This is a genomic window from Streptomyces sp. NPDC055632, assembly GCF_053618675.1.
The window spans coordinates 142,587-199,665 of record NZ_JBSHHY010000001.1; the positions used below are offsets into that span (position 1 = coordinate 142,587).

The 57,079-nt window shown below is 75.2% G+C and carries 46 protein-coding genes; 18 read left to right on the top strand and 28 right to left on the bottom strand.

Translation table 11 applies throughout. The features are described 5' to 3' along the window. The first annotated feature begins 121 nt into the window (after positions 1-121). Positions 122-2,317, top strand: a complete 2,196-nt coding sequence (locus tag ACWGSR_RS00650) for a terpene synthase family protein (RefSeq protein ID WP_453562721.1) — start codon at positions 122-124, stop codon at positions 2,315-2,317. An 81-nt stretch (positions 2,318-2,398) separates the two neighbouring features. Here the strand turns inward: ACWGSR_RS00650 and ACWGSR_RS00655 are convergent, their stop codons facing one another. The 4 genes from ACWGSR_RS00655 to ACWGSR_RS00670 all read right to left on the bottom strand — a co-directional run bounded on the left by ACWGSR_RS00655 (position 2,399) and on the right by ACWGSR_RS00670 (position 4,748). Further along, positions 2,399-2,764, bottom strand: a complete 366-nt coding sequence (locus ACWGSR_RS00655) for an RNA-binding S4 domain-containing protein (RefSeq protein WP_453562723.1) — start codon at positions 2,762-2,764, stop codon at positions 2,399-2,401. A gap of 17 nt (positions 2,765-2,781) precedes the next feature. After that, a complete protein-coding gene (locus ACWGSR_RS00660; RefSeq protein WP_351182495.1) occupies positions 2,782-3,282 on the bottom strand; it encodes a hypothetical protein in 501 nt (166 codons plus the stop codon). 362 nt (positions 3,283-3,644) lie between these two features. Beyond that, complete coding sequence (locus ACWGSR_RS00665) at positions 3,645-4,055, bottom strand: ACT domain-containing protein (RefSeq protein WP_453562725.1); 411 nt, start codon at positions 4,053-4,055, stop codon at positions 3,645-3,647. A 24-nt stretch (positions 4,056-4,079) separates the two neighbouring features. Further along, positions 4,080-4,748 carry an NADPH-dependent F420 reductase gene (locus ACWGSR_RS00670; RefSeq protein ID WP_376235270.1) on the bottom strand — a complete coding sequence of 223 codons (669 nt, stop codon included), beginning with the start codon at positions 4,746-4,748 and terminating at the stop codon, positions 4,080-4,082. Between the two features lie 101 nt (positions 4,749-4,849). Here ACWGSR_RS00670 and ACWGSR_RS00675 point away from each other — a divergent pair, with 101 nt between their 5' ends. Beyond that, positions 4,850-5,200: a winged helix-turn-helix transcriptional regulator gene (locus tag ACWGSR_RS00675; RefSeq protein ID WP_453562727.1), complete on the top strand. Its 351-nt coding sequence runs from the start codon at positions 4,850-4,852 to the stop codon at positions 5,198-5,200. Positions 5,201-5,212: 12 nt separating this feature from the next. On the opposite strand, the gene ACWGSR_RS00680 is transcribed toward ACWGSR_RS00675, so the two are convergent. Continuing rightward, the gene (locus ACWGSR_RS00680; RefSeq protein WP_453562729.1) at positions 5,213-6,736 is read right to left on the bottom strand and encodes an alpha/beta fold hydrolase; all 1,524 of its coding nucleotides are present in this window, start codon (positions 6,734-6,736) and stop codon (positions 5,213-5,215) included. Positions 6,737-6,860: 124 nt separating this feature from the next. On the opposite strand from ACWGSR_RS00680, the gene ACWGSR_RS00685 reads away from it, so the two are divergent. Continuing rightward, positions 6,861-7,676, top strand: a complete 816-nt coding sequence (locus ACWGSR_RS00685) for a pentapeptide repeat-containing protein (RefSeq protein WP_453562731.1) — start codon at positions 6,861-6,863, stop codon at positions 7,674-7,676. Positions 7,677-7,694: 18 nt separating this feature from the next. Here the strand turns inward: ACWGSR_RS00685 and ACWGSR_RS00690 are convergent, their stop codons facing one another. Together ACWGSR_RS00690 and ACWGSR_RS00695 are read right to left on the bottom strand one after the other, a co-directional pair. Further along, complete coding sequence (locus ACWGSR_RS00690) at positions 7,695-8,516, bottom strand: GNAT family N-acetyltransferase (protein ID WP_453562733.1); 822 nt, start codon at positions 8,514-8,516, stop codon at positions 7,695-7,697. A 73-nt stretch (positions 8,517-8,589) separates the two neighbouring features. Further along, positions 8,590-9,813: a cytochrome P450 gene (locus ACWGSR_RS00695; RefSeq protein WP_453562735.1), complete on the bottom strand. Its 1,224-nt coding sequence runs from the start codon at positions 9,811-9,813 to the stop codon at positions 8,590-8,592. Positions 9,814-10,095: 282 nt separating this feature from the next. On the opposite strand from ACWGSR_RS00695, the gene paaK reads away from it, so the two are divergent. Then, the gene (gene paaK, locus ACWGSR_RS00700; RefSeq protein ID WP_453562736.1) at positions 10,096-11,388 is read left to right on the top strand and encodes a phenylacetate--CoA ligase PaaK; all 1,293 of its coding nucleotides are present in this window, start codon (positions 10,096-10,098) and stop codon (positions 11,386-11,388) included. A gap of 56 nt (positions 11,389-11,444) precedes the next feature. Here the strand turns inward: paaK and ACWGSR_RS00705 are convergent, their stop codons facing one another. Continuing rightward, positions 11,445-12,284 carry an alpha/beta fold hydrolase gene (locus ACWGSR_RS00705; RefSeq protein WP_453562738.1) on the bottom strand — a complete coding sequence of 280 codons (840 nt, stop codon included), beginning with the start codon at positions 12,282-12,284 and terminating at the stop codon, positions 11,445-11,447. Positions 12,285-12,358: 74 nt separating this feature from the next. Between ACWGSR_RS00705 and ACWGSR_RS00710 the strand changes: the two genes are divergently transcribed. Further along, a complete protein-coding gene (locus tag ACWGSR_RS00710) occupies positions 12,359-12,619 on the top strand; it encodes a MarR family transcriptional regulator (protein WP_453563093.1) in 261 nt (86 codons plus the stop codon). A 24-nt stretch (positions 12,620-12,643) separates the two neighbouring features. Here the strand turns inward: ACWGSR_RS00710 and ACWGSR_RS00715 are convergent, their stop codons facing one another. The 3 genes from ACWGSR_RS00715 to ACWGSR_RS00725 form a co-directional block, all read right to left on the bottom strand. Continuing rightward, positions 12,644-14,173, bottom strand: a complete 1,530-nt coding sequence (locus ACWGSR_RS00715) for a fatty acyl-CoA synthetase (protein ID WP_453562739.1) — start codon at positions 14,171-14,173, stop codon at positions 12,644-12,646. 168 nt (positions 14,174-14,341) lie between these two features. Then, complete coding sequence (locus ACWGSR_RS00720) at positions 14,342-15,439, bottom strand: calcium:proton antiporter (RefSeq protein ID WP_453562741.1); 1,098 nt, start codon at positions 15,437-15,439, stop codon at positions 14,342-14,344. A gap of 42 nt (positions 15,440-15,481) precedes the next feature. Continuing rightward, complete coding sequence (locus ACWGSR_RS00725) at positions 15,482-15,961, bottom strand: MarR family winged helix-turn-helix transcriptional regulator (protein ID WP_376235243.1); 480 nt, start codon at positions 15,959-15,961, stop codon at positions 15,482-15,484. A gap of 136 nt (positions 15,962-16,097) precedes the next feature. Here ACWGSR_RS00725 and ACWGSR_RS00730 point away from each other — a divergent pair, with 136 nt between their 5' ends. Further along, positions 16,098-17,936: a serine hydrolase gene (locus tag ACWGSR_RS00730; protein ID WP_453562743.1), complete on the top strand. Its 1,839-nt coding sequence runs from the start codon at positions 16,098-16,100 to the stop codon at positions 17,934-17,936. Positions 17,937-17,964: 28 nt separating this feature from the next. Here ACWGSR_RS00730 and ACWGSR_RS00735 read toward each other — a convergent pair whose 3' ends face one another. The 6 genes from ACWGSR_RS00735 to ACWGSR_RS00760 all read right to left on the bottom strand — a co-directional run bounded on the left by ACWGSR_RS00735 (position 17,965) and on the right by ACWGSR_RS00760 (position 26,402). Continuing rightward, a complete protein-coding gene (locus ACWGSR_RS00735) occupies positions 17,965-18,867 on the bottom strand; it encodes a LysR family transcriptional regulator (protein WP_376235239.1) in 903 nt (300 codons plus the stop codon). Positions 18,868-18,952: 85 nt separating this feature from the next. After that, the gene (locus tag ACWGSR_RS00740; protein WP_453562744.1) at positions 18,953-20,152 is read right to left on the bottom strand and encodes a glycine C-acetyltransferase; all 1,200 of its coding nucleotides are present in this window, start codon (positions 20,150-20,152) and stop codon (positions 18,953-18,955) included. A gap of 3 nt (positions 20,153-20,155) precedes the next feature. Further along, a complete protein-coding gene (tdh, locus tag ACWGSR_RS00745) occupies positions 20,156-21,190 on the bottom strand; it encodes an L-threonine 3-dehydrogenase (protein WP_376235234.1) in 1,035 nt (344 codons plus the stop codon). Between the two features lie 298 nt (positions 21,191-21,488). Continuing rightward, on the bottom strand, positions 21,489-23,072 hold the full coding sequence (locus tag ACWGSR_RS00750) for a phytoene desaturase family protein (protein WP_453562746.1): 1,584 nt from the start codon (positions 23,070-23,072) through the stop codon (positions 21,489-21,491). 106 nt (positions 23,073-23,178) lie between these two features. Further along, a complete protein-coding gene (locus tag ACWGSR_RS00755; RefSeq protein ID WP_453562747.1) occupies positions 23,179-25,506 on the bottom strand; it encodes a tetratricopeptide repeat protein in 2,328 nt (775 codons plus the stop codon). Continuing rightward, a complete protein-coding gene (locus ACWGSR_RS00760) occupies positions 25,488-26,402 on the bottom strand; it encodes an oxygenase MpaB family protein (RefSeq protein ID WP_453562748.1) in 915 nt (304 codons plus the stop codon). The genes ACWGSR_RS00755 and ACWGSR_RS00760 overlap by 19 nt, the downstream gene beginning before the upstream one ends. A gap of 404 nt (positions 26,403-26,806) precedes the next feature. On the opposite strand from ACWGSR_RS00760, the gene ACWGSR_RS00765 reads away from it, so the two are divergent. Beyond that, a complete protein-coding gene (locus ACWGSR_RS00765) occupies positions 26,807-29,218 on the top strand; it encodes a phosphoketolase family protein (RefSeq protein WP_453562749.1) in 2,412 nt (803 codons plus the stop codon). Positions 29,219-29,380: 162 nt separating this feature from the next. Here ACWGSR_RS00765 and ACWGSR_RS00770 read toward each other — a convergent pair whose 3' ends face one another. The 3 genes from ACWGSR_RS00770 to ACWGSR_RS00780 are packed head-to-tail and all read right to left on the bottom strand — an operon-like array spanning position 29,381 to position 32,804. After that, positions 29,381-31,831, bottom strand: a complete 2,451-nt coding sequence (locus tag ACWGSR_RS00770) for a glycoside hydrolase family 65 protein (RefSeq protein WP_453562750.1) — start codon at positions 31,829-31,831, stop codon at positions 29,381-29,383. 29 nt (positions 31,832-31,860) lie between these two features. Beyond that, positions 31,861-32,637: an HAD family hydrolase gene (locus ACWGSR_RS00775; protein ID WP_453562751.1), complete on the bottom strand. Its 777-nt coding sequence runs from the start codon at positions 32,635-32,637 to the stop codon at positions 31,861-31,863. After that, the gene (locus ACWGSR_RS00780) at positions 32,634-32,804 is read right to left on the bottom strand and encodes a hypothetical protein (RefSeq protein WP_453562752.1); all 171 of its coding nucleotides are present in this window, start codon (positions 32,802-32,804) and stop codon (positions 32,634-32,636) included. Before ACWGSR_RS00780 ends, ACWGSR_RS00775 begins: the two co-directional genes overlap by 4 nt. A gap of 399 nt (positions 32,805-33,203) precedes the next feature. Between ACWGSR_RS00780 and ACWGSR_RS00785 the strand changes: the two genes are divergently transcribed. The 4 genes from ACWGSR_RS00785 (at position 33,204) to ACWGSR_RS00800 (ending at position 37,831) form a co-directional block, all read left to right on the top strand. Beyond that, positions 33,204-34,562 carry an MBL fold metallo-hydrolase gene (locus ACWGSR_RS00785; RefSeq protein WP_453562753.1) on the top strand — a complete coding sequence of 453 codons (1,359 nt, stop codon included), beginning with the start codon at positions 33,204-33,206 and terminating at the stop codon, positions 34,560-34,562. A 256-nt stretch (positions 34,563-34,818) separates the two neighbouring features. After that, positions 34,819-35,562, top strand: coding sequence for a sulfite exporter TauE/SafE family protein (locus ACWGSR_RS00790; RefSeq protein ID WP_453562755.1), 744 nt, complete (start codon positions 34,819-34,821; stop codon positions 35,560-35,562). A gap of 284 nt (positions 35,563-35,846) precedes the next feature. Further along, positions 35,847-36,422 carry a rhodanese-like domain-containing protein gene (locus ACWGSR_RS00795; RefSeq protein ID WP_453562757.1) on the top strand — a complete coding sequence of 192 codons (576 nt, stop codon included), beginning with the start codon at positions 35,847-35,849 and terminating at the stop codon, positions 36,420-36,422. An 80-nt stretch (positions 36,423-36,502) separates the two neighbouring features. Next, positions 36,503-37,831 (top strand): nicotinate phosphoribosyltransferase, encoded by a 1,329-nt coding sequence (locus ACWGSR_RS00800; protein WP_453562759.1) that lies wholly within the window; start codon positions 36,503-36,505, stop codon positions 37,829-37,831. A 172-nt stretch (positions 37,832-38,003) separates the two neighbouring features. Here ACWGSR_RS00800 and ACWGSR_RS00805 read toward each other — a convergent pair whose 3' ends face one another. From ACWGSR_RS00805 to ACWGSR_RS00820, 4 genes are all read right to left on the bottom strand, one after another. Then, positions 38,004-38,597, bottom strand: coding sequence for an Rv1733c family protein (locus tag ACWGSR_RS00805; protein ID WP_453562760.1), 594 nt, complete (start codon positions 38,595-38,597; stop codon positions 38,004-38,006). Between the two features lie 103 nt (positions 38,598-38,700). Further along, the gene (locus ACWGSR_RS00810) at positions 38,701-38,901 is read right to left on the bottom strand and encodes a hypothetical protein (protein ID WP_053640636.1); all 201 of its coding nucleotides are present in this window, start codon (positions 38,899-38,901) and stop codon (positions 38,701-38,703) included. Positions 38,902-38,909: 8 nt separating this feature from the next. Then, complete coding sequence (locus ACWGSR_RS00815) at positions 38,910-39,491, bottom strand: hypothetical protein (RefSeq protein ID WP_453562761.1); 582 nt, start codon at positions 39,489-39,491, stop codon at positions 38,910-38,912. Further along, positions 39,488-42,775, bottom strand: coding sequence for an AfsR/SARP family transcriptional regulator (locus ACWGSR_RS00820; RefSeq protein ID WP_453562763.1), 3,288 nt, complete (start codon positions 42,773-42,775; stop codon positions 39,488-39,490). Before ACWGSR_RS00820 ends, ACWGSR_RS00815 begins: the two co-directional genes overlap by 4 nt. 183 nt (positions 42,776-42,958) lie before the next feature. On the opposite strand from ACWGSR_RS00820, the gene ACWGSR_RS00825 reads away from it, so the two are divergent. Further along, positions 42,959-45,043, top strand: a complete 2,085-nt coding sequence (locus ACWGSR_RS00825) for a SpoIIE family protein phosphatase (protein WP_376239557.1) — start codon at positions 42,959-42,961, stop codon at positions 45,041-45,043. Positions 45,044-45,112: 69 nt separating this feature from the next. Here the strand turns inward: ACWGSR_RS00825 and ACWGSR_RS00830 are convergent, their stop codons facing one another. Both ACWGSR_RS00830 and ACWGSR_RS00835 read right to left on the bottom strand, forming a co-directional pair. Then, positions 45,113-46,510 (bottom strand): NADP-dependent succinic semialdehyde dehydrogenase, encoded by a 1,398-nt coding sequence (locus tag ACWGSR_RS00830; RefSeq protein ID WP_453562764.1) that lies wholly within the window; start codon positions 46,508-46,510, stop codon positions 45,113-45,115. 121 nt (positions 46,511-46,631) lie between these two features. After that, positions 46,632-47,285, bottom strand: a complete 654-nt coding sequence (locus tag ACWGSR_RS00835; protein ID WP_453562765.1) for a ThuA domain-containing protein — start codon at positions 47,283-47,285, stop codon at positions 46,632-46,634. A 208-nt stretch (positions 47,286-47,493) separates the two neighbouring features. On the opposite strand from ACWGSR_RS00835, the gene ACWGSR_RS00840 reads away from it, so the two are divergent. Then, complete coding sequence (locus tag ACWGSR_RS00840) at positions 47,494-48,300, top strand: class II aldolase/adducin family protein (RefSeq protein ID WP_453562766.1); 807 nt, start codon at positions 47,494-47,496, stop codon at positions 48,298-48,300. Here ACWGSR_RS00840 and ACWGSR_RS00845 read toward each other — a convergent pair. Continuing rightward, positions 48,264-48,920: a TetR/AcrR family transcriptional regulator gene (locus tag ACWGSR_RS00845; RefSeq protein ID WP_453562768.1), complete on the bottom strand. Its 657-nt coding sequence runs from the start codon at positions 48,918-48,920 to the stop codon at positions 48,264-48,266. The genes ACWGSR_RS00840 and ACWGSR_RS00845 overlap by 37 nt on opposite strands. Before the next feature lie 104 nt (positions 48,921-49,024). Here ACWGSR_RS00845 and ACWGSR_RS00850 point away from each other — a divergent pair, with 104 nt between their 5' ends. From ACWGSR_RS00850 to ACWGSR_RS00860, 3 genes are read left to right on the top strand one after another with little or no spacing between them, the layout of a single operon-like run. Next, complete coding sequence (locus ACWGSR_RS00850) at positions 49,025-51,580, top strand: FHA domain-containing protein (protein WP_453562770.1); 2,556 nt, start codon at positions 49,025-49,027, stop codon at positions 51,578-51,580. Between the two features lie 4 nt (positions 51,581-51,584). Continuing rightward, a complete protein-coding gene (locus tag ACWGSR_RS00855; RefSeq protein WP_453562772.1) occupies positions 51,585-52,547 on the top strand; it encodes a hypothetical protein in 963 nt (320 codons plus the stop codon). Then, the gene (locus tag ACWGSR_RS00860) at positions 52,547-53,539 is read left to right on the top strand and encodes a serine/threonine-protein kinase (RefSeq protein ID WP_376239540.1); all 993 of its coding nucleotides are present in this window, start codon (positions 52,547-52,549) and stop codon (positions 53,537-53,539) included. The genes ACWGSR_RS00855 and ACWGSR_RS00860 overlap by 1 nt, the downstream gene beginning before the upstream one ends. Positions 53,540-53,579: 40 nt before the next feature. Here the strand turns inward: ACWGSR_RS00860 and ACWGSR_RS00865 are convergent, their stop codons facing one another. Next, complete coding sequence (locus tag ACWGSR_RS00865) at positions 53,580-54,947, bottom strand: streptophobe family protein (protein WP_453562774.1); 1,368 nt, start codon at positions 54,945-54,947, stop codon at positions 53,580-53,582. 120 nt (positions 54,948-55,067) lie between these two features. Here ACWGSR_RS00865 and ACWGSR_RS00870 point away from each other — a divergent pair, with 120 nt between their 5' ends. Next, positions 55,068-56,468 carry a DUF6777 domain-containing protein gene (locus ACWGSR_RS00870; RefSeq protein ID WP_453562776.1) on the top strand — a complete coding sequence of 467 codons (1,401 nt, stop codon included), beginning with the start codon at positions 55,068-55,070 and terminating at the stop codon, positions 56,466-56,468. A 96-nt stretch (positions 56,469-56,564) separates the two neighbouring features. Beyond that, complete coding sequence (locus ACWGSR_RS00875) at positions 56,565-57,068, top strand: FBP domain-containing protein (protein ID WP_453562777.1); 504 nt, start codon at positions 56,565-56,567, stop codon at positions 57,066-57,068. Positions 57,069-57,079: the final 11 nt, after the last annotated feature.

Below are 57,079 nucleotides of genomic sequence, written 5' to 3' on the forward strand. Positions count from 1 at the left end.
GGTCCGGCACCACCCCGTCGGCGTTCATACGACTATTCGGGAGATCGTGTGCGCCGTACGGGCGAGGGGTAAGGCTGGGCCGGTCGGACCGCCCCTCGCACACCGGAAGGCCCCCCAGCACATGCCGCAGCCCTTCGTCATGCCGGATTTCTACGTCCCGTATCCGGCGCGCCTCAACCCCCACGTGGAGGCCGCCCGCACGCACACGCGTGCCTGGGCGCGGGAGAGGGGGATGCTGGAGGGCTCGGGGGTCTGGGAGGAGCACGACCTCGACTCCCACGACTACGCGCTGCTCTGCGCCTACACCCACCCCGACTGCGGCGAGGAGGTCCTGAACCTCGTCACCGACTGGTACACCTGGGTCTTCTTCTTCGACGACCACTTCCTGGAGGTCTTCAAGCGCACCCAGGACCGGCCCGGGAGCAAGGCCTATCTGGACCGGCTGCCGATGTTCATGCCGGCGGACCCGGCGGACATGCCCGAGCCGACCAACCCGGTCGAGGCGGGCCTCGCGGACCTCTGGCGGCGAACCGTGCCCGCGATGTCCGACGGCTGGCGCAAGCGGTTCGCGGAGGCCACGGAGCACCTGTTGTACGAGTCGCTCTGGGAGCTCGACAACATCAACGAGGGGCGCGTCGCCAACCCCGTCGAGTACATCGAGATGCGCCGCAAGGTGGGCGGGGCACCCTGGTCGGCGGGGCTCGTCGAGTACGCGGCGGGGGCGGAGGTCCCGGACCGGGTGGCGCGCTCCCGGCCGCTGTGCGTGCTGCGGGACACCTTCTCGGACGCGGTGCACCTGCGCAACGACCTCTTCTCGTACCAGCGCGAGGTGGAGGAGGAGGGCGAGAACAGCAACGGCGTGCTCGTCCTGGAGCGGTTCCTCGGCTGCACGACGCAGGAGGCGGCGAACGCCGTCAACGACCTGCTGACCTCGCGGCTCCAGCAGTTCGAGAACACGGCCCTCACCGAGGTGCCGCCGCTCGCCGTCGAGAAGGGGCTCGCGCCGGAGGAGTGCGCGGCCGTCGCGGCGTACGCGAAGGGGCTCCAGGACTGGCAGTCCGGCGGGCACGAGTGGCACATGCGCTCCAGCCGGTACATGAACGAGGGCATGGTCGGCGGTCCCTCGCACCTGGACGGGATCGTCGGCACCTCGGCCCTGGACGTCCGGAACCTCTTCGGGCGGCCGGCGGCCTCGCGGCTGCGGGCCCTCACCCATGTGCCCCACCAGTACGTGGGGCCGTCGCTGCTGCCCGAGTTCGACCTGCCGTACCCGCTGGCGCTCAGCCCGCACCACGCGGAGGCGAAGCGGCGCTCCGGGGACTGGGCCGAGCGGATGGGGCTCCTGGACGACATCTGGGACCGGCCGATGATGGACGGCTTCGACCTGGCGCTGTGCGCGGCGGGGCTCGACCCGGACGCCACCCTGGAGGAGCTGGAGCTCAGTTCCGAGTGGCTCACCTGGGGGACGTACGGGGACGACCACTACCCGCTGGTCTTCGGCCGGCCGCGCGACCTCGCCGGAGCGAAGGAGCAGACCGAGCGGTTCAAGGCCTGCATGCCGCTTGAGGACCCGGCCCTGGGGGCGGCGTTCGCCGTGAACCCGATGGAGCGCTCGCTCGCCGACCTGTGGGCGCGGACGGCGGGCCCGATGCCGCCGGAGGCGCGCGGGCAGCTGCGGCACGCGCTCGACGCCATGCTGGACAGCTGGCTGTGGGAGCTGCACAACCAGGCGCAGCACCGGGTGCCCGACCCGGTCGACTACATCGAGATGCGCCGCTCCACCTTCGGCTCGGAGCTGACCACCCTGCTGTGCCGGCTGCGGCACGCCGACGCGCTGCCGGCCGCGCTCCACCGCACGGGCACGGTGCGCGCCCTGGAGCGGTCGGTCATGGACTACGCGACGCTCCTCAACGACCTCTTCTCGTACCAGAAGGAGATCGAGGTCGAGGGCGAGGTGCACAACGGCGTCCTGGTGCTGCAGAAGTTCTTCGACTGCGACTACCCGACGGCGGTCGCGATGGTCGACGACCTGATGCGGGGCAGGCTGCGCCAGTACGAGCACGTGAAGAAGCACGAAGTGCCGCTGCTCTACGAGGACTTCGGGCTCGACGAGGAGGGCAGGGCGGCCTTCGGGGCGTATCTGCGGGAGCTGGAGGACTGGCTCGCGGGAATCCTCAACTGGCACCGGAACGTGCGGCGTTACCGGGCCGAGGACGTGCGCTCGGGCGCCGGGACCCCGCTGCTGCGGCACGGCCCGAAGGGGCTCGGCACCTCGGCGGCGCGGGTGACGGAGCTGCTCGGGTCCGCGCCCCGCTGACTTGCCTGCGCACCGCACCCCGCCGACGCGCGCGAAAACCCCCGGGAGGTTCCTTCCCGGGGGCTTCCCCTCGTGCGGGACTCAGGGGCGGCGGCCGCGCAGTTCGTCGATCTCCCGGCGCTCGCGCTTGGTGGGGCGGCCGGCGCCCCGGTCGCGGACGGCGGCGACCGCGACGTGCTCGCGGGGCGGCGGGGGCGGGCTGTTGTCCACGTACGCCTCGGCGGCGACCGGCGGCCCGATCCGCTTGGTGTGCAGCACCTTGACCTCGACGATCCGCTCCCGGCCGCCGTGGAAGACCCGGACCTCGTCGCCGGGCTTCACCGGCTGGGCGGGCTTGACCCGTTCGCCGTTGACCTTGACGTGTCCGGCCCGGCAGGCCACCGCGGCCTGGGAGCGGGTCTTGGTCAGGCGGACCGCCCAGATCCAGCTGTCGACGCGCGCGCTCACGCTGCCCCGCTCCCCCGTCAGCCCTGCTGGAACAGCTCGGCGGGCAGCGGCTTGAGCAGCGCGTACAGGTCGTCGGTGATCGGCCGGTCCCAACTGGCGATCGTCACGAGGACGTTGTCGCTGCGGTCGAACTGGACGCAGGAGATGCGGCTCTCGGAGAGCTTGAGGCGGCGGACGATGAGGAGGTTGTCGCCCTGCATCACGGGGACGTCCTCGGTGTCGAGCACCTCGACCGGCTCGTCGTTCTCCAGGGCGGCGAGGAGCTGCGCCACCTCGAAGGGGATCTGGCCGTCCGCGAGCTCGCGGGCCGGGGAGCCCGCCGGCAGGTTGCCGATGATCATCGCGGGGCCTCGGCCGCCGAACAGGTCGTACCGGAGGAACACACCCTGGCAGGAGCCGTCGGGCGCGGGCAGCAGGCCGGCGCCGAGATTGCCGGGCCAGTCCCCCGGGTCCATGGCCAGGACGTCGAAGTCCGGACCCGCGGGTGTGGCGGCGCTGCGGCGGCGGAGGAAGGACATACGGCCATGGTACGTGCCCCGGGGCGGGACGCGACGCGCCGGGCGGCTCCGTACCGGCGGTCCGCCCGCCCGGGGGTGTCACGGCTTCCGCTCCGTGCCCCGAAGGGTCCTCGGCGGGGCACGGACGGCCATCGGCCCCGGGCGGGCGGGTGCCCGGCGGCACCTCCGGGGACCTTGCGCATCCGGAGCGCCCGGCCGCCCCGAGCCCGGTCACCCGAGGTGCCCGTCCGACTGCTCCGGGTACGCCGTACGGGCGACCGGGCTCGGGGCCGGAGGCCGGAGCCGGGCTCGGGGCCGGAGGCCGGAGCCGGGGTCGGGGTCGGCAAGGCTCGGGGCGCGTCGGCCGGAGCCGCCCGCACGTGTCACCCGGTCAGGCCGCCGGAGCGCTCCGCGAGCCGGTTCAGGACGTCCAAGGCCTCCTCGGCGCGGGCGTGTTCGACGTAGAGGTGATCATGGTGGAACCCGGCCACCACATTGCAGCTCATGCCGGCGTCGGCGAGTTCGCGCGCGACGGCGGCCGTGAGCCCGACGGCGTCGAGCGCGGAGTGCACCCGCAGCGTGATCCGGCCCGCCACGTAGTCGTACGCGAGGGAGGCGGCGTCCGCCTCCTCCTGCCGCACGACGAGGGTGAGCCCCTCGGGCTCGGCGACGGTGACCACCGGGGCGAGCCCGGCCGGGGCGGGGCCGTCCACCGTGGTGAAGACGTACCGGCCGGGGTCGAGTTCCGGTCGCAGGCCGGCGAGGAGCCGGGTCAGATCACGTTCCGCGTTCATGGGCGCCAGGGTAGGCGGACGGGGTCACGGGCGCGGCGGGGCGCCCGCCGCCGGGCCCGTCGCGAACGCCAGGGGCGGGGCGATCGCCCGGGCGTCCGCGCCCTCCCCGACCCACAGGCCGATGAAGAGCGCGGCGGTCGCTTCGAGCAGGCCGGCGCGGTCGAGGCCGCCCCCGGCCAGCGGGGCGCAGCCCGCGTCCCGCACCAGCTCTTCGACCAGCGCGAGCGCCTCCCCGTCGTCGCCGCAGACCGGGACGGCGAGGGGGCTCCCGTCGAAGACGGGCGGGGTCATCCGCCACACGTCCTCGTGGCAGAGGTTGAAGGCCTTGACGACCCGCGCCCCGGGCGCCGCGTCGGCCAGTCGGCGGGCGGCGGAGGGGCCGCCCTCCGTGAGCAGCCGGAAGCCGGGGCCCACCGGGTTGGAGCAGTCCAGCAGGACCCGTCCGGCCAGGGAGGCCCGTACGTCCGCGACGACCTCCGCCCCGGCGCCGTACGGCAGCGCGGCGAGGACGACGGCCCCGAACCCGGCCGCCTCCTCCAGGCTCCCGTGCCGCGTCCCGCCGCCCAGCCGGGCGGCGAGCCGCTCCGCCCGCCGCCCGTCCCGGCCGCCGACGAGCACCTCGTGGCCCGCCCGCACCCAGTGGGTGGCGAGGGCGTCCGCCATGCTGCCCGTTCCCAGTACACCGATCCTCATCGTTCCCGTCCTTCGGGTCTCGCCGGTCTCCCGGTCCTCCGGTGCCGGCGTCCGGCACTTCGGGGATGACACTAGGGAGCCGGTCGGGCACCATCCGGTACGTGACTTCCGACGGATACCTCGCCGACTGCCGTGCCCGCCTGGCCTTCGACCTGCTCGCCAACACCTGGAACTCGGTGGTCCTCTGGGCCCTGCGCGACGGCCCGAGCCGCCACGTCGAGCTGCGCGGGCGGATCGGCGGCATCAGCTCCAAGGTCCTCACCGAGACGCTGCGGCGGCTGGAGTTCAACGGCCTGGTGGAGCGGCGCGTGGGCGCCGGGACGGAGTCCCGGGCCGCGTACGCGCTCACCCCGCTGGGCCGGACCCTGCTCGGCCCGATCGGCGCGTTCGGGGAGTGGGCCTTCGAGCACGGCGACGAGGTGATGGCCGCGCAGGAGCGGCACGGCGGGTGAGGGTAGATCCCGCTACAGGCCGAACTCCCTTACCGCCGAAAGGAATTCGTTCGGACGGTCCGCGTGCACGAGGTGTCCGGCGTCGAGGGTGACGAGGCGGGCGCCGGGGATCCGGTCGGCCAGCCAGGACAGCTGCTCCTGGGGCACGTGGCTGGTGGGGCCGCCGGCCAGGACGAGGGTGGGGGCGGTGATCGACGCGAGCCGGTCGCGCCAGTCGGGGTCGGGGGCGTTGAGCTGGGCGTCGGTGGCCGGGACGATCTCCCGGTCGAAGCCGAGGGGGCCCTCGGGGCGCTCGGCGACGGGGCGCGGCGGGTCGAGCGGGAAGAAGACCGGGGGCTCCTCCAGGACGAGGCGGCCGACGAGTCCGGGCTCGTCCCGGGCGAGGAGGTACGCGGCGGCGGCTCCCATGGAGTGGGCGACGACGGTGGCGCCGGTGAGACCGAGGGCCTCGATGAAGCCGCCGAGCTCGTCGCGGAAGGCGTCGAAGCCGTAGCCGCCGGGCCGCCGGTCGCTGAGTCCGTGGCCGCGCAGGTCGAGCGCGTACACCCGGTGGTCGGTGGCCAGGTCGGCCGCGATCCCCGTCCACGTGGTGCTGTTCTCGCCGCGTCCGTGGACCAGGACGACGGGCGGGGCGCCCTCCGGTCCCGTGACCCGGTGGGCGAGGCGCACGCCGTCCACGGTGACCGTGCGGACGGTGGGATCGAGGAAGGCGGCGACCGTGCGGACGAAGGCGTCCGGGTCGTCCACCCAGGGGTAGTGGCCGGCGCCCGGCTGGACGGCGAGTTCGGCGGACGGGAAGAGGGCGGCCGCCTCGGCGGCCTTCGCGGGGGTCGGCCCGGCGTCGTGCTCCCCCGCCAGGACCAGGACCGGCGCGGTGAGGGCGGCGAGGGCGCGGCGGGTCGCCGCCGGGTCGTAGGCGCCCTCGCCGTGGTAGGCGCCGGCGGCCTCCCAGCGGGTCTGCCGGTCGGTGGCGGCCGCGTGTTCCCGGGCGGCCTCGTCCCAGCGGCCGTAGGCGAAGGGGGCGGCGATCCCGTACACCCGGGACAGCGGGGTGTCGGGGCCGATCGCGTCGAGCGCGGCCCTGGCCTCCGGGTACCAGGGCCGGTCGGCGAAGACCTCGGCGGCCGCGTCCCACTCCTCGTCGGTGGTGGTGACGCCGAGCGCGCGGGCGGCGGAGGTGACGAGGACGAGGGAGCGGATCCGCTCGGGGTGGGCTGCGGCGTAGAGGGTCGCGAGGTTGCCGCCCGCCGAGTGGCCGAGGAGGTCGATCCGGTCCAGGCCGAGGTGGGCGCGGAGCGCCTCGACGTCGCCGACCTGCCGGTCGCAGCGGTAGGTGCCGGGGTCGGCGGGCTCGGCGCTCGCGCCGGTGCCCCGGGCGTCGAGGAGGACGAGCGTCCGGTGGGCGGCGAGCCCGCCGAGGTCCCCGAGGTAGGCGGCGTCGCGCATCGGGCCGCCCGCCAGGCACACCAGCGGCTCGCCCTCCCCTTGCGTGCGGTAGGCGAGTTCGGTTCCGTCATACGTCGTGAACGTCGGCATGCGCCGATCCTCACCGGTCCCGATGATCTCGGCAACGGATTTCGCCGAGGGCGCGGGCCGGGCGCGATACGGTGGACGGGCCGTCCCCGGCACCCTTCCCCCACCCTTAAGGAACCGTTTCACCGTGCCCGACACCCGGGAATCCGCGCTGCGCGGCGACTGCGCCAACTGCTTCGGCCTGTGCTGCGTGGCACTGCCCTTCGCCAAGTCGGCGGACTTCGCCGTGGACAAGTCCTCCGGCGAGCCCTGCCGGAACCTGCGGGAGGACTTCCGCTGCGGCATCCACACGCGGCTGCGGCCGAGCGGTTTCCAGGGCTGCACGGTGTACGACTGCTTCGGCGCGGGCCAGCGGGTGTCCCAGGTGACCTTCGGCGGGGTGTCGTGGCGCGAGGCGCCGGAGACGGCTCGGCCGATGTACGAGGTGTTCCCGGTGGTGCGCGGGCTCCATGAGCTGCTGCGGTACCTCACCGAGGCCCTGGCGCTGCGCGCCGCCCGGCCCGTGCACGCCGAGGTGCGGGCGGCGCTCGCCCGGGTGGAGGCGCTCGCGGCGGGAACGCCGGACGCGCTGGGGAGGCTGGACGTGAACGCCGTGCGGGGCGAGGTGAACCCGCTGCTGCTCCGGACGAGCGAGCTGGTCCGCGCCACGGCCGGCGGCCGGCCGAAGAGCCGGCGCGGGGCGGACCTGATCGGCAAGCGGCTGCGCGGGGCGAAGCTGCGGGGCGCGGACCTGCGCGGGGCGCTGCTGATCGCCGCCGACCTGACGGGGGCGGACCTGTCGCTCGCCGATCTGATCGGCGCCGACCTGCGGGACGCCGACCTGTCCGGCGCGGACCTGACGGACGCCCTCTTCCTCACGCAGCCCCAGCTGAACTCGGCGCGCGGGGACGCCGCCACCCGCCTCCCGGAGGGCTTCGAGCGTCCCGCGCACTGGACGGCCTGAGCGGCCGGGGAGGCCGGTTCAGAGCTCGTACGTGTACGGGGTCGTGGTCGTCAGCTCCAGGAAGCCGAGGCGGCGGAGGATCGGGCGGCTCGTGGGGGCCGCGTCGACCTGGACGTAGCGGTGGCCCCGGTCGGCGGCGATGCGGGCGCGGTGGGAGACGAGGGCGCGGTAGAGGCCGCGGCCGCGCCAGCCCTCGACGGTGCCGCCGCCCCAGAGGCCTGCGAAGTCGGTGCCGGGGTGGAGTTCGAGGCGGGCCGCGCTGACGGGTTCGCCGTCGGCGAGGGCGACGACGGCGGCGACGGCGCCGGGGCCGGTCGTGAGGTGGTCCAGGAGCTGGCGCCCGATGTGGTCGCTGTCGGTGCCGAAGGCGCGTGCGTGGACCTCGACCACTTGGCGCACGCCCGCCTCGTCGGTGACGGCGCGGAGTTCGACGCCCTCGGGCAGCGGGACGTCCCGGGGCAGGGCGGCGGCCTCGGCGGCCATCAGGGTCTCGGGCTCCCCGGCGGTGAAGCCCGCCGCGCGGAGCCGGTCACCGAGGTCGGCGGGGGCGTCGTGCCCGTACAGCTTCCATTCGAAGGGCAGGCCGGCGGTCCGGTAGTGGGCGATCTGCGCGGCGACGGCGGCGTCGGCGCCCGCCGTGTCGCCGGCGTCGAGTCCGGACCAGAGGACGCCGTTCCACGTGTGGGCGGGGCCGGTCTGGCGGACGACGGCTCCGACGCGTTCGACGCGGCTGCCGGGGCCCTCGGGGCGGGCCTCGCGGCGCAGTTGGCGGTCGTACAGGTCGAGCAGTTCACGGGGGTCGCGGGCGGTGTGCGGGGTGCCCGGGTGCTGGGTTTCCATGGCGGCCACTCCAGCAGCCGGGCCCGCGCCCGGCAACGGGTTTCGGCGGGTGGACGCGGCCTCGTCCGGCGGGTCACCACGTCACCGGCAAGGTTTCGGGGCCCCGGACGGAGGCGCCGCGCTGCCAGCGGAGCCGTTCGGCGGGGACGGCGAGGCACAGGTCGGGGAAGCGGTCCCACAGGGAGGCGACGAGGACCTCGGACTCGATCCGGGCGAGGGCGGCGCCGGGGCAGGCGTGGGGGCCGTGGCCGAAGGCGAGGTGGGGGGCTCGGTCCCGGTCGAAGTCGAGCCGGTCGGGGTCGGGGAAGACGGCCGGGTCGCGGTTGGCGGTCAGGTGGGAGACGTAGACGGGGTCCCCGGCCGGGATGACGACCCCGCCGACCTCGACGTCCTCCAGGGCGATCCGGGGGAGCCCGACGGCGTCGCGGTGCGGGATGTAGCGGAGGAGTTCGTCGACGGCCCGCGGCAGCAGGGCGGGTTCGGCGCGCAGCCGGGCGAGGTGTTCGGGGTGGGTGAGCAGCGCGTACACCATGTGGGCGGTGTTGTTGCGGACGGCACGGGTGCCGCCGGTCAGGACGAGGAAGGCGAGTCCGGCGGCCTCGCGTCCGGTGAGGGTCCCGTCGTCGACGGCGTCGGCGAGGACGGCGGCGAGGGTCTCCCCGCCGCTGCCGTGGCTGCGGCCGACGAGTTCGGTGAAGTAGCGGACCGCGTCGGCCCTGGCGCGTTCGCCGGCGCGCCGGCCGGCGTCGGCGGAGACGGCGGTGGCGGCCCAGTGGGCGAGCAGGGGCCGGTCGCCCTCGGGCACGCCCATGAGCGCGCCGGCCACGGCGAGCGGGAAGGGCCGGTGGACGAGTTCCACCAGGTCGGCGGGGGCGCCGTGGTCCTCGACGCGGTCGAGGAGCCGGTCCATGGCCTCCTGGGCGCGGTCGCGCAGGGTCCGCAGGGGGCCGGGGCCGAAGGCGCGGGCGAGGGCCCGGCGCATCCGGGTGTGGTCGGGCGGGTCCGCGAAGCCGACGTCGCCCTCCAGCGGGACGGGTCGGGGCGCGACCCGGGTGACGGGGCGGCCGCGGGCGGCCCGGCGGCTGAAGCGGGGGTCGGCGGAGACGAACCTGACGTCCTCGTAGCGGGTGACGAGCCAGGCGTGGCCGTCGCCGTGCGGCAGCCGGATCCGGGTGACGGGGTCCTCGTGGAGCAGTTCGGCGAGCAGCGGGTCGAAGTCGAGGCCGGTGAGGTGGGGGACGGCCCAGAAGCGGATCCGGGGGGCGTCGGCGGCGTCGGGGGCGGGGGCGTCGAGCACGGGGACCTGTCTTTCTGCGGGGCGGGGGCGCTCCCCTCCTTCCCGCCCCGCCCGGCCACGGGCACCGGGCCGCCGCGAAAGCACACAAAGGGGGTTCGACGGCGCGGGAGGCGTGGTCCATGCGGGCGATCGGGTGCCCCGTCTCCGGTCCCCTCGCGTCCGACCCCTTGCCAAGCCCCCCGTACCTCCGGTTTTACTGACCCGGGCGGATCTACCGAATGATCGGTAGGTTGCTTCGAGGGCACGGCGAGGAGCGCGGTGAAGAGCGTGGAGGAGAGGCGCATGACGGAAGAACTGCTGGACGGCGGCGAGCGGCTCGGCCGGGAGGAGCTGGCGGCGCTCCAGTTGGAGCGGCTGCGCGCGACCCTGCGGCACGCGTACGAGAACGTGGACTTCCACCGGCGCTCCTTCGACGCGGCCGGGGTCTCCCCGGACGACTGCCGCACGCTCGCGGACCTGGCCCGGTTCCCCTTCACCGCCAAGTCGGACCTGCGCGACCACTACCCCTTCGGGATGTTCGCCGTCGACCCGTCGCGGATCCGGCGGATCCACGCCTCCAGCGGGACCACCGGCCGGCCCACCGTCGTCGGCTACACCGAGGGCGACCTGGACGTCTGGGCGGACGTGGTGGCCCGCTCCCTGCGCGCCGCCGGCGTGCGCCCCGGGCACAAGGTCCACGTGGCGTACGGCTACGGCCTGTTCACCGGCGGGCTCGGCGCCCACTACGGGGCGGAGCGCCTGGGCTGCACGGTGATCCCCGCCTCGGGCGGCATGACGGCCCGGCAGGTGCGGCTGATCCAGGACTTCCGGCCCGAGGTCATCATGATCACCCCCTCGTACATGCTCACCCTCCTCGACGAGTTCGAGCGGCAGGGTGTGGACCCCCGGTCGACCTCCCTGAAGGTGGGCGTCTTCGGGGCCGAGCCGTGGACGGAGGAGATGCGCAAGGAGATCGAGGAGCGGTTCGCGATCGACGCGGTCGACATATACGGCCTGTCGGAGGTCATGGGGCCGGGCGTGGCGCAGGAGTGCGTGGAGACCAAGGACGGCCTGCACGTCTGGGAGGACCACTTCTATCCGGAGGTCGTGGACCCGTTCACGGGCGAGGTGCTGCCGGACGGGGAGGAGGGGGAGCTGGTCTTCACCTCGCTCACCAAGGAGGCCATGCCGGTGGTCCGCTACCGGACCAGGGACCTGACCCGGCTGCTGCCGGGGACCGCGCGGGTCTTCCGGCGGATGGAGAAGGTCACCGGGCGCAGCGACGACATGATCGTCCTGCGCGGGGTGAACCTCTTCCCCACCCAGATCGAGGAGATCGTCCTGCGCACCCCGGCCGTGGCCCCGCACTTCCAGCTGCGCCTGACCCGGGAGGGCCGGCTCGACGCCCTGACCGTACGGGCCGAGGCCCGGCCGGACGCGACGGCCGGGGAGCGGGCGGAGGCGGCCCGGGCGATCGCGGCGGCGGTCAAGGACGGCATCGGCGTCTCGGTCGGGGTCGAGGTGGTCGACCCCGAGACGCTGGAGCGCTCGGTGGGCAAGATCCGGCGGATCGTGGACCTGCGGGACTCCGCGTAGGGGCTGTCCGGGTAGGTCCTGTCCGGTGGCCGGGGAACGTGCTCCGGCCGGTGCGGTCAGCCCAGGAAGCCGAGCAGCCGCTCGTCGAGCCGGTGCGGTTCGACGAGCGGCAGGGAGTGGTGGGTGGCTCCGGGCAGCAGGACCACCTCGGCCTCCGGGAGCGCGCGCCGGACCCGGTCGGCGACCTCGGCGGCGCGGTGGGTGCGGCTGCGCTCCGCGAGCAGGACGAGCAGCGGTGCGCGCAGGTCGGCGACCCGGGGCCGGCCGCCGGTGACGAGCTTGCGGCCGGGGGCGGTGGCGGCGAGGGCGTGGAGGCGCCGCCAGGTCTCGTCCGGGCGGGTGCCCGCGGTCTCCCAGGCCAGGAGGGCGCGGGCGCGGGCCTCGCTCGGGCGGATCAGGAGGGGCAGCGCGCGCAGCAGATAGCCGGGGCGGAACCCGGCGAAGACCTGGGTGGGGTCGACGAGGGCGAGGCGGTCGATCCGCTCCGGCGCGTGCAGCGCGTACCGGACGGCCAGCCAGGCGCCGTACGAATGGCCGCACAGGTGCGTGCGGGTGAGGGCGAGCCCGTCCAGGAGCGCGTCCAGCCAGGCCGTCAGGTCGTCGGCGCTCCTCGGGGGCCTGCCCCGGCGTTCGGTCCGGCCGGCGTCGCCGAGGAGGTCGACCGCGTGGATCCGGTACCGCTCCCCCAGGGCCGGCGCGTTGGCGAACCAGACCAGACCGGTGGCGGAGCCGCCGGGCAGCAGCACCAGCGGAGGGCCGTCCACCGGACCGTGGACGTGGACGCGGGTGCGTCCGTACGGGGTGTCGACGTCCCGCTCCTCGGTGAAGGCGGGCCAGCGGGCGCGGAGTTCGTCGTAGGCGAGGCCGAAGGCGCGTTCGTGGGCGGACGGAGACACACACGTTCCTCTCGCCGAGCGACCATCTCGTTCAGCGGGATGGTACGCAAGGGTTCGAGGGATGGGGAGTACGGCTGAACTCCGCCGGGACCACCGCGCTGGTGGACCGGCTGGAACGGCTCGGGCTCGTCCGGCGGGAGCGGGACGCGGAGGACCGGCGGCGCGTCCTCCTCCGGGTGGAGGAGAAGGCGGTGGAGCTGGGGTGGGCCTTCTTCGGGCCGGTCATCGACGGGGTGGTGACGGTCGCGGAGGGGTTCGGTCCGGACGAGCTGGAGACCGTGCGCCGGTTCCTGGCCTCGGTCCTCGATTCCACCGGGCGGACCGGCCCCGGGTGAGGAGCCCCGGGGCCCGGGCGGGTCCTAGGGGGTGTCAGACACCCCCTGGGCCTCCGCGAACCGGTCCCTCAGTTCGCGCTTGAGGATTTTGCCGCTCGCGTTGCGGGGCAGTTCGGGCAGGAAGTGGACGCGTTTCGGGGCCTTGAAGTGGGGGAGCTTCTCGCGGGCGTGGGAGAGGAGTTCGGTCTCGGTGACCTCGCCGCGCGGGACGACCACCGCCGTGACCGCCTCGATCCAGCGCTCGTCGGGGAGGCCGATCACGGCCGCCTCGGCGACCCCGGGGTGGGTGTAGAGGGCGTCCTCGACCTGACGGGAGGCGACCAGGACGCCGCCGGAGTTGATGACGTCCTTCACCCGGTCGACGATCGTGTAGTAGCCCTCGGCGTCGCGGACCGCGAGGTCGCCCGAGTGGAACCAGCCGTTCCTGAAGGCCGCCCTGGTCTCCTCGGGCTTGTTCCAGTACCCCTCGCACAGCTGCGGCGAGCGGTAGACGATCTCGCCGGGGGTGCCGTCGGGGACGTCGTCGCCCTTCTCGTCGACGACCCGGGCCTCGACGTGGCGGACCGGGCGGCCGCAGGAGTCCATCCGGCCCTCGTGCTCGTCGGGGCCGAGGACCGTGGCGAGCGGGCCGATCTCGGACTGGCCGAAGCAGTTGTAGAAGCGCAGCTCCGGCAGCCGGGCGCGCAGGCGCTCCAGGACGGGCACGGGCATGATCGAGGCCCCGTAGTAGGCCTTGCGGAGCGCGGAGAGGTCGCGGGCGGCGAACTCCGGGTGGTTGGCGAGGCCGATCCAGACCGTCGGCGGGGCGAACAGGCTGTCGGCCCGGCCCGACTCGACCAGGTCGAGGAGGACGGCCGGGTCGGGGCCGTCGACGAGGGTGTTCTCGGCGCCGACGGCGAGGTAGGGCAGCAGGAAGACGTGCATCTGCGCCGAGTGGTAGAGCGGCAGCGCGTGCACGGGCCGGTCGTCCTCGCGCAGGTCGAGGGCCTCGACGGCGCTCGCGTACTCGTGGGCCAGGGCGAGGTGGGTCATCATCGCGCCCTTGGGCTGGGCGGTGGTGCCCGAGGTGTAGAGCAGCTGGGCGAGGTCGCGGGCGTCGCGGTCGGTGTCGTACGTCTCCGGTTCGGCGAGCGCGTCGAGCAGGGAACCGGGCGCGTCCCGCAGCGGCTTGACGGAGAAGCCGTCCGGGATCCGGTCCGCGAGGGCGGGGTCGGCGAGGACGAGCGAGCTGTCCGACTGCTCCAGGACGTACGCGAGGTCGTCGCCGGTCAGGTGGTGGTTGACCGGCACGTGGATCAGGCCGGCCCGGGCGCACGCCAGGAACGCGATCAGATAGGCGTCCGAGTTGTGGCCGTAGGTGGCGACCCGGGCGTACTCCGGCAGCCCGATGCCGTGGTGGGCCTCCCGCAGGACGGCGGCGGCGGTGGAGACGGCCGCGTCCAGCTCCGCGTACGTCCAGCTCCGGTCGGCGTACCGCAGGGCGGTCCGGTCGGGGACGCGCCGGGCGCTCGCGCGCAGGACGCCGTCGACGGTGCGGCTGAGGAGTCGGCTCATGGCGCGATCCTCGGCGCGCACCGTACGCGAGGTCAAGTACTCGGTGGCGCGCCGGACACGGCTGCGCGCCGGCGGGCGCCGGGCGGCCTCCCCGTTCCGCGAGAAGGACGTCCCGCGCTCGCCGGCGCCGCGGGTGGTGGTCGTCCGGGACCGACCGGCCGGGGCCCGTCAGGGGCTGAACGACATGAACACGAAGGCGGCGAAGATCGAGAGGTGGACGCCGCCCTGGAGGAGCGTGGCCCGTCCGGGCACCACGGTCAGGGCGCTCACCACACCGGTGAGGGCGAGCAGGACCAGGTGGAGGGGGCCCAGGCCGAGCACCAGGGGCCCGGAGAGCCAGATCGAGGCGAGCGCGATCGCCGGGACGGTCAGGCCGATGCTGGCGATCGCGGAGCCGTAGGCGAGGTTGAGGCTGGTCTGCATCCTGTCCCGGCGGGCCGCGCGGACGGCGGCGAGGGTCTCGGGGAGCAGCACCATCAGGGCGATGACGACGCCGACGACCGCCTTGGGCAGACCGGCCGACTCGACGCCGTCCTCGATGGTGGGCGAGACCAGCTTGGCGTTGCCGACGACGGCGACGAGGGCGAGGAGGAGCAGGCCGAGGCTGGTCCAGGCCTCGCGGCTGCCCGGCGGGGCGGCGTGCTCGTCCTCCGACTCGTGGCCGGGGCGCGGCACGGGGAGGAAGTAGTCGCGGTGCCGGATCGTCTGGACGCCGACGAACACGCCGTACAGGAAGAGGGAGGCGACGGCGGCGAAGATGAGCTGGATGCCGGAGAACTCGGGGCCGGGGTGGCTGGTGGTGAAGGTCGGCAGGACCAGCGTCATCGTGGCGAGGGTGCAGACGATGGCGAGCGCTCCGCCGGAGCCCTCGGCGTTGAAGACGGCGACGCGGTTGCGGAGCGCGCCGACGACGAGGGAGATGCCGACGATGCCGTTGCAGGTGATCATGACGGCGGCGAAGACGGTGTCGCGGGCGTAGGTGGAGGTCTTGTCGCCGCCTCCGGCCATCAGGGTGACGATGAGCCCGACTTCGATGACGGTGACGGCCACGGCGAGGACGAGCGAGCCGAAGGGTTCGCCGACGCGGTGGGCGATCACCTCGGCGTGGTGGACCGCCGCGAGGACCGCCACGAGGAGGCAGAGCGCGATGAGCCCCACGACGAAGCCGGGGAGGTCACGCCCCCAGGCCGCGCCCAGGGCCAGCGCCGCCACCACTGGTCCCCAGGTGGTCCACTGACGTGTCATTGCCGCCGTGCTCGAACTCATGATCCGCATCCTGCCACAAAGGGGGCTTTCGCCCGATTTCGGTCATTCCAGGGGTTCGGTGAGGCCGCGCTCGTACGCGGCGAGCGTCTCGATGAACATCCGCCGCTCCCGCGCGTCGAGCGGGGCCAGGGCCGCACGCCAGGCGTCGGCGCTGCGTCCGAGCCAGCCGTCGATGGCGGCCCGGTACCGCTCGGAGATGGAGACGATCTTCCGCCTGCGGTCGGCCGGGTCCTCGACCCGCTCCAGTACGCCCTTCTTCGCCAGGTCCCCCGCCATCAGGCTGACGGTGGTGGGGGCGACCTCCAGATGGGCGGCGAGCTCGTTGACGCTCAGCGGCCCGTCGAAGAGGAGGTGGGCGAGGAGGGAGAGGTGGCGGGGCGCGAGGGTGAGCGACTGAAGGTCCTCGGGGATCCTGACGCGCTTGACCCGTGCGACCGTCCGAGGCATCAGCAGCAGCAGCGTGCGTACGGCCTCGTCCAGATCCGGTCCGGGGTCCTCGTCCTCCTCGTGGGCGTTCGCCATCGCGCCTTCCCCCTTCGTTTCGGTTTCACACTCTTCATTTTGCTTTCAAAGCAAAGGGATCTTTACGGACGATGCTACCGGAAGGGATGTTCGAGCAGGGCCGTTTGGCGGCTGCCCCCGGTGGGAGACAGTGGGCATGACGGAGGATGCGGCGAGACAAGGACGTTCGACCCGGCGCGCGTTCGGCGGCGGGCTGCTGGCCCTCGGAGGAGCCGTGGCGATCGGTGCGGTGCCGGGGACCGGTCTCGCGGCGGGGGCCGGAAGCGGGTCCGGGGCCGGGAACGGCAGCGGATCCGGAGGCGGGTCCGGGGCCGTCGCGCGGCGGACCACGCTGCGGCGCGGTTCGGCCGCGCGGGCCGGGCTCCTCGCGCCGCACCTGGACCGGCTGGTGACGGAGGCCGAGGCGTTCCTCGCCCCCTCCCCCGCGCACCCCTGGTACGCGGGCGCCGTCCTGCTCGCCGGGCGCGGCGGGACCGTGGCCCTGCACCGGGCGATCGGCTCGGCCGTGCGGTACGCCGCGTACGACGAGAAGACCGGCACCGGCGTCGAACTGCCGCCGGAGCGGCAGCGGCCGATGACCGAGGACACCGTCTTCGACCTGGCCTCGGTCTCCAAGCTGTTCACCTCGATCCTGGCGGTGCAGCAGATCGAGCGCGGGGCGCTCGACCTGGAGGCGAGGGTCACGGCGTACCTGCCGGAGTTCGGCGGCGGCGGGAAGCAGGACGTGACGGTGCGCCAACTGCTCACCCACACCTCCGGCTTCCGGTCCTGGATCCCGCTCTACCGGGAGCCGACGCGGGAGGGGAAGCTGCGGCTGCTCCGGGAGGAGCGGCTCGCGAACCCGCCGGGGACCGCGTACCTCTACTCCGATCTCAACCTGATCTCGCTCCAGCTGGTCCTGGAGGAGATCACCGGCCGCGCTCTGGACGTCCTGCTCCACGACGAGATCACCGCCCCGCTCGGAATGCGCCGCACGCGCTTCAACCCGCCGCCCTCCTGGCGGCCGGACATCGCCGCCACCGAGGACGCCCGGCCGCCCTGGTCGGGCCTGGACCGGGGCATGGTGTGGGGCGAGGTCCACGACGAGAACGCGTACGCGCTCGGCGGGGTCGCCGGGCACGCCGGAATCTTCTCGCGCGCCTGGGACCTGGCGATCCTCGCCCGCGCCCTGCTCAACGGCGGGGCGTACGGCCGGGCCCGCATCCTCTCCCCCGCGTCGGTGGAGCTGATGTTCACCGACTTCAACACCGCCTTCCCCGGCGACGCGCACGGGCTCGGCTTCGAACTCCACCAGCACTGGTACATGGGCGCGATGGCCACGCCCCGCACGGCCGGGCACACCGGTTTCACCGGCACCAGCCTCGTCCTGGACCCGACGACCGACGCCTTCCTGATCGTCCTCGGCAACTCCGTGCACCCGGTGCGCTCCTGGCGCTCCGGCTCCGCGCCGCGCGTCGCCACCGCGAACCGGCTGGCCAGGGCCGTGCCCGTACGGCCGGCCCGGGGGCGCACGGCCTGGTTCTCCGGGATGGAGAGCGGCGCCACCGCCACCCTCGCCCTGCCCCCGGTCCCCGGCGCCGCGCGGCTGGAGTGCGCGCTGTGGTGGGACACCGAACCGGACGCGGACGCGGTCTTCCTGGAGGCGTCCCGCGACGGCGGGGCGTCCTGGGAGCCGCTGCCGTTCGTCACCGCGCGTCCGGGAGGGGAGCCGTCGCCGCACCCGGCGGGGACGGTGGGCGGCTGGTCCGGGCGCGTCTGGCACCGGCTCGCGGCCGAGGTGCCGGAGGCGGCCCGGGGATCCGTCCCCGTACGGCTGCGGTGGCGGTACGCGACGGACGCGCGGTACGTCGGACGCGGGGTGTACGTGGACGGGGTGCGGGTCCTCGACGGCGCGGGGCGCCCGCTCTTCGACGAGGCCCGGCCGGCGGACGGCGCGCGGATCGAGGCGGTGGGCTGGACGGCGTCCCGGGACTGACCGGCCGGACCGGCCCCGGGGGCCGCCCTCAGTCGGCGGCGGCCGTGCGCAGCTCCGTCAGGAGCGGGCTGATCAGGGGGTGTTCCTCGGCTCCGCGCCGTACCGCCGCGAAGACCCGGCGGGTGGGGGCGACCCCGTCCACCGGGCGGACCTCGACGCCCGTGAGGTCCATCCCGCGCAGCGCCGAGCGCGGCACGAGGGCGACCCCGGCGGCAGCGGAGGCGAGGGCGACGACGGCGCGGAAGTCGTCGGAGACGTGTGCGAAGCGGGGGGCGAAGCCGGCGTACTCGCAGGCCAGGACGGTGACGTCGTGGCAGGGGTTGCCGGTGGACTGCCCGATCCAGTCGTCCTTGGCGAGGGCGGAGAGCGCGACCCGCCCGCCGGCCGCCAGGGGGTGGCCGGGCGGCAGGACCGCGTCGAAGGGCTCCGCGTAGAGCGGCACGCGGGTGAGGCGGTCGTCATCCTCGCCGGGGGCGCCCCGGTACTCGACGGCGACGGCCACGTCCACCTGCCGGTCCAGGACCATGAGCAGGCTCTCGTCGCCCTCGGCGTCCCGCACCCGGACCCGGATGCCGGGCGCGGTGCGGGCGAGCGCCGTGAGGGCGGGGGCCACGACGAGGCCGATGCCGGTGGCGAAGGCGGCGACCGTGACCGTGCCGGCCTCGCCGGAGCCGTAGGCGGCGAGTTCGGCCTCGGCGCGCTCCAGCTGGGCCAGGACGGCATTGGCGTGGCTCAGCAGGATCTCGCCGGCCGGGGTGAGGCGCGCGCCCCGGGCGCTGCGCTCGACCAGGCGGTGGCCGGTCTCCTGCTCCAGGGCGGCGAGCTGCTGGGAGACGGCGGAGGGGGTGAGGTAGAGCGCGGCGGCCGCCGCGGTGACCGTGCGGTGGTCGGCCACCGCACGGAGGATGTGCAACCGCCGCGCTTCGATCATGTCCCCAGTCTCGCAGGCCGGAGGGTCTGCTCCGGGCCGCGGACCGGGGGCCGCCCGGCCCGGGGGCCAGGGGCCGGGTCCGGCCTCAGCCGGCCAGGGCGGCGCGGGCCGCCACGAACGCGTCCACGGCCCGGTTCACGTCCTCCGTGGAGTGGGCGGCAGAGAGCTGGACGCGGATGCGGGCCTGCCCCTGCGGCACGACCGGGTACGAGAAGCCGATCACGTACACGCCGCGCTCCAGGAGGAGCTCGGCCATCCGGCCGGCGACGGCGGCGTCCCCGATCATGACGGGGGCGATGGCGTGGTCGCCGGGGAGGACGTCGAAGCCCTCCTCGGTCATGCGGGAGCGGAAGAGCGCCGTGTTGGCCTTCAGGCGCTCGCGCAGGTCGCCGGCGGACTCCAGGAGGTCGAGGACCTTGAGGGAGGCGGCGGCGATCACCGGGGCGAGGGTGTTGGAGAAGAGGTACGGGCGGGAGCGCTGGCGCAGCAGGGCGACGATCTCGGCGCGGGCGGCGACGTAGCCGCCGGAGGCGCCGCCGAGGGCCTTGCCCAGGGTGCCGGTGATGATGTCGACGCGGTCCATGACGCCGTGCAGCTCGGGGGTGCCGCGCCCGCCGGGGCCGACGAAGCCGACGGCGTGCGAGTCGTCGACCATGACCATGGCGTCGTAGCGCTCGGCCAGGTCGCAGATCTCGTCGAGCGGGGCGACGTAGCCGTCCATCGAGAAGACGCCGTCGGTGACGATCAGCTTGCGCCGGGCGCCGCCCTCGACGGCCTCCTTGAGCTGCCGCTCCAGGTCGGCCATGTCGCGGTTGGCGTAGCGGAAGCGGCGGGCCTTGGAGAGGCGGATGCCGTCGATGATCGAGGCGTGGTTGAGGGCGTCGGAGATGACGGCGTCCTCGGCGCCCAGGATCGTCTCGAAGACGCCGCCGTTGGCGTCGAAGCAGGAGGAGTAGAGGATCGTGTCCTCCTGGCCGAGGAAGGAGGACAGGCGCGCCTCCAGCTCCTTGTGCACCTCCTGCGTGCCGCAGATGAAGCGGACGGACGCCATGCCGTAGCCCCAGCGGTCGAGGGCCTCGTGGGCGGCGGCGACCACCTCGGGGTGGTCGGCGAGGCCCAGGTAGTTGTTGGCACAGAAGTTGAGCACCTCGCCGGGGCGTCCGCCGGCGGTCACCTCGACGGTGGCCGACTGGGGGGTGCCGATGACGCGCTCGGGCTTGTGGAGTCCGGCCTGCTCGATCTCTTCGAGGGTGGCTCGGATGTCGTCGCGAACGGAATCGAACATGGGTCAGGCTCCCGCAGTCCAGTCGAGGATGATCTTGCCGCTCTTGCCGGAGGCCGCGTCGTCGAAGGCGGCCTCGAAGTCGGTGTACGCGTAGCGGCCGGTGATCACGGGGGCGAGGTCGAGGCCGCCCTCCAGGAGCACCGACATCGCGTACCAGGTCTCGAACATCTCGCGGCCGTAGATGCCCTTGACCGTGATCATGGAGGTGACGATCTTCGCCCAGTCGACGGCGAAGTCCTCGCTGGGCAGGCCCAGCATGGCGATCTTGCCGCCGTGGGTCATGTTGGCGACCATGTCGCGCATCGCGTGCGGGTTGCCGGACATCTCCAGGCCGACGTCGAAGCCCTCCTTGAGCCCGAGGGTGCGCTGGCCGTCCGCGATGGTCTCCTCGGCGACGTTCAGGGCGAGGGTGACGCCCGTCTTGCGGGCGAGGGCGAGGCGCTCCTCGCTGACGTCGGTGATGAGGACGTTGCGGGCGCCGGCGTGCCTGGCGACGGCGGCGGCCATGATGCCGATCGGGCCGGCGCCGGTGACCAGGACGTCCTCGCCGACGAGCGGGAAGGAGAGCGCGGTGTGGACGGCGTTGCCGAAGGGGTCGAAGATCGCGGCGACGTCGAGGTCGACGGGGACGCGGTGCACCCACACGTTGGAGGCGGGCAGCACCACGTACTCGGCGAAGGCGCCGTCGCGGCCGACGCCGAGGCCGATGGTGGCGCGGCAGAGGTGGCGGCGGCCGGCCAGGCAGTTGCGGCACTTGCCGCAGACGAGGTGGCCCTCGCCGCTGACCAGGTCGCCGACGGCGATGTCGGCGACGTCACGGCCGGTGTGGACGACCTCGCCGACGAACTCGTGGCCGAGCGTCAGCGGGGTGTCGATCGTCTTCTGCGCCCAGCCGTCCCAGGAGCGGATGTGCAGGTCGGTGCCGCAGATGCCGGTCCGCTTGACCTTGATGAGGACGTCTCCGGGGCCGGTCTCCGGCTCGGGCACGTCCGTGAGCCAGAGTCCCGGCTCCGCCTTCAGCTTGACCAGTGCCTTCAATGCAACGGCTCCCGACGTGCGTGTCCTGTGATGTGGGGGTGAGGGCAGGGCTGTGCGCCCAAGATCCCTGGAAGAGAATCTTCCGTACGCGCGGCTCCGGGTCCATCGAGGATTTCTTAAGCGCGCTCGCAGATCAGCTTCACACCCCGGGCGGGGACGGCCCGGCGTCAACACGCGGGAGCGGGGCTCACCCCGGGGGCTCACCCAGGAGCCCGCCCCGAAGCGGGTCCCGAAGCGGGTCCCGGGCCCACCCCGGAGCGGGTCCCGGGTCCGCCCCGGAGCATGCCCCCGGGGGGCGTCACCCGCCCAGGACGCTCATCGCCGCGTTGTGGCCGGGGATGCCGCTCACTCCCCCGCCCCGGACCGCGCCCGCGCCGCAGAGGAGCACGTTGGCGTGGCGGGTCCCGACGCCCCAGCGGCCGCCGTCCTCCCCGTGGGCCGGTTCGTCCGCGTACGGGAAGGAGAGGTCGCGGTGGAAGATGTGGCCGCCGGGCAGCCGCAGGTCGCGTTCGAGGTCGAGCGGGGTCTTCGCCTCGACGCAGGGCCGGCCGTCCGCGTCGTGGGCGAGGCAGTCGGCGATCGGCTCGTCCAGATGGGCGTCGAGCTGGGCGAGGGTGGCGGCGAGGAGTTCGGCGCGGGCGCCGTCGTTGTCGGCGGCGAACAGCCGGGCGGGGGTGTGCAGTCCGAAGAGGGTGAGGGTCTGGTACCCCCGGGCGGCGAGCTCCGGGCCGAGGATCGTCGGGTCGGTGAGGGAGTGGCAGTAGATCTCGGAGGGCGGGGCGGTGGGGAGGCGGCCGGCGGCGGCCTCGGCGTGGGCGGCGGCGAGCTGCCCGTACCCCTCGGCGATGTGGAAGGTGCCGGCGAAGGCCTCGCGGGGGTCGACGGAGCGGTCCCGGAGCTTCGGCAGCCGGGTGAGCAGCATGTTGACCTTGAGCTGGGCGCCCTCGGGGGCGGGCGGGGGCGGGTCGCCGAGCAGGGCGGCGAGGTCGCGCGGGGAGGCGTTGACGAGGACGTGGCCCGCCTCGACGGTCCCCTCGCCGTCGGCGGTGCGGTACGTGACCTCGGCGCGGTGTCCGTCGGTCTCGATCCGGGTGACCTCGTGGCCGGTGCGGAGGTGGGCCCCGGCGGCGCGGGCCGCGTCCGCGAGGGCGTCGGTGAGGGCGCCCATGCCGCCCACGGGCACGTCCCAGTCGCCGGTGCCGCCGCCGATGACGTGGTAGAGGAAGCAGCGGTTCTGGAGGAGGGTGGGGTCGTGGGCGTCGGCGAAGGTGCCGATGAGGGCGTCGGTGAGGACGACGCCCCGGACCAGGTCGTCGGCGAAGTGCTTCTCCACGGCGACGCCGAGGGGTTCCTCGAAGAGCATCCGCCAGGTGTCGGCGTCGTCGACGCGGGCGCGCAGGTCGGCGCGGGTCGGGAGCGGTTCGGTGAGGGTGGGGAAGATCCGGCGGGCGGCCCGGCCGGTGCGGGCGTAGAACGCCTGCCAGGCCTCGTACTCGCGGTCGGAGCCGGTCAGCGCGGCGAAGGAGGCGCGGGTGCGCTCGGGACCGCCGCCGACGAGGAGTCCGCCGTCGCCCTTCGGGGTGTACGAGGAGACGGACCGCTTCCGCACCGCGAACGTCAGTCCCAGCTCCCGGACGATCTTCTCCGGGAGGAGCGAGACGAGGTACGAGTACCGGGAGAGGCGGGCGTCCACCCCGGCGAACGGGCGGGTGGAGACGGCCGCCCCGCCCGTGGAGCCGAGCCGTTCCAGGACGAGGACGGTGCGCCCGGCACGGGCCAGGTAGGCGGCGGCGACGAGCCCGTTGTGCCCGCCCCCGACGACGACGGCGTCGTACGAGGCGGCGGGCGCGGGGGCGTCGGAGAGCTGGTCGGAGGCGGTCATGGCTCATGCTCACACGCGGACGGGGGCCGGGGAAGGGGGCGGAGGCCGGGGCCCGGCGTCTTCCGTGGCGGCGGTCGGGCGGGGCCCGTCGTCCTCCGTGGGGCGGTCAGGCGGGGGCCGCTCCCCGGGGTGGCGTGGCCGCTCCGAGGAGGAGGGCGGCGGCCTCGGTGGGGCGGCCGAGGCGCTCCAGGCAGTGGGCCTCGTCCTCCAGGGCGGCGACGGTGTCGGGGTGCGCGGGGCCCAGGAGCCGGGTGCGGGCGGCGGCGACGGCCCGGTGGGTCTTCCGGGCCTCCTCCCAGCGGCCGAGCCGGCCGAGGGCGACGGCGGACTCGCGGCGGCTGAGGAGGGTGTCCGGGTGGTCGGCGCCCAGGACGCGTTCCCGGGCGGCGTGGACCTCCCGGGACTCCGCGAGCGCGTCCTCCCAACGCCCGAGCCGGCCGAGGTTGACGGCGAGGGCGTGGCGGGCGCGCAGGGTCTCGGGCCCGTCGGCGCCCTGCGCGCGGGTGCGGGCGGCGACGAGGTCGCGGCAGACGTCCAGGGCGTCCGCGGCCTGGCCGAGCCGCCCGAGGAAGACGCCGGTCTCGTAGCGGGCGGCGAGGGTTTCGGGGTGGTCGGCGCCGAGGGCGGCGGCGCGCGTCTCGGCGACCGCGCGGTACTGGGCGAGCGCCTCCTCCCCGCGTCCCAGGCGCCCCAGGACGTGGGCGACCTCGTGGCGGGTCGCCAGGGTGTCGGGGTGGGCGGGGCCGAGCAGCCGGGCCCGTGCCTCCGCGACCTCGTGCGCCGTGCGGTACGACTCCTCCAGGCGCCCGAGGCGGCCGAGGGTGAACGCCAGGTTGTGGCGGCAGCGCAGGGTGTCGGGGTGGTCCGGGCCGACGGTGCGCTCGCGGGCGGCGAGCACCTCGACGTAGAGCTCGTACGCCTCGGGGTGCCGTCCGAGGCGCCCGAGCGCGTACGCCCGTTCCTGCCGCGCCGCGAGCGTGTCGGGGTGGTCGGGGCCGAGGACGCGGGCCCGGGCCCGGGCGACCCGGTCGAAGGCGTGCAGGGCGTCGGCGGGGCGGTCGAGCCGGGCGAGGGCGAAGCCGACCTCGTAGTGGCTGGCGAGGGTGTCGGGGTGGTCGGGACCGAGGACCCGCGAGCGGTCCTCGGCGACGGAGCGGTGCACCGCCTCGGCCTCGTCCCAGCGGCCGAGCCGGCCGAGGCCCATCCCGGCCCGGTACCGGCCGGCGAGCACCGCGACCAGCTCGGCGGGGGGCGCGGCCGGGGCGGGGGCGGTGGTGACAGGACCGGCGGTGGCGGCAGATGCGGCGGTGGCGGGCGCGGCGGTGGCGGGCGCGGCGGTGGTCCACTCGGTGGTGAGGACGGCCGCGGCCGGGTCGTGGGCGGCCGGGCGCGGGCCGTCGGCGGCGGTGACGGCGGCCGGGCGGGGCCCGCCGGCCATGCCGCGGGCCCACGCGGGCGCGGACGCGACGGGACCGGGCGCGACGGATCCGTGGGCGACGGGACCGGGGTCCACCGGCACGGGACGGGTCGGCGGCAGGGGCGGCGGCGCGGGCACGCCGGACGGCGGCGCGAACGGGGACGGGCCCGCGCGGCCCGAGACGATCCGGCGGCGCAGGTCGCCCGCGTCGGCCGGGCGCTCCTCGGGGACCTTGGCGAGCAGGTCGACGACGAGGCGGTCGAAGTAGTCGGGCAGCTCGGCCCGGTGGGAGCGCGGCGGGCGCGGCACCGTGTCCCGGTGGCCGATGAGGATCGCCCAGGAGTCGCCGAGGTCGAAGGGCGGGACGCCGGTGGCCAGTTCGTACAGGACGCACCCCAGCGAGTAGAGGTCGCTGCGGTGGTCGATCTCGCCGCCGCCGATCTGCTCCGGGGACATGTAGTGCGGCGTCCCCATGGCGATGCCGGTCCCGGTGAGCTTGGAGGTGAAGCCCATGTCGGCGCCGAGGCGCGCTATCCCGAAGTCGCAGATCTTCACCGTGCCGTCCCCCAGCCGCATGATGTTCGCGGGCTTCAGGTCGCGGTGCACGATGCCCTGGCGGTGCGTGTAGGCGAGGGCGTCGGCGACCTGGTCGGTGATCTCCACGAGGTCCTGGACGGGCAGCGGGTTCTGGGCGTTGGCCGCGAGGAGCTGGCTGAGGTTGCGGCCCTCCAGGAGCTCCATGACGAGGAAGAGCACGCCCTCGTACTCGCCGAAGTCGTGCACGACGGTGATGCCCCGGTGCTGGAGCGCGGCGGCCACCCGGGCCTCGCGCCGGAAGCGCTCGCGCACGATGTCGCGGGAGTGGGGGTCCTGTTGCGGGCCGAGGGGTTTGAGGCACTTCACGGCGACGCGGCGGCCGAGCGCCTCGTCGGTGGCGCGCCACACCTCGCCCATGCCCCCGCGGCCGATGACCTCGTGCAGCCGGTACCGGCCCTGGATCAGTCTGGAGTCCCCCATCGCGTGCCGCCGCCCCCGTCGATTCCGTGCGCCCTTTCCGGTGTGTCCAGTATGGCCGCCGGTTCGGACGACGGATACGGGGCGGGGTACGCGCAGGGGTCGGGCCGCGTCTCCGGGCCGAGCCGCTCCACGGCGCGCAGGACGTGCCGGGGCGGCAGCCTCCAGCGCAGGCCGGAGGGGACGCAGCGCAGGAGGTTGGCCGTGGCGACGAGCCGGCGGGTGACGGTCTCCGGCGGCGGGGCGGGCCGTCCGTAGAGGGCGTGGGCGTACGGGGGCAGGGTGTCGTACGCGAGTGCCGTGACGCGCCGCCAGATCACCTCGCGCGCCGGGACCAGGACGGGTTTGACGGGCGGGCGGCGCAGGAAGTCCTCGACGGTCCGGGCGTCGGGCCCGGCGGCGAGCCGGGGGCGCGCCTCCTCGAAGTAGGCGGCGAGTCCGGCGGTGGACGCGGGGACGGCGTCCGGGTCGAGGCCGACGAGCCGGGCCGAGGCGCGGTGTTCGTCGACGTAGCGGTCGGCCCCGGCGTCGGTGAGCGGGATCCCGGAGCGGCGGGCGACGGAGAGGTACGAGTCGGTCTCGGCGCAGTGGACCCAGAGCAGCAGCTCGGGGTCGTCCACGCCGAGCCGCCGGTGGATGCGGCGGACGCGGGCGCCGGCCTCCTCCGCGGCCCCGGTGGTCCCGTAGCTGAGGGTCCCGACGAAGTTCGCGGTCCGCATCAGGCGGCCCCAGGGGTCCTGCCGGAAACTGCTGTTGATCATGACGCCGCGGACGGCGACGGGGTGCAGCGCCTGGAGCCAGAGGGCCCGGATCCCGGCGATCCACATCACGGGGTCGCTGTGCAGCTGCCAGGTCACGGAGCGGGGCCCGAAGAGCCCGGGGTCGGCGTCCTGCCTCATGGCGTTCAGGCTACGCCGGGAAGGGCGCGGGAGCGCCTGCCGGTACGGCCCTTCTTGACGGGCGCCCCCTTGCCGACGGGCCCTCCGCCCCCGCGCCGGCCGGCGGCGTCCGGGCCGTGACCGGCCCTGTCCCTGGCCCATCCGGCCCCTCTTGCGGGCACGCCCTCCTGTGTCACGCCGCCTTCGGGCGGATCGCGCACCACGATGGGGGGTGGGCCGAGGGGCGTGTCCGGTACGGGGTGTGTCCGGTGCGGCGGCGCGGGGCAGACGCCCCGGAGTGCGCCGGGGCCGACCGGCCGGGCGACCGCGTCCGCGCACACGACACGCGCACCCCGCACGGCTCACGCGGCTCGCACGACTCACGTAACTCGCACGACCTGTACGACTCACACGACGGAGGAGACATGCGCAGGAACAAGCGCTCGGACGGCGCGTCCCCGACCGACGAGGAGCTCGACGCGCTCGACGCCCACTGGAGGGCGGCCAACTACCTCGCCGTCGGCCAGATCTACCTGATGGACAACCCGCTGCTGCGCAAGCCCCTGGAACCGGAGCACATCAAGCCCCGGCTGCTCGGGCACTGGGGCACGTCCCCGGGGCTCAACCTCGTGCACACCCACCTCAACCGGGTGATCCGGAACCGCGGCATCGACGCCCTGTGCGTCTGGGGCCCCGGCCACGGCGGCCCGGCCGTCCTCGCGAACTCCTGGCTGGAGGGCAGCTACAGCGAGGTCTACCCGGACGTGAGCCGGGACGAGGAGGGCATGGCCCGGCTGTTCCGGCAGTTCTCCTTCCCCGGCGGGGTGCCGAGCCACGTGGCGCCCGAGACCCCCGGCTCGATCCACGAGGGCGGCGAGCTGGGCTACTCCCTGTCGCACGCGTACGGCGCCGCCCTCGACAACCCGGACCTCCTGGTGGCCTGCGTCATCGGCGACGGCGAGGCGGAGACGGGTCCGCTCGCCGCGTCCTGGCACGCGAACAAGTTCCTCGACCCGGTCCACGACGGGGCCGTCCTGCCGGTCCTGCACCTCAACGGCTACAAGATCGCGAACCCCACCGTGCTCGCCCGGCTCCCCGAGGCGGAGCTCGACGAGCTGCTGCGGGGCTACGGCCACGAGCCCCTGCACGTGACCGGCGACGACCCGCGCCGGGTGCACCGCGCGATGGCGGCCGCGATGGACACGGCGCTCGACCGCATCCGGGACATCCAGCGCGAGGCGCGCGACGGCGGGTCCGCCGGGCGGCCGAGGTGGCCGGTGATCGTCCTGCGCACGCCGAAGGGCTGGACCGGCCCCGAGGAGGTGGACGGGCTGCCCGTCGAGGGCACCTGGCGCTCCCACCAGGTGCCCCTGCCGGGCGTGCGGGAGAACGCGGAGCACCGCGCACAGCTGGAGGCGTGGCTGCGCTCGTACCGTCCCGAGGAGCTGTTCGGCGACGACGGCACGCCGTCCGCGCGGGTGCTCGCCTGCGTGCCGGACGGCGAGCGCCGCCTCGGTGCCACCCCGCACGCCAACGGCGGCCTGTTGCGGCGGGACCTGCCCGTGCCGCCCCTGGAGCGCTTCGCCGTGGCGGTGGAGGAGCCGGGCGCCACGCGGCACGAGCCGACCGGCGTCCTCGGGGACCTCCTGGAGGCCGTCATGGCCGCCACGGCCGACCGGCGGGACTTCCGGCTCGTCGGCCCCGACGAGACCGCGTCGAACCGCCTCCAGGCGGTGTACGGGGCCAGCGGCAAGGCCTGGCAGGAACCGCTCCTGAAGACCGACGAGCACCTCGACCGGCACGGGCGCGTCATGGAGATCCTCTCCGAACACACCTGCCAGGGCTGGCTGGAGGGGTACCTGCTCACCGGCCGGCACGGGCTGTTCTCCTGCTACGAGGCGTTCGTCCACATCGTCGACTCCATGGTCAACCAGCACATCAAGTGGTTGCGGACCTCCCGCGCCCTGCCGTGGCGGGCGCCGATCGCCTCGCTGAACTACCTGCTGACGTCGCACGTGTGGCGGCAGGACCACAACGGCTTCTCGCACCAGGACCCGGGCTTCGTGGACCACGTGCTCAACAAGAGCCCCGAGGTCGTCCGGGTCTACCTGCCGCCGGACGCCAACACCCTGCTGTCCGTCGCGGACCACGCGCTGCGCAGCAGCGACTACGTCAACGTGATCGTCGCCGGCAAGCAGCCCTGCTTCGACTGGCTGTCCCTGGACGAGGCCCGCGCCCACTGCGCCCGGGGCGCCGGGGTGTGGGAGTGGGCGGGCACCGAGGACGGCACGCGCGAGCCGGACGTGGTCCTCGCCTGCGCGGGTGACGTGCCGACCCAGGAGGTGCTGGCGGCGGCGAGCCTGCTGCGGCGCCACCTGCCCGACCTGGCGGTCCGGGTGGTGAACGTGGTCGACATGACGCGGCTCATGCCCCACGGGGAGCACCCGCACGGCATGACCGACGGGGAGTACGACGCGCTGTTCACCACCGACCGGCCGGTGATCTTCGGCTACCACGGCTACCCCTGGCTGGTGCACCGGCTGGCGTACCGCCGCGCCGGGCACGCGAACCTGCACGTGCGGGGCTACAAGGAGATGGGCACCACCACGACCCCCTTCGACATGGTCGTGCGCAACGACCTCGACCGCTACCGCCTGGTGATGGACGTGATCGACCGCGTACCCGGTCTGGGCGTACGGGCCGTGGGGGTGCGGCAGGCCATGGCGGACGCCCGTACCCGCCACCACTCCTGGATCCGGGAGCACGGCACCGACATGCCCGAGGTCGCCGACTGGAGCTGGACCGGGGACGACGACCGGCACGAGAGCGCCCCGTGACGGACCGTCCTGGCGGGGGCGGCGAGGGCGCCGGGACGGAGGGGGTCCCCCGTACGCCCCCGGCCCGGGGCAGTACGACGTCGCCCTCCCCGGTGCGGGACTTCGGCTCCCCGCCGGCCGGTCTCCGGGGTGTTCCGGTTCGTCCGGGCCCCCGCCCGGTGCTCACAGCCGGAGCCAGCGCTCCTCCCCCGCCGCGATCCGGTACCGGCGGCCGCCCGGGAGGACGACGGTGAGCGGGCTCCGGGACGAGGACGGCACGCGGACGGCCAGCCGCCCGGGGAGCACGCGCACGTGTACTCCCCGGTGGCCGTGGAAGCAGATCGTGAAGGCGAACCGGGGGATCTGCGCGAGGGCCACCGGTTCCACGCGGAGTCCTTCCGGGCCCGCCTCCAGGCCGGTGATGCCGCGCTCCACGAGGTCGACCGTGCCCGCCATCGCCCCGAGGTGGATGCCCTCCCCCGTCGTCCCGCCCTGCACGTCGGCCACGTCGCCGAGCAGGGCCTCCTCGCAGTACCGCCAGGCGTCGGCGCCCTTCTGCCGGGCGATCACCCGGCCGTGGACGAGGCTGCTGAGCGTCGAGCCGTGGCTGGTGCGCCGCAGGTGGTACGCGACGGTGGCGCGCCACACGTCGTCGTCGAGGCGGTGGCCGAGCCGGGCGAAGAGGCCGTACAGCTCCGCGGGCCGGAAGAGGTACCCGAGCATGAGCGTGTCGGCCTGTTTGGAGGCCTGGTAGCGGTTGACCGTGTCGCCCTCCGCCTCCAGGATCCGGTCGAGCCTGCGGATGTCGCCGTACCGCGCCCGGTACGCCTCCCAGTCGAGCTCGGCCAGGTCGCCGTAGCCCTCGAACTGGCTGATCACGCCCCGGTGGAACGGGATGTGGAGGCGGCGGGAGACGTCCTCCCACCGGGCGAGCTCCTCGTCGTCGAGCGACAGTTCCCCCGTCAGCTCCGCCCGCCGGGCGTCGGGCAGCTCGGCCAGGAGGTCGAGGCCCCGGGCGAGGACCCAGGCGGCGGTCGCGTTGGTGTAGGCGTTGTCGTCGACGCCCGGGGCCGTGGCGTCGGGATAGGCGTCGTGGTACTCGTCGGGGCCCACGATCCCGCGGATCCGGTAGCGCCCCAGGGCGGGGTCGAGGTCGGCGGCGCCGGCCCAGTACCGGGCGATCTCCAGCAGGACCTCGGCCCCTTCGGCGTGCAGGAACCCCCGGTCGCCGGTGGCCGTCGCGTACTGCCAGACGTTGTACGCGACGGCCGAGCCCACGTGGCGCTGGAGGTGCGAGTGGTCGGGGAGCCAGCGGCCCGAGCGGGGGTTGAGGTGCAGCTCCTGGGTCTCCTCCCGGCCCGAGCTCGCGCTCTGCCACGGGTACACGGCCCCCGCCGCGCCGGCCCGGCGCGCCTCGGCGCGCGCGGCCGGGAGCCGCCGGTGGCGGTACATGAGCAGGGCCCGGGCCACCTCGGGGAAGTGGAGGTTCAGATGCGGCAGGACGAACAGTTCGTCCCAGAAGACGTGGCCCCGGTAGGCCTCGCCGTGCAGTCCCCGGGCGGGGACGCCGGCGTCGAGCTCGGCCGTGTGCGGGGAGAGCGTCTGGAGCAGGTGGAACAGGTGGAGGCGCAGGATGCGGCCCACCTCGCCGGGGACGTGCAGCTCGCCCTGTTCCCAGAGGCGCCGCCAGGACGCCTCGTGGGTGGCGAGGAGCCGGGGGAAGTCGGGCGCGAGGGCGAGGTCGTCGCAGGCCTGCGTGCGCGGGTCGCCGTCCGGCCGGTCCGCCGAGGTGCGCAGGACCAGGGTCTTCACGAGCGTCGCCGGACGGCGGGGACCGATCGGCAGGCGGTACGTCCGGACGGTGCCGGTCGGCGCGGCCGTCTCCTCGGCGGGCGCCCCGGGGTGGACGTCCGTGCGGACGGCCAGGGCGAGGCGGAGGCCCGGGTCGGTGGTGCGGCAGGAGAGCCAGTCGGTCCCGCCGGGCCCGCAGCCGCTCCGGTGGTCCGTCAGGTGGCGGCCCTCCAGGTTCCGGTAGCGCTCCACCCCGGCGTTGACGACCGCGCCGTCGAGGACGGACCGCACCTCGACGGCGCCGGTCCAGCCGTAGGCGCGGAACGTGCTGCGCTGGGCCGCGAGGCGCGGGTCGCCCATGTGCACGATCCGGGTGTGCCCGACGCGCAGTCCGCGTCCGTCCGCGTCCCGGAAGAACAGGTACCGGGTGAGCGTCCCGGCCCGCAGGTCGAGGCGCACGCCGTAGTGGCGCAGGTCCGGGGAGTCGGGCGTCAGCCAGGCGCCGGGCGGACCGCCGTCCGGGAGGCAGCGGTAGCGCAGGCGCGTCCAGTCGGGGAGGTTGACCATGTCCTCGTTCTCGATCCGCCGGCCGGCGACGGTCGAGGCGCGCCGGTCGTAGCAGCCGGCCAGGTAGGTGCCCGGGTAGTGGACGGGGCCTGCCGGGCACTCGGGCGCGGAGCCCCGGGTGGCGAACCTGCCGTTGCCGAGCGTGCAGAGCGACTCGACGAGGCGCTCGCGCGCCGGGTCGTACCGGTCGTAGCTCCATGTCCAGTCCGTGGTCGTGTCCGCGCCCCACGTCCGGTCCGTGGTCGTGTCCGCGTTCCAGGTCCAGTTCGTGGTCACGTCCGCCCGTCCCTTCCGTGCCGGCGCGTTCACCGGCGCTCGCCCCAGGTCGTCCGCACCAGCGTCATGAGGTCGGGGGCCACCAGGTCGGCGCCCTCCTCGCGCAGGGGCCCCGCGCCGTGCCCGTCGGGGCTCCGGTCCAGGCCGGCGACGAGGCCGAAGCCGCCCCGGCGGGCCGCCCGTACGCCGGCGAGCGCGTCCTCGACCACGGCGGTGTCGCCGGGGCGGGTGTCCAGGCGGGCGGCCGCGTGGAGGAAGAGCGCCGGGTCCGGTTTTCCGGGGAGGGCGAGCCGGGCGGCGTCCCCGCCGTCCACGACGACCGCGAGGAGCCGGTCGAGGCCGGTGTCCGCGAGGAGCGTCCGGGCGTGGCGGGACGCCGAGGCGGCGGCGCACGGGACGTGGAGCGCGCGCAGGGCGGCGAGCGCCTCCTCCGCGTCGGGGAAGGCGGTGACCGCTCCGGCGGCCAGGGCCTCCCGGAACGCCGCCTCCTTGCGGGCCGCGACCGCCCACACGGTGCCGGGGCCGGGAGGGTCCTCGGGGCTCCCGGGCGGAAGGACGACGCCCCGGGAGGTCAGGAACGCCTCGGCGCCGTCGTACCGCGACCGGCCGTCGACGAAGCGGCGGTACTCGGCGTCCGCGTCGAACGGCGCCCGGGCGCCGGAGCCGTCGGGCGCCCGCTCGGCGAGGCAGGCGTCGAACGCGGTCTTCCACGCCGCCGCGTGCGCGGTGGCGGAGTCGAGGAGGACGCCGTCGGTGTCGAGGACGACGCCTCGGGGCGGCGGGCGTCCTTCGGGGCGCCCGTTCACGCGGCGGCCGGCGGGTCGGGGATCCGGACGCCGGGCCGGACCGTCCGGGTACACGCCTCGAAGGTCTCCGGGAGGCGCGCGGCCTCCACGGCGACGCCCGGGTCGGGAACGTCCTGCCGGGCGGTGCCGCCCGGTCCCTGAAAGACGGCGGCCTTCATGCTGCCCACCCACTTCCTGTACGGCGTTCGGGTGTCCTTCTCCCTCGGGCTCGGCCGCCGCGCCTCGGGACCGATCGGCCCGTCCGGCGCGGGTACGAGGGTGGTGGCGGGGACCGGAAGGGGGCCTCCGGACGGGAAGGGCCGCGCGCGGTCCCTCCTCGACCGCGGTTCCTTCCAGGGTTCCGCGAAGCGGCGCCGCCGCAACCGGAGGCGGTACGGGGGCCGTCGCCGGACCGGTGGATCAGGGCCGGGCGGGGCGCGTCATCCGGTACGGCCCCGGCCCCGACCCGCCGGGCAGCCCCTGGGCCGTCGCGTGGCGCACCCCGGCCGGAACATACCCCCGGGGGTAATTCTGTTACGGTGAACTGCATACCCCGGGGGGTAATTTTCCAGCGAAGGGACCATCCCGTGTTCTTTGTCGACACCATCGACGTCGAGGGCCTCGGCAACCGCGGCTATCTGGCCGGGGGCGAGCGGACGGCGGTGGCGGTGGACCCGCCCCGCGACGTCGACCGGGTCCTGGTGGCCGCCGCCCGGCGCGGCGTGCGGATATCCCACGTGGTGGAGACGCACCTCCACAACGACTACGTCACCGGCGGCCCGGAACTGGCCCGGCTGACCGGCGCCTCCTACCTGGTCCCGGCCGGTGCGCGCGTCTCGTTCGCCCGGGTCCCGGTCGCGGACGGCGACACCGTCGACGTCGACGCGGACCTGACCCTGGCGGCCGTCGCGACCCCGGGCCACACGCCGCACCACACCGCGTACGTGCTCAGCGAGGCCGGCCGGCCCGTGGCCGCGTTCACCGGCGGATCCCTGCTGATCGGCACCGTCGGCCGCCCCGACCTGGTGGAGCCGCGCCTCACCGAGGAGCTGGCCCGCGCCCAGCACGCCTCCGCCCACCGGCTCGCGCGGACCCTGCCGGACGAGACCGCGGTGCTGCCCACCCACGGGTTCGGCAGCTTCTGCTCCTCCGCCCAGGCGGCTGGCGACACGACCACGATCGGCGAGGAGAAGGCCGCCAACCCGGCCCTCACGACGGACGCGGACGCCTTCGTCGCCCGGCTGCTCGCGTCCCTGGAGGACGTGCCCGCCTATTACGCGCACATGGGCCCCGTCAACGCGGCCGGCCCCGCGCCGGTGGACCTCACGCCGCCCGCGCCCGCCGATCCGGACGAGATCGCCGCACGGCTCGCGGCCGGGGAGTGGGTCGTGGACCTGCGCGACCGGGTCGCGTTCGCGCAGGGGCACGTGGCCGGCTCGTTCAACTACGAGGCGGACGGCAAGCTCGCCACGTACCTGGCCTGGACGGTCCCGTGGGGCAAACCCGTCACGCTGCTCGCGGAGTCCGCCGAGCAGCTCGCCGCCGCCCAGCGCGAGCTGACGCGAGTGGGCATCGACCGCCCGGCGGCCGCCGCGCTCGGCGGGCCGGAGCGGTGGCTGCGCGCGGGGGAACGGCCGGCGTCGTTCGCCCGCTCCACGTTCGCCGGGCTCGCCGGCCAGGACACCGCCGGGACCGTCGTCCTGGACGTGCGCCGCGCCTCCGAACGCGCGGCCGGCCGGATCGAGGACTCCGTCCACATTCCGATTCACGAACTGCACCACCGCATCGGCGAGGTGCCCGACGGAACGGTCTGGGTGCACTGCGCCGGCGGCATGCGCGCCGCCATCGGCGCCTCCCTGCTCGACGCGGCCGGCCGCGAGGTGGTCGCCGTGGACGACGGCTTCGACGCCGCCGCGGCGGCCGGGCTGACCGTCGTCACCGACTGACCTGCGCCGCCTTTCGGGCCGGGCCCCGCGTCCGTCCGTACCGGGGCTCCGCGCCGGTAGGCACTCGGGGCTCCACACCCGTCCGCACCCGTGGCTCCGTGCCAGTACGTACCCGTGGCTCCGTGCCAGTACGTACCCGGGGCTCCACGCCCGCCCGTACCCGGGGCTTCGCGCCCGCCCGCGCCCGGGCCCCGCTCCACGACGCCCCCGCGGCACCAGAGAAAGTCACGCACATGATGTTCCCCGGCACGACCGCGTGAGCGCGCTGGTCCTCGCCCTGGCCGCCGGAGCGGTCATCGGCCTGGCGCTCGGCGCCCTCGGCGGAGGGGGAGGCGTCCTGGCCGCCCCCGCCCTGATCCACCTGCTCGGCTTCACCCCGGCCGCCGCCGCCACGGCCGGCCTGATCATCGTCACGGTCACCACGGTGGCCGCCCTCCCCGCCCACGCCCGCGACGGCCACGTCGCCTGGAGGACGGGCGCGCTGTTCGCGGCGGCCGGCGTCGTCCCGGCCTTCCTGGCCGGGGCCGCCTCGGCCCGCCTTCCCGGATCCGTGCTCGGCGTCGCGTTCGCGGCCGTCACCGCGGTGGCGGCGCTGCGGATGCTGCGCCCCTCGGACGCCCGTCCGGTGACCACCGGACGGGCCGCCAGGGCGGCCGGTGCGGGTGCGGGGCTCGGCGCGGTGACCGGACTGCTCGGCGTGGGCGGCGGATTCCTCGCCGTCCCCGCGCTCGTGGGCGTCCTCGGCCTGCGGATGCGGCAGGCGGTCGGCACCAGCCTGCTGGTCATCACCGTCAACTCCCTCGCCGCGCTCGCCGCACGCGCGGGCGGCGGCGGGGACCTGCGCTGGGAGCTGATCGGCCCCTTCGCCGCCGCGGCCGTCCTCGGCGCGTGGGACGGCAGGCGGCTCGCCGCCAGGGTCACCGGAGACGCGCTGCGGAAGGCGTTCGCGTTCGCGCTCCTGGCGGTGGCGGCCTTCACGCTCGCCGACGCGATCGGCTGAAGGCCCGCGTTCGCCCGTACCCGCGCCGGGGCGGGACCCACGCCCGACGGGGCCTGCGCCCGGCGAGATCCGGACCGGGTGAGATCCGGACCGGGTGAGATCCGGACCGGGTGAGGTCCGGGCCGGGTGAAGTCCGGACCGGGTGAGGTCCGGGCCGGCAGGACCCGGACCCGACCGCCGCATCCGGCCACCGCAACACATTCCGGCAACACTCCCGCAATACCCCCAGGGGTAAAATTCTCCCGCCCGTGCGGGCCCGTCGACAGACAAGGACCACATCCACCATGACCACGCCCACCGCCCTCGGCACCGACGAGGCGCGCACCCGCCTGCACGAGCTGACCGTGATCGACGTGCGCACCCCGGGCGAGTTCGCGGGCGGCCACCTGCCCGGCGCGCTCAACGTCCCCCTGGACCGGCTCGAAAGCGCCCTGCCCGAGATCCGCGCCGCCGCCGAGCGCGGGGAGGTCCTGGTGGTCTGCGCCTCCGGCGCGCGCTCGGAGAACGCCTGCCGGACCCTCGCCGAGCACGGCGTCGCCGCCGCCACCCTCGCCGGCGGCACCGGCGCCTGGGCCGCCGGGGGCCACGACCTGCACCGCCCCGAGGGCGGCCCGCGCGCCTCCTGGGCCATGGAGCGGCAGGTCCGTCTGACCGCCGGCTCCGTCGTCCTCCTCGGACTGCTCCTCGGCCTGCTCGTCCACCCGGCCTTCCATCTGCTCTCCGCGGGCATCGCCGCCGGTCTCGTCTTCTCGGCCGTCACGGACACCTGCGGCATGGCCGCCGTGCTCGGCAAGCTGCCCCACAACCGCCCCCGCCCCGCCGACCTCGAAGCGACCCTCGCCGCGCTGCGCGGCCGCTGACGCCGCGGGGCCGGGAGCCGGGCCGGCCCTCGCACGCGCCTCCCCGTGCGCGCCGCCGCCCGGCCGCGCATGCTCGAAGCATGTCCCAGGTGACGACCACCGACCTGTACCAGGTCACGATGGCCCTCTCGTACCTGCGGGAGGACATGCGGGGCCGGGCCACCTTCAGCCTCTTCGTGCGGGACCTGCCGCCGGGCCGCGGGTTCCTCGTGGCCGCCGGGCTCGAACCGGCCCTCGACCACCTCTCCCGGTACCGCGTGGGCCGCTCCGACGTCCAGGACTTCGCCGAGACGCTGCGGCGGCCCGTCGGGGACCTCGAACCGCTCCACGGCCTGTCCTTCGACGGAGAGGTCCGCGCCGTGCCCGAGGGGCGGATCGTCCTCGCGGGCGAGCCCCTGCTCGAAGTCACGGCGCCGCTGCCGCAGGCCCAGCTCGTGGAGACGTACCTGCTGTCCCTCGTCTGCCACCAGACGGCGGTCGCCTCCAAGGCGGCACGGTGCGTGCTCGCCGCCGCCGGGCACCCCCTGGTGGACTTCTCGCTGCGCCGGACCCACGGACCCGAGGCGGGCGTGCAGGCGGCCCGGCTGTGCGCCCTGGTGGGCTTCGCCGGCACCAGCAACGTCGCCGCCGCCCGCCGGTACGGCATCGCGGCCGCGGGCACGATGGCCCACTCGTACGTCGAGGCCTTCGACTCCGAGGAGCGGGCGTTCCGGGCCTTCGCCCGCACCCATCCCGGCCCGGTGACCTTCCTCGTCGACACCTACGACACGGCCCGCGGCGTCGCGACGGCCGCGCGCGTCTTCACGGACCTGCGGCTCGGTCCCGGGTGCGGGATCCGCATCGACAGCGGCGACCTGGGCGCGCTGGCCCGCCGGGCCCGCGCCGCGCTCGACGGGGCGGGCCTCGGGGACGTGCGGATCATCGCGAGCGGCGGCCTGGACGAGTACGGCGTCGACGCGCTCGTACGGGAGGGGGCGCCGATCGACGCGTACGCCGTGGGGACGAAGGTCGGCACGGCCGCCGACGCGCCGTACCTGGACGCGGCGTACAAACTGGTCGAGTACGACGGACGGCCCGTCATGAAGCTGTCGTCGGCGAAGGCGACGGCGCCGGGCCCGAAGCAGGTCTTCCGCGGCCCCGGTCTCCGCGACGTCGTCGGCCTGGCCCACGAGGAACCTCCCGGGGACGCCGAGCCGCTCCTGCGGACCGTGATGCGCGGCGGGCTCCGGACGGACCCGCCCGACGCCCCGGCGGCCGCCCGCGAACGCTTCGAGCGGGACCTCGCCGCCCTGCCGGAGGAGGCCCGGCGCATCGGGCGCCCGGTGCCTCCCACACCCGCGGTCTCGACCCGGCTGACGGCCCTGACGACCTTGGTCCGGCACAGGATCGAGACGCGGACGGGTCCCTGACGGACGCGCCCGCGCGACCTGTCCGACCTGCTCGTCGGGCTCCACCGGTGGGTCCTGCGCGTCGCGGCCCGCGCGAGCCCGACGACGGACCCCTCCCCGCCCTTCCGCCTCGGCCGGGAGCCGGGCTCCGCCGGCGTCCTCCGACGGTTCCGTCCGTCCGCCCCGGGGCCGGTCAGTCGTCGTCCGTTCCCGCGCCCCTGTCCCGGCGGAGCCTGCCGGACCAGACGGGTTCCACCCGCTCCCACTCGCGTTCCCAGGCGGCGTACTGGCGCCCTTCGGCCCTCCGCCGTACGAGGACGAGCGCGCCGGCCCCCGTCACCCCGACGGCGCCCGCCACCACGATGCCGCCGGAGACCGCGGTGAGCGAACGGCTCGCGGCGGCGGCCGGCGGCCGGACGGGGGTCCCCCCGTCGTCCACCCAGATGACCACGGCGTCCCCCCGGGGAGTCCGGGGCGGCACCTGGACGGTCCCGGACCGGCGCACGTTCCCGGGGTGCTGCCAGGTCGCCGGCGCGAGGGCGTACGGCTCCGTGCCGTACCGGGTGGAGGCGGGCGGGTCCTCGGCCGGGCCGGTCGTGGTCGCCGTCACCCGGTGCCGGTGGGCGGCGCGTTCGCGGTCGGCGTCGGCTCCGGCCTTCCAGAGCGCTCCGGCGGCCACGGCGCCGCAGACCAGGGCGACCGTCAGGAGGAGGACCAGGGCGGCGCGCCCGAGGGGTCCTCGCGCGGGCGGGGCCCCGTCGTCGTCCGACCTCTCGTGGCGGATCATGCCGCACCTCCCACGGGGGTGGTTCGCCGGTGTGGCCCCGGCGGACGCGCGTCGGCCCCGGCCCGGAGGACGCACCTCCGGGCCGGGGCCGACGTGACACGACCTAGGGCAGGAGCTCGTCCATGGAGGCGCGCCCCTTCTCCGCCATCCGGCGTTCCGCCCAGGCGAGGTTCTTCGGGGTCACGTCACGGCCGGAGGCGAGGACCAGGTCCTCCGCCGTGAACTCCCCTTCCGATCCGGCGTGCAGCAGCCGGTCGGGCGTCGGGAAGTCCCCCGGGGACGTCTTGTCGGGCTCAGCGTTCATGCCGCCTCCTACGTGTTCGTCCGGCACTGGCCATTCTCGTGTCCGGTCGGCGAGAACGCATCCGGGGCCGGAGGAGATCCGGCGCCGGCCCGCCGGACGAGCAGGTGCGCGTCCGATACGACGGCCCCGCGCACCGCCTCCTCCCAGAGGGCGAGGCCCGTGCGGAGCAGGTCGTGCGCGGCGGCGGCCTCGGCGGCCGTCCAGAGCCCGCCGTCGCCGGCCTCGAAGAACCGGTCGTAGGCGGCGTCGTGGACCGCATCCTGGGCGGGGAGGGCGAGGGCGGTGTCCACGCCCCGCGCGAGGTCCTCGAAGAAGTTCCACGCCTCCAGGAGCGGTGCCGCGGGGACGGGTCCGGGAACGCGGACCCACTCCCCCACGGGTTCCAGGTCCAGGTACGACTCCGCGTCCGTCACGAAGTCCCAGCGGTGCCGGGCGCAGTGCTCCTCGGCCGAGCCGACGGCGTGGAAGGCGAGGAGCCGTCCCCGGTCGTCGGCGGCCACGGCGTCGCGGTCGTCGCCCTCGCCCCGGCGCCAGAGCACGTACAGGTCTCCCCGCCGGGTCCCGATCCGGTACGGGTGGTGGTCAGTCACTCGAAGTCTCCACTCGATGTCTCCCAGGGCTGTCGTACGAGGTCGGCGGCGGCCCTGAGGGAGAGGACCGCCCCCTCCTCGTAGTGACGGGCGTACGTCTCCGGGGCGAGGGCCCCGCGCAGGACCTCCTCGGCGCGGGTGCGGATCCGGGCCTCCGTCTCCGGGGTGAAGGGGCGGAAGCCGCCGCTGCCGGCACCGGCGTGGGCGTCGTACGCGCCGAGGAACCGCGCCCCGGCCTCGGCGTCGCCCGGCCCGCCCCGCCCGCCGCGGGCCCACGCCGCGGTGCCGAACTGGGCGACGACGAGGTACGGGGCGACCAGGTGGGCCAGGGTCTCCACGTCCACGACGGCGCGGGCGAGGCGCCCGACGGCCCGGTCGTACGCGCCGTCCATACAGTCGAGCCACGCCCACGTCCCGCCGACCAGGCCCCAGAAGAGCGCCGGGGTGGCCTCCCCGAACTCGCCCTCCAGGAGGGTGAGCTGGGCGCGGGCGGATCCGGTGCGGCCGATGCGGGCGTAGTGCTGGACGAGCAGCATCCGGGCGGCGCCGGCGGCCTCGGCGCCCCACTTCCCGGCCTCGTCGGCGGCCTCGGCCAGGAGCCGTTCGGCCGCCGGGTCGCCGCCGGGCCGGAGCCGGAGCCGTACGGCGGCCAGGCGGGCGGTGAAGACGGGCACCTGGGAGCGCGCGCCCACGCGGGCGGCGGCGGCCGTGGCCCGTTCGAAGTCGGCGGCGGCCTCGGTGAGCCTGCCGTCCTGCTCGTAGGCCTCGCCCCGGGCGGCGAGGGACTCCGCGATGCCCCAGGAGTCCTCGGCGGCCTCGAAGAGGGCGAGGGCTTCCTCGGCGTCGGCGCCGCGGCCGGCGAGCTTGGCGCGCATGAGGAGGGCGAAGCCCAGGTCCCAGCCGGGAGCCCGGTCGCGGCAGGCGTCGATGATCTCCGTGAGGGTCTCGTCGAGGGTGGTGAGCTCCCCGGTCATCAGACGGGCGAAGTGCCACATGGTGCCCGGCTGCCGGCAGGTCTGCGGCAGGCCGGGGCGGTACGCGGAGACGAGGGCGGAGAGCCGGGCGCGGGTCCCGGGGCGTTCGAGGGCGGTGGCGCCCGCGCCGCCCTCGGTGGCGAGCGCGTACAGCCGGCCGCCGCGCCGGGCCTCCCGGAGGCGTTCGCCGGTCCACGGCGGCGGCACGTCCACGCACCGCCCGTCGAACGGTCCGGCGGGCCGGACGGGCTCCCGGAACGGGTCGGGTCCGAGGCGTCCGGCCTCGGCGGCCCAGGTGTGGGCGTCGGTCTGGTGGTTGCGCAGCTGCCAGAACCAGCTGAGGCAGTGGACGAGGCAGAGCGCCTCCTGCTCGTCGCCGAGCGCCACGGCGGTCCGCAGGGCGCCGCGCAGGTTGTCGTGCTCCCGTTCGAAGCGGGCGATGGCGGCGACCTGGCCCGGCCCGCGCAGCTCCGGATCCGTCCGCCGGGCCAGCTCCCGGTAGTACGCCAGATGCCGCCGCTCCACCCCCGCCCGCTCCCCCGCCTCCGCCAACCGCTCCCGCGCGTACTCCGCCACCGTCTCGAGCAGCCGGTAGCGCATCCCCGCCCCACCCGGCGACGCCACCACCAGCGACTTGTCCACCAGCGCCCCCAGCACCTCCAGCACCTCCCCGGCCCCGCCGTCCTCGGCACACACCGCCTCCGCCGCCGCCAGATCACACCCGCCCGTGAACACCGAAAGCCGCCGCAGCACCACCCGCTCCGGACCGTCGAGCAGGTCCCACGACCAGTCGACCACCGCCCGCAGCGTCTGCTGCCGCGGCAGCACCGTCCGCGCCCCCGCCGTCAACAACCGGAAACGGTCGTCCAGCCGGTCCGCGATCTGCCGCACCGACAGCATCCGCAACCGCGCCGCCGCCAGCTCGACCGCCAGCGGCAACCCGTCGAGCCGACGGCACACCTCCTCCGCCGCCGCCCGGTCCTCCCCCACCGAGAACCCCGGCCGCGCCGCCGCCCCCCGCTCCCCCAGCAACCGCAACGCCATCCCCACCGGCAGCGGACCCAACGGCCGCACCACCTCCCCCGGCACCCCCAACGGCTCCCGACTCGTCGCCAGGACGGTCACTCCGGGGCACCGCGTCAGGAGCTCCTGCGCGAGTTCCGCCGCCGTGCCGACCACGTGCTCGCAGTTGTCGAGGAGCAGCAGCATCCGGCGCCCGGCACAGTGCTCCACGAGGGCGGCGAAACGGTCCTTCGGATCGGTGTCGGGGACGGGCGGGCGCTGCCAGAGCTGCGTCTCGCGGGCGCCGAGCGCGGTGAGGACGGCGGCGCCGACCGTGGACCCGTCGCGTGCGGAGGCGAGTTCGGCGAGGTGGACCGGACCGTCGTACGTCTCGGCGGCCTCCAGGGCGAGCCGTGTCTTGCCGACGCCGCCCGGCCCGGTGAGGGTGACGAGCCGCCGGGCGCCCCAGTCGGCGGCGAGGTCTCCCAGTTCGTCGTCGCGTCCGACGAAGGAGTTCAGGCGGGCGGGCAGGGCGCCCGCCCGCCGTCCGGTGCCGGCGGGCCGGTCGTCCGTGAGGAGTTCGGCGTGCAGGGCGCGCAGTTCGGACCCGGGGTCCGTGCCGAGGCGTTCCGCGAGGGCCGTGCGCACCCCCTCGTACGCCGCCAGGGCCTCGGCCGCCCGGCCCGTGTCGCGGAGGGCGCGGATCCGCAGGGCCTGGAGGGGTTCGTCGAGGGGCTGCTCCGCGGCGAGGGCGGTGAGCGGCGCGAGGGCGTCGGCGGCCCGCCCCAGGGCCAGGTCGGCGGCGAACCGGTCGCGGCGCGCCTGCGCGTGCCGTTGTTCGACCCGTACGACCAGGGGGTCCGCGTCCCGGCCGGGCAGGTCGGCGAGGGCGGGACCGCGCCAGAGCCCGAGGGCCTCGTCCAGCAGGACGGCCGCCCGCCCGGCGTCCCCGGCGCCCAGCGCGGCAGCTCCTTCGGCGGCGAGCCGTTCGAAGCGGTACAGGTCGACGTCGTCCCGGGCGGCGTCGAGCCGGTAGCCGCCGGGCTCCGAGGCGACGGCCTCCCGGCCCACGGCCCGGCGCAGCCGTCCGACGAGGGCCTGGAGCGCGGCCGTGCGGTCCCGGCCATCGGCCGGGTCGGCGTCGGCCCAGACCTGCTCGATCAGCGTGCCCGGGTCCACCGTCCGCCCGCCGGCCGCCGCGAGCGCGGTGAGCAGGGCCCGCAGTCTGCCGCCGCCCAGGACGGCCTCCGTCCCGTCGTCGGTACGGAGGACGAGGCACGGACCGAGGACACGGTAGGACGGCTGCACCGGCCCATTCTGCCCCGGCGGCGTCCCGGGCCCCGCCGATGTCCGGCACCGGCGGCACCCGGGGCCGCACCCGTCCCGGGCGGTGCCCGACCGGACCCGGCGAGGTCGCGCTTCGCGGCGAACTCGCGCCACGCCGTGTCAGCGCCATGGCGTCGCCGGGGCGCGGGTTCGACAATGGGGGGGATGACCGATGACGACCCGCGTACGCGCAGTGGCGAGATCGGGCCCGCCGAGTGGCTCGCCATGAACCGGACCGGCAGCTTCGACTGGGATCTCGACACGGGCAGCATCGATGCCGACGAGTCCGGGCTGCTGGTCTTCGGCGTGTCCCCGGCCTCCTTCGACGGGCGCCCGGAGACGCTCGTCGCGCGCCTCGACCCCGAGGAGCGGGTCAAGCTCCGGGGCGTCGTGCGCGAGGCCGTCAAGAGCGGCGCGGCCTCGTACACCGCGCACTTCCCGATCCCGCAGGACGACGGGCCACCCCACTGGACGCACGTGCAGGCGCGGATCCTGCGCTCGCCGGACGGGCGGGCCCGGCGGATCGTCGGCGTCGTGCGGGACACGACCGCCGAGGTGATGCACTTCGCGTTCGTCCGGGACCTGGAGAAGCGGCGGGAGGTCCAGACGAACATCGTGGAGCGGACGACGAACGCGCTGTCGCGCGCGGTGACCGTGGACGATGTGACGACCGCCCTGACCGGCCCGAACGGCCTCGCGCGGCTCGGCGCGGACGGTCTCGCGCTGGGGCTCGTGGAGAACGGCTCGCTGAACATCATCGCGCTCAGCGGGGAGTCCCTCGACGTGCTCGACGGCTTCCGCAACCGGCGGCTCGACCGGCGGCTGCCGCTGGCCGAGGCGGTGCTGAGCGGCCGGCCCCGGTTCGTGTCGTCCTTCCCGTCGCTCGGGCGGGACTTCCCCGAGCTGGCCCCCTATCTGCCCCGGCTCGACTTCCGGGCCGCCTGCTACCTCCCGCTGGTGGCACAGGCGCGCTCGCTGGGCGGGATGGCCCTGTTCTACCGGGGCCGCACCTCGTTCAACCCCGACGAGCGGAACCTGGCCCTGGGGCTCGCGGCGATCGTCGCCCAGTCGCTCCAGCGGGCGATCCTCTTCGACGAGGAGCGGGAGCTGGCGACCGGGCTCCAGGCGACGATGCTGCCGCGCCGGATCCCGGAGATCACCGGCGGTCAGATCGCCGTCCGCTACCACGCGGCGTGGAGCGGGCGTCAGGTGGGCGGCGACTGGTACGACGTGATCCCGCTGCCGCGCAGTCGGGTCGGGATCGTCGTGGGCGACGTCCAGGGCCACGACACGCACGCGGCGGCCATCATGGGCCAGCTGCGGATCGCGCTGCGGGCGTACGCGGGCGAGGGGCACGCCCCTTCGACCGTGCTGGCCCGGGCCTCCCGGTTCCTCGCCGAGCTGGACACCAACCGCTTCGCGACCTGCACGTACGCGCAGGTGGACCTGGCGAGCGGCACCCTGCGCGCGGTGCGGGCCGGGCACCTCGACCCGCTGATCCGGCACAACGACGGCCGGGTGGGGCAGCCCAAGCTGCGGGGCGGGCTTCCGCTGGGCCTGGCGACCGTTTTCGGGGACGAGGAGTTCCCGGAGACGCGGCTCGACCTGGTGCCCGGGGAGACCCTGGTGCTCTGCACGGACGGGCTCGTCGAGCAGCCGGACTCGGACATCTCGTCCGGTCTCGCCGCGCTCGCCGGGGCGATCGCCAGCGGTCCGCCGCAGGCCGAGGCGCTCGCCGACCACCTCTCCGACCGGCTGTGGGAGCGGTGGGGTTCCGGCGACGACGTGGCCCTCCTGGTGCTGCGGCGCAGCCCGGACCCGGGCACGCCGAAGGCGCCGCGCATCCACCAGTACATCCACCAGGCCGATCCGCAGGGCCTCTCGGACGCGCGGGCGGCCGTGGGACAGGCGCTGCGCGACTGGGGCATGCGGGAACTGGCCGACGACGCGGAGCTGTTGACGGGCGAGCTGCTCGTCAACGTGCTGCTGCACACGGAGGGGGGCGCGGTGCTGACCCTGGAGGTGCTGCCCGAGCCGGTGCGGCGGGTGCGCCTGTCGGTGCAGGACCGGTCGAGCGCCTGGCCCCGGCGCCGCACTCCGGGCGAGGCGGCCACGTCGGGGCGCGGGCTGCTCCTGCTGGACGCGCTGGCCTCCCGGTGGGGGGTCGAGCCGCGCGGCGAGGGCAAGGCGGTGTGGTGCGAGATCGGTCCGGTGCAGGTGCCGGCCGACGCCGCTCCCGGCGGCGGGTGAGCCCCAGGGCCTGTCCGGTGGATCAGGGTCGGACAGGCCCTGGGCGGGGAGCGGCGTCCGGCGGTGGGGTCAGGCGCGCTGCCACACCGTGGTGACGTTGCAGAACTCGCGGATGCCGTGGCCGGCGAGTTCGCGGCCATACCCGGAGCGCTTGACCCCGCCGAAGGGGAGCGCGGGGTGGGAGGCGGTCATGCCGTTGACGAAGACGCCGCCGGCCTCCAGGTCGCGGACGAAGAGGGCGACTTCCTCCTGGGAGCGGGTCCAGACGTTGGAACTGAGGCCGAACGGGGAGTCGTTGGCGACGGCCACGGCCTCCTCGATGTCGCCGACCGGGTAGACGGTGGCGACCGGGCCGAAGGCCTCCTCGCGGTGGATCCGCATCTCCGGGGTGATGCCGGTGAGGACGGTGGGGCGGTAGTACCAGCCGTTCCGCAGTTCCTCGGCCTCGGGGCGGTGGCCGCCGCAGAGGGCGGTGGCACCCTTCTCCACGGCGTCGTCGACGAGCTCCTCCAGGTCGGTGCGGCCCTGCTCGGTGGCGAGGGGGCCGACGTCGGTGGACTCGTCGAGGGGGTCGCCGACGGTGAGGGCGTTCATGGCGGCGGTGAAGCGCTCGGAGAAGTCGTCGTACACGTTCCGGTGGACGATGAACCGCTTGGCGGCGATGCAGGACTGGCCGTTGTTCTGCACGCGGGCGGTGACGGCGGTCTTCACGGCCGCGACGACGTCGGCGGAGGGCATCACGATGTACGGGTCGCTGCCGCCGAGTTCCAGGACGGTCTTCTTGATCTCGTCGCCCGCGACGGAGGCGACGGACCGGCCGGCCGGTTCGCTGCCGGTGAGGGTGGCGGCCACCACGCGGGGGTCGCGCAGGACGCCCTCGACCTCGCGGGAGCCGATGAGGAGGGTTTGGAAGCAGCCCTCGGGGAATCCGGCGCGGCGGAAGAGGTCGCCGAGGTAGAGGGCGGTCTGCGGCACGTTGGAGGCGTGCTTGAGGAGGCCCGTGTTCCCCGCCATGAGGGCGGGCGCGGCGAAGCGGATCACCTGCCAGAGCGGGAAGTTCCACGGCATGACGGCGAGGACGGGGCCGAGGGGCCGGTAGTGGACGCGGGCGGTGTCCGCGCCGGAGTCCTGGACGTCGCTCTCCGCCGGGTGCTCGTCGACGAGCAGTTCCTCGGCGTGGCGGGCGTACCAGCGCATGGCCTTGGCGCACTTGCCGGCCTCCGCGCGGGCGGCGGCGATCGGCTTGCCCATCTCGATCGTCATGGTGCGCGCGATGTCCTCGGTGTCCTCGTCGAGGAGGGTCGCGGCGGCGCGCAGGAGGCGGGCGCGTTCGGCGAAGGAGGTGGTGCGGTACCGGCGGTACGTCTCGTGCGCGGCTGCGATACGGCGCTCGACCTCCTCGGGCCCGTGGGCCTCGTAGGTGCGCAGCGTCTCGCCGGTCGCGGGGTTCACGGTGGCGATGCCCATGGCCTGTCTCCTCCTGCCTCGGTCCCCGTCCGACACCAACCTTCCGTGAAGAGCGGCGCGGCGCAACAGGGGCGGGACGGCGGGGTGATCCGGGCGGTCGCCGGGCGGGCCACCCGGGCGGTCAGGCGGTCAGCCAGGTCAGGGCACCGGCGAGGTGGGCGCGGAAGAGCGGGTCGCGGTACGCCTCCGGGGCGTGCCCGAGGGCGGTGAAGAGGACGCGCCCCCGGTCCGCCTCCCGGCACCAGACGAGCGGGTGGTCGTCGCCGTGGGCGCCGCCGCGGTACGAGGCCTCGTCGGCCCGGGCCAGAACCCGCACCCCCCGGGGGACGGAGGTGAAGTTGTACCACTCGTCCGTCCGTTCCCAGCGGGCCGGGAGCGGGGCGGTCGCCGGGTGGTCGCCCGGGGCCACGAGGACGGTGCCGGGCTGGACCTCGGGATGGCCGTCGAAGCGGGTGCCGAGCAGGTCCCCGTAGAAGGGCCAGTCGGGTTCGGCGTTGGCGGCGGCGTGCACGGCGAGGAGGGCGCCGCCGCCCCGCAGGTACGCCTCGAAGGCGGTCCGGCCCTCGGGGGTCAGGACGTTCCCGGTCGTGGAGAGCAGGATGACGACGGCGCACCGGGCGAGCCGTTCGGGCGTGAAGGCGCCCGGGTCCTCGGTGACCTCGGCCGTCCGCCCCAGCTCCCGCGCCAGCTCCGTGAGCGCGGCGGCGCCGTCGGGGATCGAGTCGTGGCGGTATCCGGCGGTGCGGGTGTAGATCAGGACGTCTGCGGTGGTCACGCGGCGCGCTCCAGGGGCGGAAGGGCTGGGGAAAGCGCTTTCCCCTGCGGCTCGACCGTAGTCACCGGGGACCCCGGCCCGCAAGGCGCACCCCGATCCATTGTCGTATCGGATACATCTCTGTATCTTTTGGCGCGCCGTTCCCGGCCGTTCCCAGCCGTTTCCGTTCGTCCCCCGCCCCCGTCACCCGTTCCATGGAGGAGCCGCCATGAGCACCGTGCCGCCCGCGCTCGCCGCCGCCGTCGGGCCGCTGCCCGAAGGGGTCGTCCTGCCGCTGCCGCCCGCCTTCGAGAGCGTCGAGGAGGAGCGGCGGTACCGCAAGGAGCAACTGGCCGCCGGATTCCGCATCTTCGGCCGGTTCGGCTTCTCCGAGGGGGTCGCCGGGCACATCACCGTCCGCGACCCCGGCGACCCGAACGCCTTCTGGGTCAACCCGTTCGGGATGAGCTTCCACCAGATCAAGGCCTCCGACCTGATCCTCGTCGACCACGAGGGCGTCGTCCTCGAAGGGCGCCGGCCCGTGAACCGGGCCGCCTTCGTCATCCACTCCCGGGTCCACGCCGCCCGGCCCGACGCGGTCGCCGCCGCGCACTCGCACTCCCTGTACGGCAAGGCCTTCTCCAGCCTCGGCATCCCGCTCGACCCGATCACCCAGGACGCCTGCGCGTTCTTCGAGGACCACGGGATCTACGACGACTACCGGGGCGTGGTGAACGAGACCGAGGAGGGCGAGCGGGTCGCCAAGGCCCTCGGCGCGTACAAGGCCGTGATCCTCAAGAACCACGGGCTCCTCACGGTCGGCCACTCCGTCGCCGAGGCCGTGTGGTGGTTCGTCACCATGGAGCGCTCCTGCCAGGCCCAGCTCCTCGCGATGGCCGCGGGCACCCCGCAGTCCATCGACCGGGAGACCGCGCTGCTCACGCGCGGGCAGATCGGCGGGCACCTGGCCGGCTGGTTCCAGGCGCGCCCGCTGTGGGATCAGATCACCGTGTCCGACCCGGACCTCTTCGACTGACCGCCCCGTTCCGGCAGTCCACGTGTCAGGGCCTCCAGGAACGCGGGGAGGAACTGGCGCTCCAGACTGCCCGGCGGCAGCGCGTCCGGCTCCACGTAGCTCTGCGCGAGACCGCCCTCGCGCAGGGCGATGAGCAGGCGCGCGAACCGGTCGGCGTCCACGGTCAGTTCGCGTCCGGCCCGGCGCAGGACGAGCGTGAGGCCGCGGGCTATCTCGGCCCGCAGCCGCTCGTCGTGGCGCGCGAGCACCCAGGCGGCCTGCGGGTCCCGGATGGCGTGCAGGGTGAACTCGGTGGTCACCAGGTACCAGTCCCGCTCGTCCGGCTCCACGCGGGAGGCCAGCTCCGCGAGCCGGGTCAGGGTGTACTCCTCGGCCGTCAGCGCGTCGATCGACTCGGCGAGCCGGCGCACCGTCCGGTCGCTGTGCTCGTCGAAGAGGGCGAGGAAGAGCTCCTCCTTGCTCGCGAAGTTCGAGTAGTACGCGCCCCGCGTGTAGCCGGCGCGCTCGCAGATCTGCTCGATCGTCGTCGCGTGGAAGCCGTGCTCGGCGAAGGTCTCCAGGGCGGCCCCCAGGAGCGCCGCGCGGGTGCGGGGCCGCCGCTTGGTGACACCTTTCGGCACGGGTGGGTCCTCCAGTTCGTCCGGGCCGCTCGCCGCGGCGGACGCCCACCATACCGGCGGCTCCCGCCCGGGCGGGGATCAGCTCCGGCGGATAAAATTCAGACATGGGAGAGCGGCCGGCCGCGTCTGCGGCGCCCGACCTGGTCCTCGAGATCGACGGGGACGCGACGCTCATGGATCCGAGCCGCGTCTACCGCATCGGACGGGACCCCACCAGCGACGTCGTCCTCTCGGACGCCCGGGTGTCCTGGCACCACGCGGTGCTCGGCGCCCCCGCCGGCCGATGGACGCTGACCGACGAGGACAGTACGAACGGCACCTTCGCGGACGGTCTGAGGGTGGCCCGTTCGCGGGGTGTGGGCGCCGGGACCGTCGTACGGTTCGGACACCCGGAGGACGGCCCGCGAGCCGTCCTCTCGGCCGCCGTCCCGGCCCGCCCGGCGACACCGGAACCGCCTCCTCCACCCGTACCGGAGCCGGTGCCGGAACCCGAGCCCGTACCGGAGCCGGTGCCCGTACCCGAACCGGTACCGGAACCCGAACCGGTGCCCGGGCCCGAGCCGGTGCCCGGGCCCGAGCCGGTGCCCGGGCCCGAGCCCGTACGGGACTTCGTGTCCGACCCCGTACGGGAATCCGCTCCTCCGCGGCCCCCCTCCGTCTCGCACCCCGCCGCCACCGGCACCTTCCGGCAGCCGACGTCCGTCCGGCCGCTGCCCGCCCACAGCATCCGCATCGGCCGTGCCCCCGACAACGACGTCGTCATCCCCGACCTCGTCGTCTCCCGGCGCCACGCCGAGCTGCGCGCCCACCCCGACGGCACCTACTGGATCCACGACCTGGGCAGCCACAACGGCACCTTCCTCAACGGCCGGCCCGTCACCGACGCCCGGGTGACGCCGGAGGACATCGTCGGCATCGGGCGGTGCGCGTTCTGCCTGATCGGCGGGCAGCTCGTCGAGTTCACCGACACCGGCGAGGTCTCCCTCGACGTGCGGTCGCTCGCCGTCACCGTCGACCACGGACACAAGACCCTCCTGGACGAGGTGTCGTTCCCGGTGGGCGAGAAGTGCCTGCTCGCGGTCGTCGGACCGTCCGGCGCCGGCAAGTCCACGCTCCTGAACGCCCTCACCGGCCAGCGGCCCGCCGACCGGGGCACGGTGCTCTACGACGGCCGCGACCTGTACCGGGACTACGCCGAGCTGCGCCAGCGCATCGGGCTCGTCCCCCAGGACGACATCCTGCACCTCCAGCTCACCGTCCGCCGGGCCCTCGGGTACGCCGCCGAGCTGCGGTTCCCCGAGGACACCGAGCGCGCGGAACGGCGGGCCCGGGTCGACGAGGTGATCCGGGAGCTCGGTCTCGTGGAGCGCGCGGACCAGCCGATCCACAGCCTCTCCGGCGGCCAGCGCAAGCGCGTGAGCGTCGCCCTGGAGCTGCTCACCAAACCGTCCCTCCTCTTCCTCGACGAGCCCACCTCGGGCCTCGACCCCGGCATGGACCGGTCCGTGATGCACATGCTGCGCGGGCTCGCCGACGACGGGCGCACGGTCGTCGTGGTGACGCACAGCGTGCTCAGCCTGGACGTCTGCGACCGGCTGCTCGTCCTCGCGCCCGGCGGCCGGGTCGCCTACTACGGACCGCCCTCCGAGGCCCTCGAATTCTTCGGCTTCACGGAGTGGCCGGAGGCCTTCGAGGCCTTCGAGAAGGAACGGGACCGCGACTGGGCGGGCGGCTACCGCTCCTCCCGCTTCCAGCGCCGGTACATCACCGACGCCGCGGCGGGCCCCGACCTCCCCCTGGGCGGGAGCGCCCCCGGGGACGAGGTGCCCGCCCCGCCGCCGAAGGCGCAGAGCTGGGGCTCCCAGCTGCGGACCCTGGTGCGCCGCTACGCGGCGGCGCTCTCCGCCGACCGCACCTTCATCGTCATCATGGTGGCGCTGCCGTTCGTGATGGGGGCGATGGCCCGTGCCCTGTCGGAGGGCAGTCTCAACCCCGAGTCGTCGCTGAACGTCCTGCTCATCCTCTGCGTGGGCGGGGTCCTCACGGGCGCGGCGAACGCCGTGCGCGAACTCGTCAAGGAACGCACGATCTACCGGCGCGAGAGAGCGGTCGGCCTGTCCCGCTCGGCGTACCTCGCCTCCAAGGTGGTGGTCCTCGGCCTGATCACGGTCGTGCAGTCGGTGGTCCTGACCCTGGTGGCCCTGATCGGCGTGCCGCTGAACGTGCCCGGCGGCAAGGGGGTCCTGATGCCCCCGCTGGTGGAGATCACCCTCGCCGTCGCGCTGCTGTCCTTCACGGCGATGATGCTCGGCCTGTTCGTCTCCGCCCTCGTCCGCAAGGAGGAGGTGACGATGCCGCTGCTCGTCCTGCTCGCCATCGTGCAGGTGGTGTTCTGCGGGGCCCTCCTGACCGTGCGGGGCACGCCCGTCCTGGAGCAGCTGGCCTGGCTGGTGCCCTCGCGGTGGGCGTTCGCGGCGATGGGCGCGACGATCGACATCGGGAAGGTGGCGCCGAGCGACAAGACCACCGATCCGCTGATGCGGCACACGGCGGAGGCCTGGCTGTTCGACATGGGCATGATGGTGGTGCTCTGTCTGCTCCTCGGCCTGGTCGTGGCCCGGCTGCTGCGCCGCCACGAGCCGGTCGTCATGCGGAGGTAGGCCCGTGAGCGTCCCCGTGTCCGCGTACGTGCCGGACTTCCGGCCCACCCACGTCGTGCCGCGCGACGGCCTGCCCGCCTGGGAGGCGCCCGATCCGGGGCTGCCCACGGCGCCCCTGGACGCCTTCCTGCCGGTGCGCCTGGAGGAGCGGAGCGGGGACTGGGGGCGGATCCGGTGCTCCAACGGCTGGACGGCGTGGGTCGACGCGCGGCTGCTCGTCAGCGTCCCCGACGATCCGCCGGCGGCGGGCCGTCCCCTCACCAGGACCGCCGACCCCCGCCCGCTGATCGCCCGCGCCGAGGACGCCCTCGGCCGCTACCGGCGGGCCGCCGAGGAACTGGGCGCGGGCCGCCTCGACGGCGAGGCCTTCCGGCTGCGGACCCGCGGCCTGCGGGTGGGCATGGTCGTGGACGGCGAGTCGGTGTGGCTGTACGACGCGGAGCACGAGCGCTGGGTGTACTGCGACGGCGCGGGACTCAGTACGTACGCGGCCGGGGCCGCCCCCTCGGTCACCGCCGCGCCGCCCGCCGCCCCGGCGAGTGCGCCTCCGGAGGGGGAGGCCGGGGACGGTCCGGCGGTCGGCGGTCACGAGCCCGCCCGGGTGGTGCCCGCCGGAGCCGATCCGACCCGGGCGGTGCCCCGGGTCGACGCGGCGGCGGGGCCGACCGGGGCGCCGGGGCCGTCCGGGCCGCCTCCGCCGACGCAGGTCGTGGAACAGCCGCCGGCCGGGATGGCGGAGCGACCGCCGACGCAGGTGGTGGAGCGGCCTCCCGAGACGGTGGAGCGGCCCCCGACCCAGGTGGTGGAACAGCCGCCCGAGGATGTCGAGGCTCCTCCGACCCAGGTCGTACAACAGCCGCCCGGGACATCGGAAGCCCCGCCGACCCAGGTCGTGCGGCCGCCGTCCGGGACCGCGGATCCGCCCCCGACCCGGATCGTGGAGCGGCCTCCGACGGGTGAGGGCTGATGGCCGGCGGCGCGCACGCCGACCCGGACCTTCCGGCCGGGCGGCCCTCGGGGCTCGTCGGCAAGGAGGTCGCCGGCTACCGCCTGGAGGGCGAGATCGGGCGCGGCGGCATGGCGGTGGTGTACCGGGCCCGGGACCTGCGGCTCGACCGCACGGTGGCGCTGAAGCTGCTGGCCCCCGAGCTGGCCCGCAACGACACCTTCCGCAAGCGCTTCGCGCACGAGTCGCGGGTTGCCGCCTCGATCGACCACCCGCACATCGTGCCGGTCTTCGAGGCGGGCGAGACGGAGGGCGTGCTCTACATCGCCATGCGGTACGTCGCCGGACAGGACCTGGTGGCCCTGCTGGACCGCGAGGGGCCGCTGCCGCCGGCGAAGGCCGGCCGGATCGCCGTGCAGGTGGCCTCGGCCCTGGACGCGGCGCACGCGCACGACCTGGTGCACCGGGACGTGAAGCCCGGCAACATCCTGGTGGCCGAGGGCACCGACCGCGACCATCCGGAGCACGTGTACCTGACCGACTTCGGCCTGACGAAGAAGTCGCTGTCCCTGACCGGCTTCACGACGGTGGGCGAGTTCGTGGGGACGCTCGACTACGTGGCGCCCGAGCAGATCTCGGGGAAGCCGGTCGACGGCCGGTGCGACGTGTACGGCCTGGCGTGCGTGGTGTTCGAGACGCTGGTGGGCGCGCCGCCGTTCCGCCGGGACACCGACTGGGCGGTGCTGTGGGCGCAGCAGTACGACCCGCCGCCGCCGGTCTCCGAGGCGCGTCCGGGGCTTCCGGGCGCGGCGGACGCGGTCTTCGCGAAGGCGCTGGCGAAGACGCCGGAGGAGCGGTACGGGACGTGCCTGGAGTTCGTCACCCGGTTGCGCGCCGCCCTGGCGTCGGGCGCTCCGGGGGAGGCGGGCCCGGTGACGGCCGGGGCGCCGGGGCCGCTCGGCCCGCCGCCCGCTCCGCCCGCGTGGGCGCGGCCGGTGTTCCGGGAGCTGTAGGCCGCCCGTTCCGGGAGCGGTCGCGGAGGCCGCCGAGGGGTTACGGAGCGCCCGGCGGCCCCGGCGGGCGGGCGCCGTCCTCGCGGTGGACCGGCTGCTCGACCTCGCCCTTCCGGCGGACCCGGGAGGCGAGGAGGCCGCCGAGGAGGCCGAGGACCAGGCCCCACAGGAGCGCGAGGCCGACGACGGTCCAGACGTGCGGGCGCAGCAGCACCTGTCCGCCGAGCGAGTCGAGCGTGCCGATGCCGAGGACCGAGAGGCCGAAGCGGGCCTCGACGAGGGTGACGGGGGCGGCGACCAGCATGGTGAGCGCGAAGGCGACGCCCGTGCGCAGGGCGTGCTGCCGGAGCCGGGTCCGGGCCGGGGAGCGGACGGCGGCGGCGAAGGCGGCGGCGAGCAGCAGGACGGCGGCGACGGGCAGCAGCCACCAGGCGCGTCCGTCCTGCGCGGCGAGCGAGGACAGGTCGACGGTCGAGAGGTCCGCCCCCTCGCCCCCGCTCCCGCCGCGCAGGACGGCGTCGAGGATCTGCGGCACGGGCAGGCCGAAGGGGCCTTCGGCCCTGCCTTCCCAGGAGCCGCCGATGCCGACGCCGAGGGCGAGCCAGGTGATGTTGGGCAGGCCGAGGAGAAGGACCGCGAAGGTGTCGGCGGGGCGGCCCTTGGTCGCCGCGACGACGAGCCCCACGACCAGGCCCACGAGCACGTACGCGAGGAGCAGGAGGAGCATCGCGTGGGCGACGGGCCGGACGGGCTCCTGATAGCGGACGAGCCGGGACGGCAGGGGGGCCTTGCGGGAGACGAGGAGGGCGATGAGGAGCACGCCGAGGATCCACAGGAGGCCGTAGAAGAGCGTGGGTCCGAGGTCGGTGCGGAAGCCGACCGTCGGGTTCACCGAGTCGAGGAGCTCGCCGAAGAGGTCCATGAGCGGGTCCTCGGCCTCCCCGCCGCCGACGGTGATCCGGAAGTCGTGGCGCGCGAGGGCGGAGAGCCCCGCGAGGCCGATCAGCCAGAGGACGACGACGGATCCGGCGCGGAGCAGGAGTTCGCGGGCGCCGGTCACCGCGTGGTGGCGCAGGGGGCGCAGGAAGCAGTAGCCGGTGACCAGTGCGCCCACCAGGGTGACGGTGAGGGGCATGGCGGTGAGCTGGGCCTGGGTTCCGGCGAGGGCGCCGGCGTCGCCGGAGAGTTCGACCTTGCCGCCCGTGGCCATGACGACGACGGCGGCGAGGACGGCGGTGAAGCCGCCGGGCAGGTCGGCGGCGCCCGCGGCCCAGAGGCCGAGCCCGGCGACGACGCCCATCGCCAGGTATCCGGCGACCACGGCCGCCAGGGCCTGGAGGGCGGTCCGGGCGAGGAGTCCGGCCGGGGTCGCGGCGGGCCGCGTGGGGGTGGGGGGCCTGCTGCTCACGGTGACCACGCTAGTACCGGGGACGGCCGCGCGCTTGCGGGCGGAATGCCCGTGGCCCCGGGCGGGGGCGGGCCGAAAGGCGTGCCTCCGCTTGCGGGCGGGCACCGGTCGGCGCACACAATGGGCCCGGAACGGAAGAAAGGGAAAAACGTGACTTCCCACCCACCGTCCGGCCCTCCGTCCGGTCCGCCGTCGGTCCCTCCCTCGGGTCCTCCCTCGGGCCCCCTCTCGGGTCCGGGCACACGCCCGGACGCCGCCGGCCCTCCGCCGCCCTCAGGACCGCCCACCGGCGGCTCCGGAGGCTCCGGCGGTTCGGGCGGCTCGGGCGGCGGACCGGGCGGTTCCGGTGGCGGCCAGGACGGCGGAGGCTCGTCCCGCTACCCCGGCGGCGGGAGCGGGGGCGGCGGCCCGTGGTGGCGTTCCGTCCCGAAGGTCTCCTCGATCACCGCCGTCCTGGTGGCGGCCGTCGCCCTGATCGTCGTGCTCACCAGCCGCTCGGGCGACGACGGCGGCACGACGGACGCCGGCGGCGGGGAGGTCTTCCTGCAGAGCGCCTCCACGACCGGCCCGGACCCGTTCACCCGGTCGACGGCCCGCTCCACCGGCTCCGCCCCGCCGGCCACGCTGCCGCCCCGCAGCGGCTCCGCGGAGGCCGGCACGCCCCAGGTCTCGGGCTCGGCGCCCGGCCTCTACGGCGGGACGCGGTCGGTGGCGAGCTGCGACGTGGAGCAGCAGGTGCGCTACCTCTCGGGCGAGCCCGCGAAGAACGCGGCCTTCGCCTCGGTCCTGCGGATCTCCGCGAACGAGGTGCCCGGCTACCTGCGCTCCCTCACCCCGCTCCAGCTCCGGGCCGACACCCGGGTGACGAACCACGGCTTCGAGGACGGCTCCGCCACCGCCTACCAGGCGGTCCTCCAGTCCGGCACGGCGGTCCTGGTCGACGACCGCGGGGTGCCCCGGGTGCGCTGCGCCTGCGGCAACCCGCTGACCGAGCCGGTACCCCAGAAGAACCCCCGGACGACGGGCACCGCCTGGCCCGGCTACTCCTCCGACCAGGTGGTCGCCGTCGCGCCCTCCCCGAAGGTCGTGAACGTCTTCGTGGTGTACGACCCCGAGGACGGCGACTGGTTCGCGCGGAAGCACGGCGACACCGGCGACCGGGACGAACCGACCTCGCCGCCGACCCCGAAGCCGTGCCCGGAGGGTTCGTCGCCGTGCCCCTCCGACAGCACCTCGCCCGGCCCGTCGACGACCTCGCCGGGCCCCTCGCCCGACTCGTCGCCACCGGCGCCGCAGCCGGACTCGTCGCCACCGCCGCCCGAGCCCCGGCCGGACTCACCGCCGCCGCCCGAACCGCAGCCCGACTCGTCACCGCCGCCGCCCGAGCCCCGGCCCGACTCTCCGCCGCCGCCCGAACCGCAGCCGGACACCTCCACCCCGAACTCAGGGCCGGCCCCGGAGACCTCCCCGGACGCACCGGCGGACCCGGACACGGGCGGATCGGCGGCCACCCCGGCCTGAGCCGGGTCGGCGGCCACCCCGAGCAGGGCGCCGCTCCCCATGGGCCGGCGCCTTATTCGGGTGCCCGTCCGGGACGACGCGTGTACGGTCCACCGAGTGGAACCACTGACCGACAAACAGATCCGCTCGTCCTTCGTGAACTGCACCAAGGGCGAGGCGGCCCGGCTCAAGCTGCCGCTCGACTTCGCCGAACTCCCCTGGGGCGACCTGGACTTCCTCGGCTGGGTCGACCCGGGCGCGCCGCTGCGCGCGCACCTGGTCGTCCCGCGCGAGGACGGGCCGATCGGCGTGTCCCTGCGGGTCCCGGCCACCGGCAGGACCAGCGCCATGAAGTCGAGCCTGTGCCAGGTCTGCCTGACCGGACACGCCTCCTCGGGCGTGACGCTCCTCGTGGCGCCGCTCGCCGGGACCCGCGGCCGCGAGGGCAACACGGTCGGGATCTACCTCTGCGCCGACCTCGCCTGCTCCCTCTACATCCGCGGCAAGCGGCAGCCGAAGCTGCGCGGCCGGCGCCAGGAGGAGTCGCTCACCCTCGACGAGCAGATCGCCCGGACGACGGGCAACCTCGACGCCTTCGTCCGGCGGGTCACGGCGGGCTGACGGCCCGCCGC

What these genes read in the sequence shown, in the direction of transcription:
- ACWGSR_RS00650 (WP_453562721.1), top strand. Translation starts at nt 122, where the DNA reads ATGCCGCAGCCCTTCGTCATGCCGGATTTCTACGTCCCGTATCCGGCG.
- ACWGSR_RS00660 (WP_351182495.1), bottom strand. Translation starts at nt 3,282, where the DNA reads ATGTCCTTCCTCCGCCGCCGCAGCGCCGCCACACCCGCGGGTCCGGAC.
- ACWGSR_RS00665 (WP_453562725.1), bottom strand. Translation starts at nt 4,055, where the DNA reads ATGAACGCGGAACGTGATCTGACCCGGCTCCTCGCCGGCCTGCGACCG.
- ACWGSR_RS00670 (WP_376235270.1), bottom strand. Translation starts at nt 4,748, where the DNA reads ATGAGGATCGGTGTACTGGGAACGGGCAGCATGGCGGACGCCCTCGCC.
- ACWGSR_RS00680 (WP_453562729.1), bottom strand. Translation starts at nt 6,736, where the DNA reads ATGCCGACGTTCACGACGTATGACGGAACCGAACTCGCCTACCGCACG.
- ACWGSR_RS00690 (WP_453562733.1), bottom strand. Translation starts at nt 8,516, where the DNA reads ATGGAAACCCAGCACCCGGGCACCCCGCACACCGCCCGCGACCCCCGT.
- paaK (WP_453562736.1), top strand. Translation starts at nt 10,096, where the DNA reads ATGACGGAAGAACTGCTGGACGGCGGCGAGCGGCTCGGCCGGGAGGAG.
- ACWGSR_RS00715 (WP_453562739.1), bottom strand. Translation starts at nt 14,173, where the DNA reads ATGAGCCGACTCCTCAGCCGCACCGTCGACGGCGTCCTGCGCGCGAGC.
- ACWGSR_RS00720 (WP_453562741.1), bottom strand. Translation starts at nt 15,439, where the DNA reads ATGAGTTCGAGCACGGCGGCAATGACACGTCAGTGGACCACCTGGGGA.
- ACWGSR_RS00725 (WP_376235243.1), bottom strand. Translation starts at nt 15,961, where the DNA reads ATGGCGAACGCCCACGAGGAGGACGAGGACCCCGGACCGGATCTGGAC.
- ACWGSR_RS00730 (WP_453562743.1), top strand. Translation starts at nt 16,098, where the DNA reads ATGACGGAGGATGCGGCGAGACAAGGACGTTCGACCCGGCGCGCGTTC.
- ACWGSR_RS00735 (WP_376235239.1), bottom strand. Translation starts at nt 18,867, where the DNA reads ATGATCGAAGCGCGGCGGTTGCACATCCTCCGTGCGGTGGCCGACCAC.
- ACWGSR_RS00740 (WP_453562744.1), bottom strand. Translation starts at nt 20,152, where the DNA reads ATGTTCGATTCCGTTCGCGACGACATCCGAGCCACCCTCGAAGAGATC.
- ACWGSR_RS00750 (WP_453562746.1), bottom strand. Translation starts at nt 23,072, where the DNA reads ATGACCGCCTCCGACCAGCTCTCCGACGCCCCCGCGCCCGCCGCCTCG.
- ACWGSR_RS00755 (WP_453562747.1), bottom strand. Translation starts at nt 25,506, where the DNA reads ATGGGGGACTCCAGACTGATCCAGGGCCGGTACCGGCTGCACGAGGTC.
- ACWGSR_RS00760 (WP_453562748.1), bottom strand. Translation starts at nt 26,402, where the DNA reads ATGAGGCAGGACGCCGACCCCGGGCTCTTCGGGCCCCGCTCCGTGACC.
- ACWGSR_RS00765 (WP_453562749.1), top strand. Translation starts at nt 26,807, where the DNA reads ATGCGCAGGAACAAGCGCTCGGACGGCGCGTCCCCGACCGACGAGGAG.
- ACWGSR_RS00795 (WP_453562757.1), top strand. Translation starts at nt 35,847, where the DNA reads ATGACCACGCCCACCGCCCTCGGCACCGACGAGGCGCGCACCCGCCTG.
- ACWGSR_RS00800 (WP_453562759.1), top strand. Translation starts at nt 36,503, where the DNA reads ATGTCCCAGGTGACGACCACCGACCTGTACCAGGTCACGATGGCCCTC.
- ACWGSR_RS00805 (WP_453562760.1), bottom strand. Translation starts at nt 38,597, where the DNA reads ATGATCCGCCACGAGAGGTCGGACGACGACGGGGCCCCGCCCGCGCGA.
- ACWGSR_RS00810 (WP_053640636.1), bottom strand. Translation starts at nt 38,901, where the DNA reads ATGAACGCTGAGCCCGACAAGACGTCCCCGGGGGACTTCCCGACGCCC.
- ACWGSR_RS00825 (WP_376239557.1), top strand. Translation starts at nt 42,959, where the DNA reads ATGACCGATGACGACCCGCGTACGCGCAGTGGCGAGATCGGGCCCGCC.
- ACWGSR_RS00830 (WP_453562764.1), bottom strand. Translation starts at nt 46,510, where the DNA reads ATGGGCATCGCCACCGTGAACCCCGCGACCGGCGAGACGCTGCGCACC.
- ACWGSR_RS00840 (WP_453562766.1), top strand. Translation starts at nt 47,494, where the DNA reads ATGAGCACCGTGCCGCCCGCGCTCGCCGCCGCCGTCGGGCCGCTGCCC.
- ACWGSR_RS00850 (WP_453562770.1), top strand. Translation starts at nt 49,025, where the DNA reads ATGGGAGAGCGGCCGGCCGCGTCTGCGGCGCCCGACCTGGTCCTCGAG.
- ACWGSR_RS00860 (WP_376239540.1), top strand. Translation starts at nt 52,547, where the DNA reads ATGGCCGGCGGCGCGCACGCCGACCCGGACCTTCCGGCCGGGCGGCCC.
- ACWGSR_RS00870 (WP_453562776.1), top strand. Translation starts at nt 55,068, where the DNA reads ATGGGCCCGGAACGGAAGAAAGGGAAAAACGTGACTTCCCACCCACCG.